Raw genomic sequence first — 41838 nt, forward strand, 5'->3', positions numbered from 1 at the left:
GCGGCATAATAGGCCGATGTGCCGCCATGACGGATCATGGCGCCGGTGTTGGCAAAGAAGCGACCGGCCTCACCGATGCGGTCGAATGGGTCCGAGAGGCTTGCTGTTGGTTGGACCCGGGCATCGAGGCCATCGATTTGATCGGCATTGAAGACGGTGTAGGCTTTCATGAAGGGGATGGAGCGTTCGACGTCATCGCCGCCATCAGCCGTTTCGGTGCGGATGATCGAGCTGGCAAAGACGACGGTCGTTCCGCTCTCGCCCTTGCGAACCGCGCCGCCAAGTTCGAGCGCCTGGCGGAATGTCATCCAGGTCGAGGATGCGAAGCCGCGGGTGATTGCCTCCGACCAGAGGAGGATGACGTTGATCCCGGAATAGGGTGCGCCATTGAAGCGCAGCGGTCGTGAGACCGGATCGGACGGATAAGCGCTATGCCAGGGTTGGGTCCAGGGACGGACACCCTGTTCGAGAGCGGCAATGATTGTGTCGGTGATGCGGCCGTGGATGTCGGATCGTTGGCTGGTTTGCTGCCTTGTCATGTTGGAACCTCCGCTTGGGGTCGCGACCATCGCGACCTGCTACGGCGGTCCAAAAGCCGGGCTTCAAGCGCTGGCCGGCACCCGAAGGGCCGAAACGCCAGTGGAGGACGGCAACGCCGTTGCGGCCAGTGCGAGCCTGGCAGGACCCAAAGCCGCAGCAGGACGCGGGGGACGCGGGTTGAAGCGGATCCACAGGTTCAGGAGGGAAACACCAACGCGATCGGCGCCTCGGCGTGCTACCCAAGATATCGCGCCCGGCACCGACCGTCCCTGGCATCCGGTCAGGAGGCCATCTTGGCCAGCGATCCTGTGCGACCGCACACAAAGGCCGCACATGTGGAAGCAAACGGAGGCTCGACCGCCGCACTTCTCACGTTCCTCGTCGACCAGATATTGAAGGAAGCGCAGGATCAGGCGCTGCGACGCGCCGTATCGAGTACAATGCGGAACACACCAGGGCACCTTCGGCGCAATACCTTTTTCAGCCTTGCCTTTCCGCCTGGCCGCGTCGCTGAGAACGAATCCGTTCCACACAACGGTTGTTCGCAAAGGCACACGATTCGCGTTCGACGGACGGCCTCACCAGGATAGGCGCATTCAATCTTGCTTGCCACCTGGTCAGACTAAGGTCCAAATGAGGATCAGGCTTCAGTCCTATTTCTTCCGTGAAGAACAAAAGGCAATCTTTGGTTGATCCGAGTCGCACGCGCCCGAGACCTCGACGAGCGACGAAAGATCGAGGGCTTTCCCGGTCCCGCCGACCCGGAAAGCCCTTTTCATGTTTGAGTACCGCGATGTTTAACGGCATGGAACCACACAATGCGACAACGCGACGAAGCGCTTACATCGAACGATTTGTCCATCTGTGATGAAATCCTGAAGGACGTCGCGCAAAGACATTTGATCAACGATCAGAACGACAGAACCCATCTCGCGGCCATTGTCATTGAGATTTACCGCCAGGGAGTACGTGATCCAGAACAGTTATCGCTATTGGCCGATGCGTCCTGCGAAGCGATGCTCGAAATGAGGCGCCTCGATCCCAGCGGCACACCGGCGGCGCTCTAAAACCTCTGAGGTGGACCACCTGTGATCTACCTTCGAGACATTAGGGACAAGTGCACCTGCCCGGCCCGGCCGGCCGGACGCTCGCATGCGATTCGTTTCCATCGAAGAGCTCGACGCCATCGGGCAGTGCCCAGCCCTCATCGCAAACTTTGCTTTGTCGCAGCACCCGGTGGCCATGACGGTATCCGTCGTATTTCCGTATCCAGCAGAGTTTGGCGGAACGATATCCCGCCCGTCATGGTCGCCGTCGTACATGTAGCGTGGCAAATGGGAGCACGACGAGCGCGTCACCGAGCATAGTCTTGCATTCGTCCATTGTGGCAGTGTCACCTATCCTCACACCGCTGGTCTGACCAAGCCAGATCGTGGGGGCTCCGACCACATCGCGATACGCCTTCGTGCTGACGCCTTCCTCGGCCCCTACGAAGCCAACAGCGAGTGCTCCGATGAAGATTGACGCCATGGCCGCCGCTATTTTGTGAGGCACCTGTCACGATGAGCATCGAAACCCACTCGGAACACGAAGGCCTTTGATCAGTTTTCTCCTCAAAGGAGAGCCGCATGCCGACCTATAGCACCGACAGCCCTAGCAGATTGAAATGCCAACTGGCCGAGCTCGATGCCATCTGGCCCAACACAGGTGTTCTAAACGAAGATCAGCAGACATTGATTGATGCATATCGTTCGGGACAAATCGACGACGAAGCGTTTCAACTGCACCTCGCAAATGATCCGGTGCTGGCCAACTACGTTGAGGAATTGTGCCAAGCTGGAGACGACGCTCCACGAGACCACATGGCGGCGCCATAGGTGCGGCCCGACGCCTAACCCCTCGCGCCGGACCGCCAAGTCAGCGGTGCTGTCCGGGCAGGCTGATCCGCCCAGCGCCAACTTACCGGCAGTCCTACTGGGCACAACATTAGAGGTATATTAAATAAGACATGTCGGGACTTTGGTCTGACTGACATGCCAGGAACCAATTCGCGCAGCCACGACATGGACATTGACATTGGAAAGCGCATTCGCAGCCTCCGAGAACTGCGCGGAATCACCCAGGTGAATCTGGCGGTAGCCCTGAACGTGTCGTTCCAGCAGGTTCAAAAATATGAAAAGGGAACAAACAGGGTGGCTGCTCCCACGCTGGACATGTGCAAGGCGTTAAATTTAAGCCCGATGGAAATCCTCGGAGACTATTTTGCCGATGCGGAAGGCGTCCAGGACGTGTCGGGCGAATTGCACGGATTGCTAGAGACCGCCGAGAACCGCATGAGGGAAATCCATAAGCCTCCGGTAGGGTTCGCTTCTGCTTTGACGGGAATCGATGAAAGCGCACTCGTCTGTTACATCGCACGCCCAGGCGGCGACTACCGAATGGCTGCTTTCGGCGGGGGTGCCGGTTAAAGCCTTCTGATAGTACAAGCTGTGAAACCTGAACCGGAAGGCCGGCTGCCAGATATCAAGCGTAACGACTATCGAGATCTAGTCGCGCTTGGGCCAGTTCGCCGACCTGGTAGACTTCCTCGGCGTATGCCTGCTGTTGATCCCGGTTCGCATCCATATCGTTCGCACGCGTGTTCCCCGACCGACAGACGACTGGTAACTGTGCTATCGTTTGGCCTGTTAGGTAGGAGGACACTGCATGATCGCTCGGCGAGACTTCACGTATGAAGAATGGAGCTGCCTCCTGCATCTCTATCGGCACGAAACCGTGGACATACCGAACGATCGGATCCGTAGCTTCAAAGAAGCAGGCCTCACTGAGGAAGTGGTAGACGGAATCAGCCTCAGTCCGGCCGGCAAGCAATTGGTCGCGCACGAGCTACTTCTGGAGCGTCGGAACCGACTCCAGCGATGAGCTACACCCAGACCATAAAGAACTAGTAGGCGCGTTTCGCAACGATCCGCCGTGCTGTGGCGTCATCCTTCGCGAACCCCTCCCTTGACGGGAACCATTCGGCCGCCGGGTCTCGTGGTAGGTCGTGGCGAGGGCATAGGCGAGCGTCTTGTCTCGTCCGTCTCCATGGGTGGCGAAGGCATCAAGAATGCCGTTGATGCCGTCCATCTGCCCTTGTGTTAGTGACGTGCCGAAAACACCGGATGCGCGACGGCGCAACGCAGCGAAATATACCGTGCGGTCGGTAGAGAAGTTCCAGATTTGTCGGGAGAGTGAATATTGCAGTTCCCGCACTCGACTCTCGGTCGGCCGAAACGCCTATTCCGTTAGGGTTTTCTACTAGCGGTAGGTACTGATACCACTATTGTAGTACGTGCGATGGACGGTCGGTTGTGCTCTTATGGGCGTGGCCCAAATTCGGCCTCTGTGACAATGCTCCGAGGTCCGCGAACCCCTGCGGGCCTCACAATTCCCCCAAATTACTTAGTCGTACTAATGCTAACGATGCGTCCCACTTTCACCGTGGAGCAATATTTTCGCATAGCTTGCAAACGTCTCCCGCAAGCAGAGAGGCGCACTGCCATGCTGAACCCCAAACTTAGGCAGTGCGCCTCTTCCTGCGCGGTCCATGTCGCAGGTCGGCTTTCTTCTTGTTCGGGACGAGATAAACGAGCAGCGCAAGACAAAGGCCTTGACGCAGATGCCTCAAAACTTTGCTAGTGCGCGTGCGCCCCAAGTACCGGCGTCAACATCTTGACGTGCGCGTCGATCCGCTCGAGCACGTTTAACGGAACGACCTCGCGCTCCGGCAGCGACCACCAGGTTTGGTTCACTCGCTCAACGGTTTCAGCGTTCAACGCGTCATCGCCCTTGACGCGAAGCTTTTCGCCAATTTCGATCGCATCTAGCAAATCTCGATCAGTGCGCGGTGCATCTCATGGAATGCCATCGGATTTGCCCCCGCCACAACGACGCCGTCAGGGCAATGCAAAAGTTGTTGTCGATGCTGGCTTGGGCCGAGCGTGTCCGGCGATGACAAAATCCAAGAAGCCGCTCGGCCTTGCGTCGACCCTCCGTCAGGTGCGCGATCCGATCATCGAAGTCGAATGTCCCTGTGGCCGGGCGGGCAGCTAGGTACGCGCCGAACTCGTCAAGAAGCAAAAGGCGTCAAGGACCTTTCCCGCCGCTCTTCGGCAAAAGCACCTCCGGCTCCTCGTCATTGTCGCCAGGCGCGTCGGGATTCAGTGCATAGCGTATCGCGGCTTCCAGATCCTTGATGTCCTCGTCCGAAAGCTCGTCGAACAAGGCTCGCTTTCGCTTCGAGATCGAGCCCTTGTTCTGCATGTAGAAATTGACGAACATCGAAGCCCGTCGATCAGGCATGTCGATTACTTCCCTCACCGCCTTATAGGCAGTGTCATAGGTGGCCATGAAATCCAGCTCGTCCCTGAAGTCGATCCGAATGGTCTCGGAAATCTTCGCATAGAGGTACTCAACGAGCTCCGTTGCATCGAAATACCGATAGAGGTCCGACGTGTCATTCGCCACGACAACCTGCTGCGCGTTATTCATTTCCCACTCGATCAGGTTCATCATTGGTCTGGAGAACGACTCCAACGCCGTATCGTAGGACTTCTGATCGCGGACAATCGCAGCTGAGATCGGGAACAGGATGTCGTGCGGGGCGAAGCCTTCCCTCGACAAGACATGGTGGATCAGGAAACGGTGAATGCGTCCATTGCCGTCTTCGAACGGATGCAGGAAGACGAAGGAAAAGGAGATTGCTGCCGCCGCCGCCACAGCATCATCACCGCCCTGCAGCCGCTCCGACATCGACGCCCAATCCTTCATCAGAGCCGGGAGATCCTGAGGCCGAGGGCAAACGAAGTGGACCTTCTCCCGGTAGCCGATAGTCTCCCCGACAAAATTCTGGAAGTCACGGAATCCCTTTGCAGCATACCGCGGATCAACGATCTGGTTCTGAAGCTCGATAAGATCTTTATCGCTCGAGGGGTTAAAGGATGCGGTCTGCCGCAGCGCGTTCGCGAAACGCTCCGCTTTCGGTCCCGTCGCGCGTTCGCGTTCGATCTCGAAGGATGACTTGGTTTCCTTGGTATAGAGGTAGTTCACCGCACGGGCCAGCACCGAAGAGTCACAGTCCTGAACCAGCGCGCGCGCCTGTTCATCGATGCCTTCGGCTTGAAACGCCCTGATCGCAGAGGTCTTCCGGACAGTGACGCAAAATTCCGGTACGCCGAGCATGTTGTTCGTCACACGATGGCGTGGCGAGTTGATACCGACCGAACCTATATTAAGGTCGGGATCGAGAGCTTTGGTGTACAGCACCAGCGGAGCATCCGGGAGATCTAGCGTTTCGGCCGTGAAGTACTCGTACAAAAACCAAGCGCGGCGGGAGAACGCGCCGTTGGGTTCGGCGCGAACCATTTCCTCGATCACGCCGGGGTCTATCGCCTTCATGGCCGCAGCCATCACAGCGGTATCGACAGGTTCGTTTTTCAAGGCGAATTTCAAATGCCCCGCGATCGTGTCTTCGGGCGCATATGGCGTACTATACTTCTCGATGGTCCGGCCGTTTCCGGTCGTCGTTCGTCTTGCACCTGGCCCGCATATTGAAGTCACCGCTGGCGAAGGCACTCGTAATTGCAAATTTTCGATCAGCCACAGCTGTCCGACAGGTGCGTCTGCCATAACCCATCCTCAAGAAACGTTCAGCAATCTTAAAATTCTTTCAGCTTTACGCGCAAGTCTCAAAAAACGTTCAGACGCCTGAAAAGACGTTCAAGATATACCTGTCTGTTAAAAAAACATTCAGCGCCCCTCAAAAAATCGTTCAGCGGGCGCCTGCCCGCTCGAAAAATCCTCAGTCAGCCAAAAATTCTTTCAAGATATCGCCAGAACCTCAAAAAACGTTCAGTTAGACCACTTCGATCTATTGCAGCGCTTGCGAAGTCGCGTCGTCGAAATAACGCGTCGGATCATACGGCACGCCAGGATCGCAACCCCCATGCTCGCATGAGTTCCAATGGCGCAGACAGCTCCGACGGCAGGACGTAAGCATCAGCTACCCTCTCCTTCTGATTTGAGAACCTTCGCGGCAACCCATGCCCCAGCCCGTGAACGGAATAGAATGACAGCTGCAGACGGTCTCCCCGTTTCCATTCCTCGAGAGTGCCCCATGACATCTGTTTCGTTTGCCCGGCCGCTTTGTCCATGTCCGCCGCTTCGAGCCATTGCGAGACCAAGGCGCGTCCATTGAGAGGATTCACGACACCGTCAGCCGTTCCATGCCATACGGAGATCGGTGGCCATTCTTTCGTGTTTGGCGAAACGCTGCGCACCAGGTCACCCCACTGCTGAGGATCTCGCTTGATACCGGACCTCATGCCGCGCATAGCCGATATTGCATCCCTTGCCGCGCCGAACGGCATCCCGGCGAAAATGGCAGCGCCAGCGAAAAGATCCGGATAAGTGGCGACGAGCGCCGAAGTCATGGCTCCGCCAGCAGATAGGCCCGTAACGTAGACCCTGGACCGATCGACTCGATGGTGGCGACATGTGTAGTCAATCATCTGTCGGACCGACATCAACTCGCCACGGTCCCGCGCCACAGCGCTCGGCCGAAACCAATTAAAGCATCGCTGCGGATTGTTCGTCTCGTTCTGCTGAGGATAAAGGAGAACAAAACCCCGAAGTGTAGCGAATTTGGAGAAGCCGGCTCCCGTATCCAGGCTTTCGGGCGTCTGCCTGCACCCATGCAGGACCACGACCAATGGCGGCTTTGCCGGCAATTTGCCGGGTACGAAGAGCTTCATCGTCAACCGTCCTGGATTGCTACCGAACCCAGTCACTTCGCTGAGTTTCGGCTTCGCTGCGACCGGGCTGCGCGATTTTCTGGATACAGTTCGGGTCGGCGTGCGAAGCGCCTTTGCAAGCAGTTTTCGATACAGTTTCTGCGATTTCAGCAGCCTGGAGAATGACTTCGGCAGTTTGAATGTCATCTGAAAACGCCCTCCGTCGGCGTCATCGGCGCTCCTCCCGCGGCGTGAATGGGCGCCGCCACCGACAGACAAGTAAAGCCAGCCTATTGGATCAAAAGCTCTTTCAGAAGACCGAAACGGACAACTCACCTATGCGTTCGATCCGGTCGTGGCTTTCGACGGCCTGCAATGTCGAGGCCGATGTTTTCGTCCATTTCGTGATCGAGTCTCAGGATTGACGATCTACAACATGGCACTACTTGTTCCCTGTTCGAAGGAGGCGGCAATGCAGGACACCGATTTTCTAATTCTCTCGAGAGCCGTCAGGCAGTGGTATCGGTACTACGACGTAGATCCGGACAAAGAGGCATCCAGGCTTCTTAACCACGCAGCAGTGAAGCTTTTCGACCAGGGCCATCGGTCGGTCGAAGGCATCGCCACGGTGTTGATCGAGACCTACGTTGGCCCGTGGCCGTCGACAGTGAATGCGTATAGGTCACCTGATCCAAGAGGTGGACCTCAGTCCCCTTGAAGCTCGCTCACGGCCTGTCGGAGAACCACAGCGCGTAACGCGCTGTTGCGAGTGCGCGAAACTGGATGGCGTAAATCCTGCGGTAGCCGACGCCGCCGGCAGCGACCATTCTGCCGCGCCACCGTCAGCGATCAAGCCGCGCGTCAGGAAGAGGTCGAGTGCCAGCCACCAGGACCGCGTCTATGAACCGGTGAGCGTTCAACGCATCATCGCCTTTGACGCGAAGCTGGCCGCCATTTTCGATCGCATCGATGAAATTTCCGATCAGTGCGCGGTGCATCTCATGGCCGAACGCCATCGGATTTGCCCCCGCTCCGCTTCCGATCGTTTCGCCACCCGCCATTTCCCTGGTGCCATCAACAAAGGCTGCATCCAATCTGTTCCCCGTCAGAACTGCCGTACCTTTCGTACCGATCAATTCGATGCGCTCCGGCAGTCCGGGATAGGCGCAAGTTGTGGCATTGAGCGATCCGATCGCGCCGCCTTCAAAAGACAAGGCCGCCGTCACGAGGTCCTCCGTTTCCATCCTGTGAATAGGGGTCGTGCGGACGAATGCGGAAATTGCTGCAGGCGTGCCCGCATAGTTCAGGAGCAGGTCGATCGTGTGAATACCTTGGGTGAGCAACACACCACCGCCATCGCGCGACATCGTTCCGCGGCCTTCGGCGTCGTAATAGCTTTGCGGTCGCCAGTTGCGGATTGCAGCCGATGCCTCCACAAGATCGCCCAGGCGCCCGGACTTGACGATTTCATCGAGTTTGAGCGCCGCGTCGAGAAAGCGGTTTTGCAGTACCACCCCGAGGAGTACGCCGGCGTCTCTTGCCGCCCTTACGGTCGCTTCGGAGCGTTCGAGGGAAATGTCCAATGGTTTTTCGAGCAGAACATGTTTTCCGGCCGCTGCAGCGCGACGGACGAGTTCCAGGTGACTGCTCGCGGGCGTCAGGATCAGAATCGCCTTGATGGACGGATCCGCGAAGATCGCATCGAGGCTATCGCTCGTCGGGATGGTCGGAAATTGTTCGGCAAAGGCCTTTCGCCGGCCGGACGTCCGGCTGTAGGCGGCCACGCATTCGATACGCTCGGAGAGATCCAGCAGGGCGCGGGCATGATGACCCGCCGCCATACCGAGCCCTATCATCGCGACCCTAGTCTTCGCCATTCTTCGCTCCTCCTTCGCCTTCGCTCCCAGCCGGGGTCTTCTGTCATGCCCGAAGAGACATGGGCGGCATGGACATCTCGATCTCCTATAGCCGCATGCCTGACGCTGCGTCGAAAAGATGACTGTTTGCCGGCGCAAGCGTCAGATTGAGTACCTCACCGGTCTTGATAGAGAGACGCTCGCGCAGCTGTGCGGAGATCTTCTGGCCATCGACGGTTCCTTGAACGAACGTCTCCGAGCCGGTGGGCTCGATATTGGTGACCACAATCGGAATGCCTTGCCCGCCCGGCGCGATGGTGAGGTGTTCGGGACGGATGCCGTAACTGACGGCGCCGCCGCATGCGACCGGAGCCTCATACCCGACAGGCAGATGGATGCCGTTTTCCGTCACGACCGATTGACGGTCCACACCGATCCTTGCCGACAGGAAATTCATCGACGGCGACCCGATGAAGCTCGCAACGAACGTATTGACCGGCCTGTCATAAAGGTCGAGGGGTGAACCGACCTGCTCGACGATACCGTCGCGCATGACGACAATGCGGTCGGCCATGGTCATAGCCTCGATCTGATCATGTGTGACGTAAACGGTCGTGGTCTTGAAGCGGGCGTGAATATCCTTCAATTCGGCACGCATCTGGACGCGCAGTTTGGCATCGAGATTGGAAAGCGGCTCGTCAAACAGGAAGACCTTGGGATTGCGCACGATCGCACGTCCCATTGCGACACGCTGGCGCTGGCCGCCGGAAAGCTGCTTGGGGTAACGCTGGAGATAGTCGGCAAGACCGAGGATGCGCGCGGCATCGGCCACCCGCCTGGCGATCTCCTCCTTCGAGGTCTTGGCGAGCCGCAGCGAAAAGCCCATGTTCTCGGCAATCGTCATGTGCGGGTAGAGCGCATAATTCTGGAAGACCATGGCAATGTCACGGTTCTTCGGCTCGACATCGTTGATGACGCGGCCATCGATACGGATCGTGCCACCGGTAATCTCTTCGAGCCCCGCAATCATCCGCAGCAAGGTGGACTTGCCGCAGCCCGAAGGCCCGACCAGCACGACGAAGGCGCCGTCGGGCACTTCGACGGAAACACCCTTGATGGTTTCGAAGTCGCCATAGGCCTTGCGGACATTCTGGATTTCAACGGAAGCCATGGGTTTATCCTGAATTTCGAGTGGTCGGTTGCAGGCAATCGGCGGCGTGAATGGCCGCAAGCAGACTAAGACCGGTATGGTAGCCGGGGTCGAGGTCAGGTGTGGCGGGCACGAAGTCCACGGGCCCGTCCCTGGTCATGGTCTGGTAGGCGATCGGCGGCGTACCGCGCCAGTAACGCTCGAAGAAAGCGGCATGGGCTGCATTCCAAACCCGCAGGCTCCCGGCACTGCCGGTGCGCATATGGGCAAGCGCAGCTGCCCGGATCGTTTCCGGGAGCGACCACCAGGGACAATAAGGGCTCTGTGCCTGACCGTTCGCAATCGAGACGGTCAATGCGATACCAGGCCCGACAAAACCCTTGTCGAAAGACGAGATAACGATGCGCTCCAATATCTCGATCAGTGCCGGATCGGCATTGTCATCGAGATAGTCAAACGCGAAACCGGCGAACTCGATGCCATGTCCGACATTGCAGAGATCTTCCCCTGGCACATTGCGCAGCAGGCCCGTCGCGGGGTCGAAGTGCCGGTCGATGACATGGGCGATGAAACGATCGGCAAATGCCAGATGAGCCGTATGGCCGAAGCGCTTCAGCATGCCTGCAGCGCCAAGCAGGATCATGCGCGGGCCGAAATCATCGGCCTGGTCGGCGAGACTGTCGAGTGACAGTGGACGACGCTCGTCGATCTGGAAATGTCCGCTCTCTATTGCAGCAATGACCCTGTCGAAATAGGCGAGATGATCGGCAAGGGCAGGCAAATTGTAGCGGCTTGCGGCTGCGACCAGCCCCTTGGCAACGAAGGCGTCTGAATAGGAATAGATCAGAGCCGGCTTCTCTTGCGCGAAGGTGCGGTTGGTGCCATCCGCATAAATCGCGTCCATCGCGCGGTCGTAGCAGAAATAGGCATGGCCGCCCGACATCTGCAAAGCCGCCAGAACATCGTAAAGACGCCGACCGGCAGCATCGAGCTTTTCGGCCAGTGGCGGCAGTTCCCGCTCGAAGAACCCGGCGTGGCCGACCAGTGCTTCCAACCCACGTCCCTGGATCCAGCCATAGGTGTAATCCGGACCGCGCATGCCGTCTTGCACGCCATAATCTTTCAGCGTCAGACTGTTCTGCTTTGTATTCAAGAACCCGCCGCCGAGCACGGGTCGCTGCAGCACCCAATAAAGCGTGCCGGCATTGGCCGCGACATAGGTCTTGCGTGCCTCGTCGAAGAAGGCCATTGCCGTTACTCCTTGAGACCGGTGCTGGCGACGCCCTGAACGAAGTTCCTTCGCAGGATGACAAACAGCAGGATGGATGGGATGAGGACGATGGCGGAAGCGGCGCTGAGGCGCCCAAGATCGACGGTAAAGCCGGTCTGGAAGAGCGCAAGGCCAACTTCGATCGTATAGCTCGACCTCGTCGTCGCCACGATGATTGGCCAGGCGAAGGCGGTCCAGGCCTGGAAGAAAGCGAGCACGGCAAGAGCCCCGAGCGCGCCGCGAAGCAGCGGCAGGACAATGCGGAAGAAGATCCAGAACTCACCGGCGCCATCGATGCGCGCGGCCTCCAGAAGCTCGTCCGGGATCGAATGGATGACATTCTGGCGGATGAGAAATATGCCGAAGCTCATCACCAGGTAACCGAGCAGCAGGCCCCAGACGGAGTTGAGGATACCGAGGCTCTTGGCCTCGAAATAGAGCGGGATCATGTAGACTTCGAACGGCACGATCGCGGTCGCCAGGAACAGCGCAAAGAGGATGTTCATCGTCCGGAAACGGAACTTGCCAAAAACGTAGCCGGCAATCGCCGAGGTCGCGACGATCGCGATCGTCGACATCACCGCGAATGCGATGCTGTTGCCGATCCAGTGGATAAGCGGCGTGTCAGCAAGAACCGTCTTGAAATTGGCGGTCGTCGGGTCGTGCGGAATGACGGTCGGTGGCCAGGCCAGCATTTCCGCCGGCGTCTTGAAGGCATTTGCAACCAGGAAGACGAGCGGCAGCAACATCAGGATCGAGACGGTCAACAGGAACACGTCGATCGCAAGGTTGGTCAGCTTCTTCTTTCGGCGCAGGCGCCGTCCCTCTGCCAACTCGTCGGCAGTCGGTTCGACATGGAGCATGGCAAGTTCGACAGTCATGCCCTGCCCCTTTCTCTCAGCATGGAGAACTGGATCAGCGTCAACACCAGGACGATAACGAGCAGCACGACGGCCTCGGAAGCGGCGTAGCCGACGCGATAATTGCGGAAACTGTTTTCCAGCATGTCGAGTACAAGCACCCGCACCTGGCGCCCGGGCGCGCCTTGCGCATCGGAAGCAAGCACGAAGGCCTGCGCATAAACGTTGAAGCCCGAGACCAGCGTCACGACCGAAACGTAAAGGGTGATTGGCTTCAGCATCGGAATCGACAGGTACCAGAAGCTCTGCGGTCCCGAGGCGCCATCGAGTTTGGCGGCCTCGTAAAGCGAAACCGGCAAGCTCTTGAAGCCGACAAGATAGATCAGCACCGCATAGCCGAGTGCTTGCCAGGAGCACAGCACGATGATGCAGATGACCGAGAGGACCGGATCAAACAGCCAGTTCTGCGCCGGAATGCCGAAGAAGGTCAGCATTGCATTGAGCGGCCCGAGGCGGGCATCGAAGATCCACTTCCAGGCCATTGCGGCCGGGACCAACGACACGACATGGGGAATAAACACCGCGGTTTCGTAAAACCCGGCCATGCGCGAGCGCGTGCGGTGGAAGATCAGCGCGGCAATGATCAGCGCCATCGGGATGGTCAGGATCAGCACCCCGAAGGCAATGATCGTGGTGTTGACCAACGCGTCCAGAAACAGGTGATCGCCCGTCAACTCGCGAAAATTGGCAAGCCCGATAAAGGGCTTGTTCTTCGACAGGATGTTCCACTGGAAAAGGCTGAGCCTCAACGTGTCGGCGATTGGATACAGCCGCACATAGGCGAAGATCGCCAATGTCGGCAGGATCGCGAGGATCGCAAAGAGGAATCGTTTGCGCTTCAGCATTCAGGTGACCTCGTAGACGAACGGCTTCGCACACGGGGGCGCAAACCCCGACCCTTTGAAGCGCCCGGAACAATGCCATGTTGTCCCGGGCGGGCGATGTTGACGAAAACTGCCCGCGACTATTTCGCAAGCAGGCCTTCGCGGTCGAGGATGGTGTCCACTTCGTCGCTCGTCTTCTTCAGGAAAGCATCGATCTTGGCATCGTCGGTTGCGAGCGACGGATCGGCGAAGGCGACGACGAGCTGGGCGGCGACCCGGGTGAGGATTTCCTCGATCGGGCCGATCGAGGGCAGCGTGAAGAACTTGTAGCCTTCGGGATAGTCGACGAAGGCCGCAAAGGCCGGCTGCTTGGAGGTGACCGACGCATAGTCGACGCCCGAACGGTTCGGCAGCCAGCCGACATTCTGCAGCAGCCAGACGAGGTTTTCCGGCGAGTTCGCAGCCATGGCGAATTCCCAGCCGAGCTTGGCCGCGTCCTCGTCGCCGACGACATAGAGATTGGTCGGCAACGCGATCGATCCCGTCGGAAGCGGCGCCGTCGCATATTTCAGGTCGGGCGCCTTTTGGGCAATGTCGCCGATGACCCAGGATTCGCGAATGAACATCGCGGTCTGCCCGCGCTCGAAGGCATCGGCATCGGCCGGCATTTCCGGCGTTACCGATTTGTCGGTGAAGACAAGGTCCAGATATTGCTTGAGCGCCTTGCGGCCCGCCTCATTGGCGAAATCCGTCTTCCATTTGCCCTCGCCGGCAGGAACAAGAATCGCGCCGCCGTACTGATGCATGTTGGTCCAGAATTTCTCGGCAATGCCCTGGCCGCCCCCCGACAGACGCAAGCTCCAGCCGGAAACGGTCGGCTTGCCCGATCCATCGCGCTGGGTCAGCTTCCTGGCATATTCGGTGTATTCTTCCATGGTCTTCGGCGGCGTGGTCAGGCCGGCGGTCTTGAACATGTCGGTATTGTAGAAAAGCGAACCCTGCCCGCGAAAGAGTGGAACGCCGTAGACCTTGCCGTCATAGCTGGCGATATCGGTGAAGAACCTATCGAAATTCTTGGGATCCTTGACGAAGGCGGAAATGTCTTCCGGCGCCTCCGGCAGAATGTCGTTTTCAAGGTAGCGGGTGGCAGTTGAGCCCGAGAGTTCGATGACGGTGGCGCCTTCCTGGCCACCGCCGGTCAGGCCGAGCGCCACCCGCTTCTCGTGCTCGCGCAGGGCAATCGCCTCCACTTTCACGTCGAGGTCCGGATGGCTGGCCTTCATCCCATCGGCGACGTGCTGGTAGAAGGGCGCCATTTCCGGATAGCCGCTCCAGACCGTCAGCGTTTCGGCAGAAGCCGCCGTCATGCCGGCAGCGAACGTGCCGGCAAGGGCTGCGCTCAGGAGCAATACCCGGGTGGAAATCCTGGTCGTGACTGATGCGTTTTTCATATTCTGTTCCCTTGTTGTTATTGACAAAAAGCTCTCATGCAACCGGTTGCGTGTCAAGCTTGCGTGGTTTTTGACGTTTACCTGAATCCCCCTTGCTTCCTCCTCAATTGTCGGTCGCAAGTGCGATCGCGCATCCGGCAAGCGCTTCTGCGGCGCCCGGGGCAAAGCTCATCGGCAGCCCGTAATAGCGGTGCGCCTCATCGACCTCGTAGCCACCGAACCGGAACTCGCTCGCCGGCGGGATGTAACCCGGATTGTCATCTGCAAAACCGATGATGAAGGCGGGCCTTTCGCGTCCGAGCGCAGCACGGATGGACAGTGCCGTCTCGGCAAAGATTTCTCCTGGCAAGGCGACAACAGGCACACCGCCCCAGTCGAGAACCGTAACGCGCGCGGCAATGGGTTCGGGTACCACCGGCGCAATGGTTTTGGCCCAGTCGGCCCAATAGCTGAGCAGCGCTCTTTGGGCTGGTTCAGCGGTCAGAGCCTCAGTCCGCCAGCGTTGTTCAAGGGCAGCGGCTGTTTCTGTTTCGCGCCGCTCAAAACCAAGCGCAACCGTCCCGTTGCGCGCGCTCGTCCGATCGGACATCGGCTGTTCTTCGGCATGAAGCGCAGCTTCGGCGATCCTGCGGCCGACCTGACCGGCCGTGTCGAACGTGCGGTCCTGACTGGCCGAGAGCGTGATCGAGGCATGGGCAGAGTGACCGGTATTGGCGTCACCGACGCAGCCGGTCATGAACAGTGCGACGCCCCCCGGATATGCTTCCTCAAGGGCCTGACGGACGAAATGCGGATAGTCCGCAGTCCAATGGCGATTGTCGGCGCCCAGCACGACCGGATGGCAGGCATAGGCGGTAACAACCGCGATCATCGCGCCGTCCTCGCCGCAGATACGCAGCACCGGCAGGCATGTATCCACCGGCCCGCCGGGGTGGCGCCTGTTGCGGGCGACCCCCGGGTCACTGCCCTGCCCGACCGTGATCCGCGCTGGCCTTCGCAGGGCGGCCGCCTTGTCGATAACTGCCACGCAGGCGTCTTCCAGTCGTTCCAGATAGGCCAGATCGGCGGCGATGCTCAGCCTCCCCGCCATCGAAACCGGGCCCCCGTGCGTGTGAAGAGCCGCCACCACGATGTTTTCGGCTGGGAGCGCACACCGCTTGCGGATCCGTGCGCTCATCGCTGCATCGATGCCGATGACGTCGGCAACGACAACGGCAGTTTCGGCAATCACCACGGCGCGGACCGTCAAACCATCATGGGCGCCCTCGGCTGGCAGGGTCCGGGCCGCAAAGCCGGACATCGGCAAGCCTGGCGTCGGAGTGATGTCGATAATGGCAGCTCCGGCGCGGATCATCGGCAGAATGCCCTTTCACCGCGAACCCAGACCTCGCGGACCTGGAGCGCGCGATCGCCCTGCGACCAGTCGAAGCGGATGAGATCGGCCCTCGCACCAACATCCAGCCCCCCGCGCCCGCCGACGAACCGGCCGGGGTTGCGGGTGGCGAGCAAAAGCGCGTCTGCCAGAGGCAGGCTGGCCATTTCGGCAGCGATCGCGACATTTGCCGAAAGCGGCAGGCTGGCGCCGGCAAGATAGGGAGTGCCGGCGACACCGATCCGACCTTCCGGCGAGACCTCGACCGTGCCGCCGATCGATTGCTCGTAAAGTCCGGCCGGCATGCCGGCGAGCGCCACCATGTCGGATACGAGGAATGCGCGCTCCATGCCCTTGGCACGCAGCATGGCTTTGAACGTATCGGCCGACAGGTGCCAGCCGTCGGCGATGAAGCTGGCCGTCAGGCGATCGTCAGCAAGCTGCGCCCAGATGACGTTCGGATGGCGTGGCAAGACGGCCGCCGCGCCATTGCCAAGATGCGTGGACAGGCTTGCGCCGGCCGCCGCCGCCGCATGGATTTCATCGGGCGTCGCAGCCGTATGGCCGAGTGCGACGAGAATGCCTTTTGCGCTCAGGGCCTTGATATAGTCGATACTGCCTTCCAGCTCCGGCGCGAGTGTCACCATGGCGACGAGATTGCCGGATACCTTCTGCCAGCGCTCAAATTCGGCCATGGAGGGTGGCCGGACATGCGCCAGGGGATGCGCGCCGCGCGGACCATCCATGCTTGAGATCGATGGGCCTTCGACGTGCACTCCCGGCACCATCTCGGCGATCAGCCGGTGGCAGTCGCGGCTCTTGGCGATCACCTCGAGCGCCTGGAGGATCGCCGATTCCGAGGCCGTGACGAGTGTTGGAAGCCAGGTGGTGACGCCGACGCTCAACAGTTCCTCGCAGAGCGACAGCATGATCTTTTCCGTCACCGCGCCGGCATTGAGGTCGAAGCCCCGAAACCCGTTGACCTGCAGGTCGATCAGGCCGCTGGAGAGATAGCTCTTGTCCGTCTTTTCTGCCGGTCGGATCGCGGCTATCGTCCCGTCGAGAATATCGATGCTGATACCCTTTTGGCTGCGAGGATCGATGCCGTCGACGGTGACCATCAGAGCGCCTTCACCCGACCCTGGAAATTTTCAATGAAGCGGGCGTTTGCCTCGTCGCCGCCCGGCGCATTGCCGCTGCGCCAGACAGGCGGCTCGATGCCGCGCTCGGCGAGCCTCGCAACCGTGCGGATGACAAGGCAGTTCAGCGTGAAGGCGTTGGCGAAGGTGGAGACCGCCGCAATGTTTTCACCCATGCCGGGCACGCGGACAATGGCATCGCCGATCGGCACCTTGCAGTCGATCGCGATGTCGACGATTTCGTGCAGGTTCTGTTTTGTCGGGTGGCGGGCCGGATGATTGGGGGAGGTGTTGGCTGCATGCTGGAAAGAGCTGATACCGATCAGGAAGACGCCGCGCCGGCGCGCTTCCAGCGCCGCATCGATCAATGCGGCATTGATCCCGTAAGCGTTTACCAGGATCAGCAGATCGCCCTCGCCGAGGCGCTGATTGGTGATCACCACCTTGCCATAGCCTGGCGTGCGTTCGATCGCCATGGAGCGCAGCGCGCCGTTCGAAAGCAGCGTGCCTTCATCGAGGATGGCGCTGATGTGCATCAGCCCGCCTGCACGGAAGAAGACTTCCTGCGAGGCCAGGTTCGAGTGACCACCCGGCCCGTAGATGTGTACCAGACGATCGACGGCGATCTGATCGGCAAGCTTTGACGCGGCCTGATCGAGCGGCCCCCTCTCCTCTTCCAGCACCCGGCGCATCAGCGCCTGCGTTGCAGCAAAATAATCGGCGCAAAGCGCATCGGCATCAATGGCGTCGGTCTCAGGCATCGGGGTCGGAGTCCCTGTCTATATAGAGGGTGCAGGCCTCATGGTTGCGCAGGATGCTGGCCGGGCAATTGGTGCTGAGTGGCCCATGGAGGGTTTTCGACACCGCATCGCGCTTGACCGCGCCCGGCACGACGCAGAACAGACGACCTGCCCGCAGCAGGCGCGGCACGGTCAACGTAATGGCCCGGTGCGGCACCGATCCAAGGTCGGGAAAGCAATCGTCGTCCACCTGCTGCTGGCGGCAGACCTCGTCCAGCTCGACGATCTTCACGTCCAGAGGATCGTTGAAATCTGCAACCGGCGGATCGTTGAAGGCGATGTGGCCGTTCACACCGATGCCGAGGCAGATCAAGTCGATCGGCGCCTCGTTCAACAGCGATGAATAGCGCGCGATCTCCGCCTCGGCATCCGGCTCCGGCGTGATACGGTGGACCGCGGCAAACGGCAGCCGCGTGAAGACATGGGCGTCGAGCCAATTGGCAAACCGCGCCGGCGCAGCCGGATCGACGCCGACATATTCGTCCATATGAAAAGCCGTCACCCGCCGCCACTCGATGCCTGGCTGAGTGACGAGCGCCGAAAGCATCTCGGCCTGGCTGGGGGCGGCCGCAAACACCATGCGCACGCTCGACTGCCGTGACAAACATCCAACGAGTGCGCCGGCAATGTCTGCGGCAGCGGCAGCCCCCATCTCGGCCCGTGTGGCGAAGCTTTCGACCGTCAGCCGGTCGATGACCCGGCTTGCTTGCGGCGACGGACGGTGAGCGGTGGCAGGGTTCAAATTGGTCTCCACGTCAGGACATGGGAACAGGCATCGCACAGCCGCAATGACGGCGGCGTCCAGTCAAGTTCCCTTTGTTCTCGTTGGAGGGAGAATTCCATGCAACCGGTTGCATGTCAAGCGATTGAGTGGCAGTGTGTGAGCCTGTTGATTGATGCGGCTCCGAACTTCGTGGTAAGCGGAGCGTGAGGGCAAGGGTTTCCGGTCACCATGATAAAGCGTGCCAAGGGCGTTACCATCAGTCAGGTCGCGGATGCGGCCGGCGTGGCGCGTTCCAGTGTGTCGCGCGCCTTCACGAGACCCGGGATGCTGCTGCCCGAAACCGTCGAACGGATCATGAAGGCCGCCGAGGCCCTCGGTTATGTTCCCAATCACACGGCCCGCGCGCTCAGCACGGGGCGGCACGGAAATGTCGGCCTCATCGTCCCCGATATCGCCAATCCCTTCTTCCCGCCCCTCATTCAGGCTGCCCAGCTCGAAGCGGACCGCTCCGATTTCTGCATCTTCCTCGGCAATACCGGCGAAAGCCCGAAGCAGGAAGACAAGCTCGTCGGGCGTTTCGCCGGCCAGGTCGAGGGTCTGGTGCTGGCGTCCTCGCGACTTTCGGAAGACCGTATCCGCGCCCATGCCGAAAAGTTGCCGCTCGTGCTGATCAATCGCGATATCGCGGGCATTCCCCGTGTCCTCATCGACAGCAGCTCAGGCGTGCGCCAGGCTGTCGAGCATCTGGCGAAGCTCGGCCATCGCAGGATCGCCTATGTCAGCGGGCCGGCAAATTCCTGGTCGAACAAGCAGCGACGCGCGGCAATCCGCAGTGCGGCAACACCGGCCGGCATCGAGGTCGACATCGTGGCGGCAGCCCTGCCGAGTTACGAGTCCGGGCGCAATGTGGTCCAGGCGATCCTTTCGACTGGCGCGACAGCCGCTGTCGCCTTCGACGACGTGACGGCGCAGGGCGTTCTGGCCGGACTGTCCGAAAACCATGTCTCCGTGCCAGCCGATTTCAGCCTCATCGGTTGCGATGACGTGCTTGGCGCCGTCACCTTTCCGGCACTCACCTCGGTTTCGAACCGGTCCGTCGAGGCGGGCCGCGTCGCCGTTTCGCTGCTTCTCGACATGCTGCAGTCCCATGCCATACGCGACGTGCGCTGCGTTCTTGAGACCCACCTCGTCTTGCGCAGTACTACCACTGCTGTCGCCTGATCGCTGCCGCAAGACCAGGCCTTGACCAGATGCCTCTAGTGCGCGTGCGTCGCAAGTATTGGCGTCATCATCTTGACGTGCGCGTCGGTCCGCTCGAGCACCTTTATCGGAACGACCTCGCGCTCCGGCAGCATCCACCAGGTTTGGTTCACCCGCTCAACGGTTTTGGTCACCGCCTTGAGAGAGGCAGCCTCCGGCAAGCGCGCACGGTTAGCGAAGGCCATCCATCGTTGCACGCTCATTGCCTTGAAGGAGCGCTCGCCAGCCAGCGATAGCGCCATTGCATCTGCCGGGATGTAAGGAATGGTCGAGAGCTTATCTGGTCTCGCCCGAACAGGACTTATCAGGATCACGAGACACCGCCAAAACAGCGGCGCGTCGTTTCCGGCAAATACAGCATTGCTGTCATTGCTGGATTTCACAGCATCACTTTGACATATTCCGGGGAGCGACCTCGAAGGACTAAAGAGATGGCCAGCCGAAAGGGATCCTATACGACGAGCGATCTTTCGCGGAAGTTCGGCGATATCATCGCCGAGGCGCTTCGTCATCCCGTGACGATCACTCAGCGCAGCAAACCGCGTCTCGTTATCTTGAACATAAACGACTACGAGCGGCTCATTAAGGCCGCCGATGCCCGAGCGATCGGGTCGATCGACACCATGTCCGACGCCTTGTTTGCCGACATGGAGCGTGCGGTCGAACAATATGCTGAGGACGACGAGGTCGGGCGATGAGTGTTCACGACGACATCAGATTGCAGCCGTCATTCGCTATGCTTATCTCTGGCATCGAGAAGCAGGAAAAGGCGAGACGGAGGGACGCAAGGAGCGCCCCGTCGCGGTCGGCGTGCGGATAGCGCGTGCCGATGGTGACGTGGTGTTGTTTTTCCCGATCACCACGAAACAGCCCGAGCGGGACCGGTTCGCGTTCGAGATCCCGGCAATCGAAAAACGTCGCGCCGGCCTCGATGCAGATCGCCCATCTCTGGATCATCATGGACGAATTCAACAGCGACGTCATCGGTCACTTGTTCTATCTCGAACCGGAGCGGCCAATTGGCCGGTTCAGCAAGGCCTTCTTCCTGCCGATACTGCGCAAACTCATCGCCGTAAATCGCTCTCCGAAGTCAGCCGCCATCGCTAAGACGGCAATTCTCCATTTGAGCCCCTGAAACGGCATCAATCCTTCCGACAGGCAATGTGTTGATTGCGGCAGATGCGGTCATGCACAGTTGGTGGACGCGGAAACGCGCCCATTCTTCGTTACCGATATGGACGACGAACTTCGAATTCGACAGAGCACCCCAAAAGTATCTGACTCAGCAAAAACCGAAGACGTTGCGTTCGTTGCCTATGGCCACGACGCTGCTCAGGCGGCTCGGCCAGCGCTAACCCAGTGTGCCCTGCACCGAGCGCCTTGCCAGCGACCGTGCGATGTCGACGATGTCGTCGCGGCCAGCGGTTGGGTCTTCTTTGTTCCAGGCGATCCCAAGCCCGATCCGGAAGTCGATCCCGCTTACCTTCTTTAACTCAAAGCCGCGATTGGGAAGATCAAGCGTCCACTCCGGTGCAAAGCCGATGCCAAGCCCGGCGGAGACAAGCGACACCAGCGCATAGGTATCATCGCAGCTGAAGGCAATGTTGGCGGTGAGGTCGTATTCGGCGAACTTCTCATTGAAGTATCGTTCCGTGAAAGACAGGTTCTGCCGGTTAAAGGCGATGATCTTCTGAGTGCGCAGATCGTCGATGCTGATCTCGTCCCTGGCTGCCAGCGGATTGGCACGGCCAACCGCCAGATAGTAGCGCTCATGCGCAAGCGAGACGAAGCGCAACGAGCCGATGTTTTCCACCGGCCGGATGAAGCCCAGATTGAGCTGGCCGGTCTCCAGGCCGCGGATGATCTCGCCGGTATTGCCCGACGCGATGTGGATGCGGACATCGGGATACTTGCGGGCGATCTTGGCAAGGAAGGTTGGCAGCATGCCCATGGTGGCCGGGTAGATGCTGCCGATCCTGATCTGGCGGATGCGGCTGCCGCCGGCTGCCCGGGTCAGTTCGGTGGTCAGGTCGATGTCGCTCAGGATCCGCACACAGCGATCGTAAAAGGTTTCCCCTGCCCTGGTCAGTTCCACCCTTCTGGTCGAGCGGATGAACAGCGGGCAGCCAAGCTCCCTTTCCAGCGACATCACATGGTTGCTGAGGGCCGGCTGGGCAATCCGCATCCTGGCTGCCGCCCGGCCAAAGTGCAGTTCCTCGGCCACCGCTTTGAAATAGGAGAGTTGGCGTAGTTCCATGAAAGCTGCTTCCCTGCCTCAACAGCAACTGAGGGATGCGTGATTACCTCGCGTCGCCGAGCAGAACTAGGTATATTATCGCGCAGAATCACTGGCCGGGCACAACCGCGGCAGCGAACGGTATTTATCGGGTTACTATTGCCAGACTACACCAAGCTCCCTCCAAGTCAATACAAAATGTTTGGGGTTTTACAAAATGTCTATATCTGGGGCGCAATGTCGTGCCGCCCGAGGCCTCATTGGATGGTCGCAGACAGAACTATGCGAGGCTGCCGGCGTAGGTCGGGCCACGCTTGCAAACTTTGAGGCCCAAAAGTCAACGCCTTACGATCGGACGCTGCGTGATATTGAGTCGGCGCTGCAGGCCGCAGGGGTGACGTTCCTTGATGGCGATTATACTGGGTCCGGCGGCGAGGGTGTGAGACTTACACAACCGCCATCCACTTCGATCGAAGTTTAAAGAGAAGGGGTGGGAATGGAAGGGTTGTGTTATATACGGCAGCCTAGCTCTTACGGGCGCATCTCCGCCTGTGGATTTTTGAGTACGCCATTCCCCGTGTGATGAACCGGGAAAGGATTACCGGCGCCATCACGCAGTATTTGGCATGAATGCGCCACCGTCCTCCGTCGAGGTTCCGCTAGGTCACCAGGAGATTGATTGATAAGGTTCCGACGAAATGACCTATGAGGCGGAGCGGCAGTGAAGATTCTCATTATCAGTCGGAAAGCCGAGCAAAGAAGACGACAGTTTCAATCGCGGCAAATGCAAAGGCTGGGACTGGATTTCGAGTTTCTCGACGCGTTCGAAGCAAGCGACCTGTCCGTCGACGACTGCCAAGCAGCAGCAAACACCTGGCCGAGTCCGACGCTTCGCGAGGATATCGCCTGCTTCACCTCGCACAGGCTCGCCTGGAAAATCATTGTCGAGCGGAACGAACGAACCCTGATCCTCGAAGACGACGCAGTACTGTCCTCAGGTTTTGCTGACGCGATCAGGACCATCGAGGCTCGGCGCGACAATTGGGACTGGGTCTATGACCTCGAGTTCGCGCCACGCCCGCATATCCTTGCAAAATCAGCAGTTTGGACCGACGGCATGCACCGCGCGACCAGGGTGTTTCAGAACCGCGTCGGCAGCGCCGGCTATGTCATCGGCCCACGTGCGGCTGGGAGAATGCTCGATGATACGAAGACCTACTCCCTGCTCGACGCTTACTTCTGGCATCGCGGCTGGCTGAAAGCCTACCAGATTGAGCCGACACCCGTCATTCAAATGCAATTTCTCGAGGGAACCCCCGACAACTCGGCTTTTGTGCGCAAATCGATAGACCGGGAATATTTGCCCCAAAGCGAGCTACGCAGGAAACTGATGCGGCTTCGCCTTGAAGGTATCAAGGCGAGAAATCTGGTCAGGGGTTGGCTTGGCGGCGAAACGCGCCCGCTCCAAATCGACCGGGCAAGCTTTGCGGCCGATCTCGATATCAAGCCGCCGGCAGTGACGGCCTCCCCCTGACCAGCACCTCTGCCCCAAGCTCTCTAGCCGCGGTCGAAGAGCTCCGGTGCGATAAACCGGAGGACATAGTCCGCATGTGCGGCGCGCAGACGACTTCTCAAACAGATGTCGTTTTGGCAGGTGCGGCAGCAGACCGGCATCCGGAGCCAAATCATCTCTAATCGGGCTAATATGCTTGTCTTTGCACCCGGTTTGTTCAACGATTGTACCAGTCGCGGAATCAGGATGTCGAGTTTAAGGAATTCTGAGCATGTTGGATGTTGATGGACTGACACGCACCAGGCGCTATTTTACGCGCTGGGTGCGGTATCGGCTCGCGGCACCACGAGTCCCCAACCTAGAGCGCCTCCTTCTTGGAAAGACGGTTGTCGTTACTGGCTCTGCGCCCTTCTCCACCAAGCCTCTGGGCTGGGACGATTCATTTCGGGTATTGACCATCAACGCCTCCCAAATTGCTGCTCAGGGCTGGTTGCCTCACCCGCCTGATGTGACATTGATGCAGTTCAATCAGATTGAAGGGCTCAATCCCGCTGCAGTCGAGGTTCGCCGGGTGCTACAGCATCAGAAAACCGGACTTCTTTGCCTTCTCAATTGGCGACATGAGCGGGAGCGGCTCCTTAGAGGACTTGAGGCGTTCGACTACCGTTACAACGAACTGACACTGATCAGCCGCCATGAACGCATTGCCCTGATGCATCGGATGACGGGAAGATTGAACCTGGAACTGGAAGGCGAGGCCAAGTGGTCAAACGGCATTGTTGGTGCGGCTCTTGCGCTGGCGAGCGGGGCAGCAAACGTGGTTCTCACCGGGATCGACCCTCTTTCCAAGGGCCACAAATACAACTCGTTGAATCTGTCTCGCATGCATCAAGAAACAGATTTGGAAGCACTGCAAATATTTCGCGACCAGAGGTTGCCCGTCTTCACGGCTGATCCGAACGTTGCCCAGTCGGTCGGGTTGCCCTTATGGGATCCGCGAACAACCTAGCCTTTTCGACAGCATGGAGCCTCAGCGGTCGCGCCGCCGGGCCAATTTCGTAGCCACGTTGGATCATCCTCCTTGAGACGCTGTTAGGTCCAATCTCGCAGCCACGACAAATATTGTTCCGCCAGGACTTCCCGCGGCTCCAACGCGCCCCGCCAATCACGACCTGAGTGTTCCCGCCACCCCCGGGCAACGGCCACCGCAGGCACGATCTGATCGGATGAATCGATAAGGCAGCGGCCGTTGGCCACCTACCCTTCATTGTGCTCGAGCAACGAGGCACTGCACCCACAATCATGCCGACGGGTCTTTCGTTCGCCTTCCGCAAGCGTTCCCGGGATCTGTCTCCTACGACGCGATTCAGCGAAAAGTCTGCAGCCTATCGGCTTAGAAAGCAGAGTGCGTCGCTCGCGAAATAGACTTGGCGGCTGAAAACAGCTAACACCGTACCATGAACAAGATAGCAGTAAATGTCATCGAGGATAGTGTTCTGGCCTCTGCGAGGCGGACGGTTGGCACCGAGAGGCAGGCTCTTGAGGTACTGGAGCGTGCTTTCGACGATGGTCTCGCCGCTCCGTTTATGCGTGCCATCGAAATGATCAACGGGATCACCGGTCGCGTGATCGTCACCGGCGTCGGCAAGAGTGGTCACATCGGGGTGAAGATCGCGGCCACGCTGGCTTCGACCGGGACACAAGCGTTCTTCGTCCACGCGGCTGAGGCAAACCACGGCGATCTCGGGATGATCAGCACGACCGACGTGGTTCTTGCCTTTTCCAAGGGCGGGGAAAGTGCCGAAATTCGCAGTATCGTCGCCTATACGCGCCGCTTCTCGATTCCCCTGATCGCTGTCACCTGCTCGGAGAAGTCGTCGCTTGCGTCAGCGGCCGACATCATTCTGCTGATGCCGAACGAGGCAGAGGCCTGCCCGCATGGACTTGCACCGACGACCTCGACATTGATGCAGCTCGCCATGGGTGACGCGCTGGCAATTGCGCTTTTGGAAGCGCGCGGTTTCTCCGCCCGCGATTTTCATGTTTTCCACCCGGGTGGCAAACTCGGTGCAAGTCTCAGCCATGTCGCCGATATCATGCATACGGGCGATCGCGTGCCGTTGGTGCGCAGGGGGACGTCAGTCCCGGAAGCCATCTCCACGCTCTCGCGCAAGCACTTCGGTTGCGTTGGGATCATGGAGGACGACGGTCGTCTTTGCGGCATCGTCACGGAAGGCGACCTTGCTCGCAACCTGACGCGCAATCTCTCCGAATTGCTGGTTGACGATATCATGACCCGAACGCCGAAGACTGTGAAGCCGAACGTGCTGGCAACCGCGGCGCTGGCGAAGCTCAACCAGCACAGCATCGGGGCACTGATCGTCATCGATGACGACAACCGGCCGATCGGCCTCGTGCATTTCCACGACCTCCTGCGGATTGGTGTAGCCTGATCAAGTCGAAGTGAAGGCGGTTCGTCTGGGCGCGAGTTTCGGTGAAGACGCAGGATGAACACCGCTCACTTGGCGCGGGCCCTTCAGTGAGACAGGCGAAGGACGAGGTCCACCAGGATGACGAGATTTCGGATCATATCGTTGAGACCGCTGGCTGCCGGGTTTCAAGCCAACCTGTCATCTCATAGTGCCAGGCGCCTGATGGCTAGGTGAATACCTATTTGCCTTCCATCGCATCCCATCGCCGCTGTTTTCGCGTCTTCGGCTTCAGTTTCTTGTAAGTCCTGTCGATGAAACGCAAAAACCTCGTCACATGCATCAGCCGGTCAACGATCGAGCTAAGGTTCACAAGGCGCTCCGACAGCACTTCGTTCGCCGTCAGGGCAATTTCGCCTGGAGAATATTCCGGAAAGTGCGTCGCCAGATCGGCATAAGGATTGGTCCGTTCGCGGCCGATGATGTCAATCTTCCCGCGCCGATACATGAGCCGCAAGACCACCTGTTCATACGTCCAATCGTGAACGTCGAGAACCTGATAGCGTTCACTTCGTTTGGACGAGAAGCCAGCCAGCGTGATCGTTGCAGGCAGGTGAAGGTTGGCGAGCCAGAAGCACAGCGCAAATCCGCTCGTCGGAAGACTTGTCTTCGGATAAAACGGAGCAAACAGGGCCGTCAAATCGAGATGCCTGACGGCCACGCCTCCGAATTCGGATTCTGGGCTAAACTTTTCGCGATCACCAATTGCCAAATTGATGATCCCGAGGAAGCTGTTCTTGTCGAAGTATTGGACGACCCTCGACACTTTACCGCTTTTGACGAGGTTTGCTCCCAACGTTCCGCTTCGCGACACCAGAATGGCGCTGCGCATGAACGGTTCGCTCAGGACCTTGTAAACCTTGTTGAAGAAGATGAAGAGTGTCGTCTCCGGAAACCGCGAGGTTAGCTCGTTGATATCGACCTCATCGCTGTTTGCGACCAAGACGATGTGACTATAGCCGAGAAAAAACGATCGCCATTCCTCCGAGTTGATTTCCCTCGGAGGAGTTGCATTCGTCGCCTCTAGATCGTTGACGTTAGGTCCGCTCATCGTTCAACCGTATGTGTTGTCTTGCTAGCCAAACGCTTGCACCGGAACGGGGCGATCAACGCTCTCGGTTCTCGCATGTTTGCCTGTCCTTGTTTTTACAAGGCGCGCAGGTGCTCCGACATACACACCATAGGGAACAGTTGTCCCCTTCACCACAGTGTTTGCCCCGATCACCGTGCCACGGGCAATGTGAGAACCCGCGAGCACCTTGGCGCCCGCTCCAATCCAGACATCGTCACCAATCACAACAGCCTCTTTCCTGATAGACTGCAAGCGTATTGGCACCGTCGGATCCTCGTAGTTGTGCTCAAACGCAACTATGACGACGTGGGCAGCGATGCGCACATTGTCGCCGATCCTGATTCCGCCGTGTCCCAGCAGAATAGAATAGTCATTGATCGAGACATCATTTCCGATGTTGATGTGCCCACTTTGAGCATCGACGATCACGCCACAACGGGTCGTAAACCTGTCGCCAATTTCTATGCGGCCCCGGCCTCGGAATCGAGGCCAATAGCGCATATTGGGTGCGTTTCCGATGCTGAAGGAGCGGCGCGACAGCATCCAGCGGAGCTTGACAAGAAAGCCGAGATTCAAGCGTCACACCGGAGCGAACCGAGGATCGATGGCGAGCGCCTTGCCGAGCCACTTGTCAGCGTATTCAACCTCCTGCCAGTTTTTGAACCACGGGCCCCCATTGGTGTAATGGACGCCCTTGGGATAGCCGGTGGCTGGCTTTGAACTCCAACCTTCCAGCCAGTTCCACTCTTCCGGAATTTCGCCGATCTCGCTGTCATCGGCCCATTGAAGGCGATGCAGAAACGCACCCGTTTCAGCATTGATCAGTTCCGGCGTCAGCTTGCGAGTGGACGGATGGTCACAATTGAAGAGCATGAACGACGACCAATTCTTGCGTGGGTATGTCGTCTGGACCTTGCCATCCATCTTCACGCCTTCCTTTGGCGTGTAGTCATGATGGACGCATGCAACGGCCTGATCCTCATTCCGATACTGCAGCAGGTCAGCCACGTCTCCAAAGAACAGGAAATCGCAATCGCAAAACAGGGCCCAGCCCTTGTAACCGGCAAGCCACGGCGTGAAGAAGCGCGAATAGGTGAACTCGGTCGAGGCCAGGGGATCAACTGATCGCGTATAAACACCGCGATCAACGAGCTCCTGCAGCTTGATCGGGTGCACATCGACGTCGATCGACGCGTGCTCCAGCAGCGATTCCTTCGCAACCTGGTAGGCAATATCTTCTCGGGAATCCCAACCAATATAGACCGACAGTTCCGCCATACGAGTTCTCCTTGCATTAGGTTCTGTGAAGGTAGACGACGAAGGGTTGCAGACGTCATAGACCAGTACATGGTCGCCGTGAAGGCTTGTCCGGACCAATTCACGGAAATACTCTGTCGGATGGTGTTCGGGGCTCTTACCGCGGCAGCTCGCGTGGTAGGTATTCCGGACGATTGCCGTCGTATTGAAGCCGGCGCCGCGCGCATGGCGATGACACGACCAGAATCAAGGAGAGATTCGACGACGCATGACAGATCGCTATGGCCATGTTCGGTGGCTTTGGCTTCAGGCGACGCGACGCGACAAACCCCTTATTGTCGCGGATGAAAAATGTGCATTCACGTTCAGCAGCACAGAAAGTCCTTTTTCATCGCCGTTTCCAAAGTCCGGCAATTTCCTTCACGTGATCACATTAAGTCAACCCTTTGCATGCAGTCAGCGAAAAGTTGCGGCTGAATCCGAAACCTGTTTACGCCCACGTCGCCACAGCGAAAATTCCGATGTAGAGTACCGCCATAAAGAGAATGAGTAATTTCGGCCGCAGCACGTCGCTCTCCTATAAGCCGGATGAACTGCACCCCAATTCGACCGGACACTCAGAATAACCAGGAAGGCTAAAGCTCGGGCGGACTGTACCTTGTTCTTAGACATGCCTAACCTTGGCAAAGATCCAGGAGATTAGCTAACCCTTAAATATTTGATGGCTGGACGGTAAGCGAGAGGTCGTCGACAAGCCCAGCTTCAACTAGTTTCAGGACGATGGGGTAGATATCCCAGATCGCCGCGCCGACCCTATTGGACACCTCCAGAAGTGATGTTCTGCCGTCGAGCTGAGAAATAACGTTCATCATCAGCCGGACGGTTTCGCCCGAATTCTTTGTGGAAATAGTGGGATAAAGGCCCCGCTTTCCAAGCTGCGGCTCGCCGAGAACGTTGATCTTGAAATGACGATCCTGTTCCGCCGCTAAAATTGCCCCCTGAACGACTCGAATAGCTCCCGCAAGGCCGGCAGGTGAAATAAGATCCAGATTGTCGAGTGACGTATGATATTCCGGATAAGCCCCGTATTTGGAACGCATAATTGAGGCAACTGGCAAATCGATATCGGGAGCGCAATATTGCCGTTCGTCGCTGCCACGGTCCCACCAGGAATAGCGCTCAAACTCGCCAGCGACATGCTGTAAAGCGTGGAGAGCCGCACGATCTGCTAGCGTATTGCCGTCCCTCGAGGGCAGAAAGGAATAGGCGCGGTCGTCGCCCACGCAGGTGATGTTGAAGCCCGCACGCACTCTCTCTTTCATAACCCCTAGATTGTGACTGAGATAGCAAATAGAGCCAATCGTTTCAGGGATAAATACAACGCGAAATGAATAAGGAAGCCTATCTCGTGAGATTAGCCACTTGACAATCTCGGTTGCAACAACTGGACCAGAAAGTTCATTGTTTGCCATGGAGGGATGACAAATGTAGGTGGATAGGAAAAGCTCTTCGACGCTATCGCCAGCTATTAGAACTTCGCCATAATTCAGACTGCCAGGCGCGAGCGTAGCATCAATCCGAACCCGATATTGTCCAGGTTTCAGCGACAACCGCTGATGATGACTGAGGCAAAATCCCCATCGGCGGGAGTAATAGGACGTAACATAGGGTATTGCGTCCGGCTGGTCTGGAAGCGAATAAAGATGCGCTTGCAGCTCGTCCAAGGGCAATTCGCAGTTTACAGGCTCCGAATATCCCATCAGATGGAGATTGTTGATCTTGAAATCGATGATACGATTGCCTTCCGGATCTTCGATGTAGGCCTCTCGAACTTCCCATTCGTCCGGCACGACCCAATCGAAAGCCTGTGTTCCTGAAGGAACGGCATGAGTGGTCAACTCCGGCATTTCCCGCGTCAATATCGCAAGAGTTTGCCTCACGCCGGGTCCGGTGATCGACCGATTTATCGGAAACAGCTCGCAAGCCAAATTGTAGGCAGCTTGGCCCGATTCGCGCGCAGCGTCGGAATTCATTGGTTCAACGATTCTCGCAAGCTCACCGCCAGGCGCGCCACCATGCATTTCTTACTCCCACAATAGCCTGACGCAGTCCTCCGCAGACGCCACCACACCAGGACCCAATCTTCAAATAACCCCACGAGGAAAATTCGTCTCGGTCTTGTACCAACGAAGATGCTGCTCCGCCAGCATATGATAGTAGGCCGGATCGGCACAGGACCTGATTTGCCCGATGACGAAATCGGTATCACCGACTTGCATGTGCTCAGCATCGAGGGCGGTATAGTCGACAATAGGAAACTCCCGAACGATCAAGCCAGGGATGCCGCGCCCGATCCCTTCCAAGAGCGCGGTCGAGCCCAGCGAGACGGTTGAGAATATCATGTTTGGGAGATCCAGTTCCTTTGTGGTCTGCTCGGTGAAGCGAAAACGATGGCCGATCGGGAAAAACTGTTCAAGCCAATCGGCCTCTTCCCAATAGGCCTTCGGCTTAACAAGAACCTGAAATTTGTCCGGCAACCCGGCGAGTGCTCCAAAAAATTTCTGCAACGCCGCCTTATGCGCACGACAATCCAGCGTCGGCATTCGGTTGAGCCGGTGCGCACCAGCAAAAACCACTATGTGAACGGGCTCTCCCGCCGCGTATGAGCGCGCGGTCGAAGCCTCCGAAAGCATGAAACTCGAGTCGATATTGACGATTTCAGAAGTGAGCACTCTAGACCACATCCGCTTGGCGCTCGCCGTAACAGCAGTCACACCGGCCAATGCATCGTGTTTTTGAAAGGGAACATGGCCAGCATTGGAAGAGTGCGGCCACAAACGGATATTTCCGCCAGCGGCAGCGACGGCGTGGCTGATAAGCGCGCCCTCGAAAAATAAATGATCGCAGACATGGGCCTCGCGGGCCGTGGAGGCAGCTACTGCTTTATTGGCATTCTCCCACGCGGCCTTCGACAGCCCTCCAACAAATGTCAGGAAGGCATCGGTAAGTTTGGGAAGTGGATCAGAGGGAGCGAAGATTGAGAATGCCTTGTGGGCTAAGACAACATCGAACGACACTTTGATGGAAGGCGGGTTGTCAACTTCGCTCCATAGATGGATATCTGCTGACGCTGCTGATGCCGGGTCACGCACGGTCCCGACGAGAGCAGCCCGCCCAATCGCACAACGCACCTTGTGGGGATCACGCATTCCATCCGGCTCGAAAACCTTCTCGAATGTTGTCGTGGGGATTTTGGCGTCCACCTTCGAATGCCACCAGGCGGAGTTTGCGACAAAATTCAGTTCGCCTTTTCCGCCGGAAAACCGGTTCGACAGCTCTTGAGACCTGGCAAGCAGAAAACTTCTAGCACCGCGCCGCCTCAGTTCCGCAACCAAAATGAAGGGCTCAAGTTCATTGTATGCCCAGTGATTGAGACATGTTACTCGCCCGTGGTCGATGGGGACAACAATAAGGTTCTCGCCAAACTTCTTATGCAGAAACCGTGCGAGATGACGCATCGGCAAGATAACGCTGATCTCGGTCCAAACGGCAAAAAACCACGCAGCCTCCAGGGCCGCAGCCTCGGTCGGTGAATTTGGCGCCAGTACCCGAGCGAGACGTCGACATATCCTGCCCGATAACGCCAGTGACAGGCGTATACATTCGGAAAGCTCAAAGGCGCCAAGAGCGTAATCGCCGTCGTCATTCAATACATCGATAGCTTTTCTATCCAAAACCACAGACCAGTTAAGCAAACGATCATAGAATTTGGTATCTTTCGCAACTATAATATCCGAAAAAGACGTATTCTTTAGACGACGATCAAAATTTCTACGTCGGAAAAAGTCAGCTATCCTAGATAAAATGGTTCTCATCTTCTTCAACGGAACAGTGGCCCGGCATCGCAATTTTTGCAGAAGCCCACGTTGCCGATGGTACCGACTAATCGTCTCCTGGCCGACTTTTCTCATTGGACTGGATCAAACCTTTCGCTGCGCACAAAAGACGTGCCAGTGATAGGGCAATCCAAACCACTCCATGTCGAGATCAGCATGGCAGAAGTTTTCGAATTTCGGTTCGAAAGACTCAACAAGATCGGCACGGTCTTCGATACAGCGCATGATTTCGCCATCGCGCAGACCGAAATAGTCGTTCGCAATGATGCGATAGCCGGTTGCGTCACTCGCCCTCGAATCTCGGAAAATGAAGTTGGTTTTCTTTGGAAGAGAAGCGACGATCCAACCGCCGGGTTTTAAGACCCTGGCCATCTCCGCGACGTGGGCACCAAACCTCGGGCCGCTAAGCGACATGTAGTAGCAGCTGTTCCATGTCAGCAGACGGTCGAAAAACGAATCCTCGTATGGCAGGGAACCCGCATGACCGGCGCGGATGTCTACTTTCACGTCGTAGGCTTCCATCCGTCTGCGTAGCGTGCTGCAAATTGTCTCGCTGACCTCGACTGCGCAGACATTGAAGCCTAGTCCGCTCAGGAATGGCAGATGTCTGCCGTCGCCGCAGCCCATATCCAAAATGGAAAGGTTAGCATGAGCGCGCGGCATCGTAAGCGCAGGAAATGTCCCCTTGAATATCCTTATCACGCCTTCCGCTGGGTAGGCGATCGGACTATCGCCCGAATAAAGCTCACCCCAGGCCTTTTTTGAATCATAGCCCATTCCAACCCCCATTCATATGAATCTTGTGCGACCGACCCGTCGCTGCGGCCTCACGCGCCCAGCATCGACGCCATAGTTTTCAAACGACCGGCTTCTCGTGCCGGGCGGTCAATATATAAGGATTACTCTCGAGCAACTCGCCGAGAAAATCGCGTGCCTTTCGACATGATTGCGCAACAATCTGTCCGCGTCCAAGCGGCACTATCTTTGACAGTCCGGCGGCGACGGATGCATTGTGATAATGTTCAAATTTTGGAACGGCATTGGGATCGGCAAGCGAGCGGCCACTGTAGACGATTTTCGCAGCGCGCGGCCTACCATGGTCGATAATCGTTCCCATCATCGGGATATCGGAGCGATAGGCGACGCCCAACTCACGTTCCACCCAATGCAGATAGGTAGAGCCGCTATCGAGATTCAGATTGCATATAGTGGCATCGGCCTCGTGGAGCCGTGCCCAGATGCTGCGGGGACCAAAGCAGATCGGGTCAATATCGCGAGTGAGACGGTCAGCTGAACCACCCAGAGCCACGACAGAAAGCATCGGATCCGCGGAACGGCACCCCATTCCGTTTGCAACGAGCCAGTTGCCCAGCCCGGAGGTCGTTGAAACACTATTCTGAAGATCGAAAATGCCATCCTGTTTATCGGAGCTGAACGAATAGGTAAAAACAGGCAAAACAAGGGTCCCGTCCGGTCCAAGAACGGACTCAAACGCCGCGAGCATGATATCGATAAGCTCGGACATATTCGCGGCGCCGGCTACCGGGCCGAAAAACGCTATATTGGCATGGCTGAAAACAGTCATTCCTGCGGTCAGCCCCGCAGACCGCAGGGCTTCAACAATATCGCCCTTAGTAATCATGCTACGCTTTTCAAGTTCTCAACGACCTCGGCCAAACCTCGAATGGTTTGAAGGCGTCGATCCTGAAACGCCTCGGGCGTAAATGTGAAGCCGAATTGCGCCTCCGCTTCGAGTAATAAATTCATCAGCGCCATGGAATCGAGACGCCCCGAGGTAAAGAGATTTTCACCGAGCCTTGCTTCCTTGCCGAGCACGGAAAAGCTCGGATCGATTTGCTCAACGAAGGTACATGCCCATTCGGTCAGGTCTGTCACTGTCGGAACCCTTGCTATTCGACGATGGCAATAGCGCGCACAGGGGCGCCATCGCCTTCCTCAATCTTGAGCGGCAATGCCGATAAGATGAAGTCTTTGGTAGGAATTTGAGACAAATTGACGAGATATTCAAGAATGGCGACCCCCGCTCGCAACAGGATGGTATGGTTGGGAGAGTCGCGCTCGCTTCCGCGGCCGTTACGCGGGTCATCGGGCATAGGTGCATCGAAGCCCACCAGACGAATGCCGTTTTCCACTATCCACTCGCAGGCCTCCTCGCTCAGATAGGGGTGGTCGGTGTAATATTTCAGGCTATCGAGACGCCGCTCCCAATCATAGCGAAACAGAATACGCGATGGGAAATCCCGTCCGATACGCTCAACAAGCATTTCCCGGGTGATTTCGGTCTTGTCAGGAAGATGAGTGAAATCCAGCACCCGAGCCGGGCCATAGTAGATATCGAGGTCGGTATTTTCGATCGTCGCGCCCTTGGGCACAAAGTGACGGGGCGCATCGACATGCGTGCCGGTGTGCGTTCCCAAAGTGATCTTGCGCGTTTCCCGCCCTTCGACTTCGAAACGTCCCAATTGGGTAATTTCCACCACAGGGTGCCAGTGTACGGGAAAAGTCATGATACCCTCCCGCAGAGTCATAGTCAGGTCAATAATCATGTGATCGGCTCCACCAACTCAATAACCGGTCCATGCTCGGACCGGACAAGCGTTATTTTCAATGATCTATTGTTCACCATAAGCGCGAAGGACTCGCTGTGCCCCCCCAGCGCGGATAGCATGGGAAGATGGGGATGCCCGGAGCCCCGCGCGACAAGCGCGATGCACGGGCTGCCCGCCGCGTCCAGAGGTGAGCGCAATATCCAGTTCGGATGATCGCAGTACTCAATCGGCACGAGCCTGGCCTGCAGGGCTGGAATTGGACTCAACAACGACCACAGGCCGGATGCCGCGTCGGGACGAAATCGCAGCGACGAAAGAATCTCTTTTGACGCATCAACATCGAGGCTCGGCATAAGACATGCGAAAAGGCCGGATGCTTCGCTCGCACTGAACCAGACGAAGATGAGCATCAGCTCCGGGTCGCGAAAGACTTTAAGCGGAGCATTCAGCATAACCTCCAGTCGCTTCCAGGCCTCCTGGGTCAGCGGCAAGCAGTCCGGGCTAAGAGTTTGCCATCCGGCAAGAGGCTCGGGGGACTGGAAAACCGGAATGAGGTCTGCTGATTGCATTCCCCCCGTGTGCCCATGGTCCAGAAGTTCAACGGTCATCCCGCCCGGAGCGCCAAGTGATCGGATATGATGCCTTCGCTGGTAACGCTCGAGGAGCGCGAACTTGGTCGGGTGGTTTTCGAGATCGGGTTCGTCAAACCGCATCGTATATCCGAGCATGGCGAGACGCGAGGTGGAACGCTCAATATCCGGGGTATTCAGTGCGATGTGACTAAGGCCCAGGATAAGCATCTCAAATCGTTTCCTCGGCAATCATCTCCCGGAGGTCCTTTCGCCGAATCTTTCCCGTTGGCCCTATCGGAAAGGTCGCGACATAGGCGACGCCGTCTATTTTTATCCTACCGCCTTTTTCACGCATCAGCCTCTGGGCCTTGACAAGAATATCTGCCCCTTGCGGCCGCTGTACCTCCTCCAGGACGAGAATGACTTTCTGACCGAGTATCGCGTCGGGCAGTCCGATCAAGCAGAAAGATCGCTGGTCAAAGAGTGGTGATAGATGAGCTTCTGCCTCGAAAGGATTCACATTGACGCCACCACGCAATATCACATCGTCGCTGCGTCCAAGAATCGAAAGGCGGTTGTCGTCGTAGCTGGCGATGTCGCTTGTCACGAACGGTTGTTGCGGAGTTCTGATCCTGCCATCTTCGAGGTAGCCCAAGAATGCGTAAGGCGTTGTGATGGCAAGGGTTCCAGAATCGCCGGTCGCAATTTCAACTCCCTCCAGAGGGCGACCGACAGTCCCGTAGCACGGCGATTCTGCATCGTCGACCGAAACATACAGAAGCTCCGAGAGCCCATAGGATTGAAGCGGAGCCAGTCCGTAAGTTGCTTCAAATGCCTCGGCGTCGGACTTGAGCATCGCGCCCGTACCGACGAAAAGCCTCCGGAATGCTTTGGGAAGTTGCTTGTCTCCACGATCCAGCTTTGTCGCCAGCGACAACATGGTCGGAGAGAGCCATAAAGCCGATACTTCGTTTTCCGCCACGGTTCGCCAAAATTTGAGGGCAGTCCCTGTAGAGAATGCGGAATCTATTACGACCGCCGCGCCAACTTGAAGTGGTGCAAGAATGCCATTAAATATTCCTGCCATGTAATACATGGGCATGACATTCAAGAAGCGATCGCTATTCGTAATGCTGGTCTGCTTGTTGAATGCGTCCGCGCAAGTGAGGAAACTCTCGGCGGCATGGACGATTCCCTTGGGTGCGCCCGTCGATCCGCTGGTGAATGTGACTGTGAGAGGGGTTCCGGGTCTAACGTCCACTGGCACTTTCTCGACCGCCGGCAAATCATCTAGGCACCAGGCCTCGGTGTTGCACACGGCCTTCCCCGTGGCATTCACCGTGGATTTCGCCCCGACCAAGCGGGCCGCCTTCTCGACGTCGTCAGGGCTTGCATCGGCCGGCTGCATACACAGCGTAATGCCGTGACGCATCGCAGCCAGCAGCAGCAAGGCGGCTTCAAGAGTGTTATCCACTAAGGCGATGACACGATCTGCGGGGTGGATACCCATTTGCCCCAACAGCAATGCCAACCGATCCAATATCGGAACGAGTTCTGTCCCCGCGACTTCACGTCGCCGGTCGCCAGCAATATCGATAAGGATTGGATATTCCAGCTCGCGAAAGCGCTCGAAATAGCGGTCTATCAGTTTCGACATTGCCTACTCAGAGATTTTCCTGCTCGTGCCCGTAATAATGGCTGAGGGTAAAATGATGTTTCGTCGCGCTATGGCCCTTCAACTCGCTGGCCTTCTGCTCCACCAGAGCATCGGGCGCCTCCGACTGGTTCTCCTGGCAGACAGCAATGATCAGCAGACGCGGGTCTACGTCATATTTGAGAGCATACCTTCTAATCACGTGCATATAGCTCGAATGAAATCCGGAATAACCGCACACCAGATCGACGCTGTCATGACCCACTTGATTTAAAAGCGGCCGCACATGCTCTTCCGCCGCATCAAGCAGGCGCATGAGATTGAGATTTACCAATTTGCCTTCACGATGCATCAGGGCCACGAAATGCTCTGTCATCGTGTTTCCGGTGCAGCGGCCCATTCCCTGGAGCGAAGTGTCTACCAATTCGGCGCCGCAGGCTTCGGCTTCCAGCGCATTTGCTACCGCCAAGCCTAAATTGTTGTGACCGTGGAAGCCGAATGGCAAATCCTTAATTCGCTCACAGTACTGCCGGACAGTTCTTGGAACCATACTGCCTGCGGAATCAACAATATAGACATAGTCTGCCCCGGCAGCAACGACATAGCGCGCAGCCTCTTCGAAGACAATTGGAGGCCTTGAATATGATTTCATAAAGTTGACGCAGGCGACAATACCGGATGCCTTGGCCTTTTCGATAAAAGGGACCGCCTTTTTATAGGCATCTATTGAGACGCCAAAACGCAAGAACCCCATTTTAAAATCAATACAGGCATCAAGGTGTTCAAGATCGCATATGCCAGGGATCGCAAACATCCCCCATTTAGCGTCTTTTACCGCTCCCGATGCAGCCGCCATATAGGTCTCATCGGTCTCCCTGGCTTCACCCTGCCCCCTATTGGAGGCATTAAGACCAACGCCGTGTCCAACTTCGATAAAGTCAACACCCGCTTCATCAAGTTCCAGACATATGTCCGCCGTCTGCTTGCGATCAAAACCGAAATTGATCACATACGATCCATCACGCAGGGTTGTATCCAGTAATTTCATTGAGGCCTTCTCAGACAGCCGATGCCAGCGGCTTGGACAGCTTTGGAGCCACTACATACGTCCTTAGTATTGACGGGATCAAGCATTTAACAGTGAGGTGTCCCTTTCTTTAGGTCGTCCGAGCCGAATTCTTGCGGTTATGAACGCGCTCGCGCTCGGCCAAACCGTCGACGAGCCTTCCGTCAGCACAATCGGCACATTTTGGCGACCTCCCCTATGAGCCTGGGACGGCCTCAAGGCTGTACAATTACCGCGACGCCGCGGCACTGGATCGTGCATGGCACTGAAGTTCATCGTGAGCGCGACGAACAGCCCACCTTTTCTTTTGTGAATGAGGCCTCGAGATAAGCTCTATCATTGATAGGAGTGGACCGGGATGGTTGGAGATCGCGCTGATGCCATGCTTGAAGTCATGGATGAAGGCATGCATGAAGCCAGGCATGAGGGAAAGTATCGGCGGATCGAGGTGATCACCGGTCGGCGGCAGCGGCGGAATTGGACTGACGAGGAGAAGGCGCGGATTCTCGCGGAGAGCGCAGAACCTGAAGTGAACATTTCGGCTGTTGCGAGGCGCTGGGGCGTCAATCGCGGCTTGCTGAATGTGTGGCGACGGGAAGCCGGACTAACCTCTCAACGGTCGGCAAAGACTAGTTTGCCGCCTGCCGTGTTCGTGCCGGTGACAGTGGTTGGGGATGGCGCACGACACGAAGGCTCGCCATCGAATGCCCCAGAGGTTCTCGCTGGCCGAATTGAGATCGAGATTGCGGGCGCACGCATGACGGTCATCGGCTCGGTAGCGCCTGAACTGGCGCAGGCGATGGTAGCGGCGTTGCGAGGGCGCCGGTGATCGGAGTTTCGCCAAATGGCGTGAAGATCATGGTTGCGACGCAACCCGTCGACTTCCGGCGCGGCATGAATGGCCTGGTAGCTTTGGTGGCGTCAGCCCTTGCGGCCGATCCCTATTGTGGCGACGTGTTCGTGTTCCGCGCCAAGCGTCTTGATCGGCTTCGCTGCATTTATTGGGACGGATCAGGCATGATCCTAGCGACGAAGTGGTTGGAGGCGGGCAAGTTCGTTTGGCCTCCGATCCGCGATGGCGCTATGCAGATGAGTGCCCAGGAGTTCTCGCTTTTGCTGGCCGGCATTGACTGGACGCGCGTCAAACGAAACGCGGTGAGGAGGCCCTCAAAAGCAGGCTGATCCTATTGGTTTTGCTTGAAGATTCAGACCCGTGTGGTAGGGTCTGTCATGCCGCTTCGACCCGATCCCTTGCCCCAGGATGCTGCGCAATTGACCCGGATCATTCTCTCGCTCGACGAAGAGAATGCCGATCTCAAGGCGCGCGTTGCCTTCCTTGAGCGCCAGCTCTTCGGGACGAAATCGGAGAAGATGACGACGATCGATCCAACGCAGGCAATGCTCGATCTTGGCGATCTAGGCGACATTCCCGTTGCTGCCAATGACGATGTCGCGCCGGTCGATGAAGACAAAACGCAGGCACGGCGATCGCCAGCCCGCAATATCGGCCGTTTGCCGAAACACCTTCCGCGTTATGACGAGCTCATCGAGCCAGCGAGCAAGACTTGCCCCTGCTGTTCGTTCGAACTTCATTGCATCGGCACTGATGTCAGCGAGGCGCTCGACATCGTGCCTGCAGTAGTCCGGGTGAAACGGACGATCCGGCCACGCTATGCATGCCGGGCTTGCGAGAGTGGCATCGTGCAAGCACCCGCACCAGCACGCATCATGGACGGCGGCATGGTGACCACGGCGTTTGCAGCCCATGTCGCCGTTTCGAAGTTTGCCTGGCATTTGCCGCTGCATCGCCAGGCGCAGATGCTGGCCTCCTGCGGCGTCATCATTGATCGCGGTACGCTCGGGGCATGGGTCACGCGGGTCGCCTGGTGGCTCGAACTTCTCTACGATGCACTCACCGCCTTCATCCGCTCGCAGCCGAGGGTGTTCTGTGACGAGACGCCACTTCCGCGCCTCGATCCGGGGCGCAAACGAACCAAGGTCTGCCAGTTATGGGCACAAGCGGTTGACGATCGGCCATGGAACGGTCCGGCGCCGCCGGCGGTGGCCTACATTTTTGCCGAAAGCCGCAGCGCTCGCGAGATCGAGGGGCAACTGTCGTCGTTCGCCGGCGTGCTTCAGGTTGATGGATATCAAGCCTATAAAACCATGGTCAAACGACGCGGCAAGAGCAACGTTGCCCCCATGCGGCTGGCCTTCTGCCTCGCTCATGCACGGCGAAAGTTCGTTGACGTCGTCAAACTGACCGGCTCTTCGGAGGCCTTGTCGATCCTTGCCAGGATTGCCGAAATCTATCGCATCGAAGCAAAACTACGAGGGGAAGATGAAGATACCCGGCTTAGCGGCAGGCGTCGTGAGGCAGCTCCCATCATGAGAGAACTGAAGGTCCATCTCACCGAACTGAGCGACGAGGTGTCGTCGAAATCGGCACTTGGCAAGGCAGTCACTTACATGCTCAACCACTGGAGCGGATTGACAGCCTTTCTAGAGGATGGCCGGATCGAGGTGGACTCCAATGTCGTCGAGCGTTCCATGAAATCCGTGGCTTTGACGAGAAAGAACTCATTATTCGTGGGCAACGAGCGGGGTGGAAAGACCTTCGCTGTCCTGGCATCGCTCGTGAACACGGCAAAGCTTAACGGCGTGGACCCCGACGTCTGGCTTGCCGATGTGCTGGAGCGCATCATCTCCGGCAAAGTGAAAGCCAACGAGATGGAGAGCCTTTTGCCTTGGGCCTGGAAGGCGGAACGCGAAGCGATGACACAGCAGGAGCGACAAGCGGCATGACACAGAACAGCCAGGAGATGACGCCGCGACCGAAGCTCGATGACGACGCATTCGAAGCCTTTATCAGGAGACGTCGTCCGCCATCGCCTATCTGGTCAATGAGCAGACTCGATGGTTATCTTACGGCCCTCATCATCGGCCCCAGGTTCATCGACCCACGGCAATGGATCCCGGAACTGACCGGCCCGGATGCCCTAAACCTGCCGATGGAAACAACCGAACATCGGGCCGTGCAGACGATCGTTGCAGAGTATAATCGGATATCTGCAAGCCTTTCCGAGAGACCGAAAGACCACCGGCCAAGGTTCACCCAGATCGATGATCAGACCCTTGATCCATTTGATTGGGACATCTGCTTTCTCATTGGAACACGACACGCGCCAAGGCTTTGGCAGCCTGTCCTTCGAGGTCATGCCGTCACTGGGGATATCATTGCGCCGATCCGCAAGCTCGGCGAGGTAAAACGGAAAGCGACCCACCAGGATGCTGCTGCCGTCGCCGAAGCACTCGTCAATATCCGAACCTATTTTATGCCGAAGCGGGCAAAGCAGAAGTTCTGACCGAGAGCCAGAAAGCCAGAAACCTATTTAGTCAAATCACGAAAGCCGTGGGCCATTCGTTGCGCTCAC

Annotated in this window: 43 protein-coding genes and 2 pseudogenes; 15 read left to right on the forward strand and 30 right to left on the reverse strand. The window is 57.8% G+C overall.

Annotated elements, in window-relative coordinates:
* On the reverse strand, nucleotides 1–539 hold a 539-nt coding region (locus AS026_RS38455), incomplete at its 3' end, for an ArdC family protein (protein WP_062368708.1).
* An 819-nt stretch (nucleotides 540–1358) separates the two neighbouring features.
* On the opposite strand from AS026_RS38455, the gene AS026_RS38465 reads away from it, so the two are divergent.
* The gene (locus AS026_RS38465) at nucleotides 1359–1607 is read left to right on the forward strand and encodes a hypothetical protein (protein ID WP_062376368.1); all 249 of its coding nucleotides are present in this window, start codon (nucleotides 1359–1361) and stop codon (nucleotides 1605–1607) included.
* A 235-nt stretch (nucleotides 1608–1842) separates the two neighbouring features.
* Here the strand turns inward: AS026_RS38465 and AS026_RS44740 are convergent, their stop codons facing one another.
* Entirely contained in the window at nucleotides 1843–2070 is a 228-nt protein-coding gene (locus AS026_RS44740; protein ID WP_062376370.1) for a glycoside hydrolase family protein, read from the reverse strand.
* A gap of 98 nt (nucleotides 2071–2168) precedes the next feature.
* Here AS026_RS44740 and AS026_RS38475 point away from each other — a divergent pair, with 98 nt between their 5' ends.
* Nucleotides 2169–2417 carry a hypothetical protein gene (locus AS026_RS38475; protein ID WP_062376373.1) on the forward strand — a complete coding sequence of 83 codons (249 nt, stop codon included), beginning with the start codon at nucleotides 2169–2171 and terminating at the stop codon, nucleotides 2415–2417.
* Between the two features lie 186 nt (nucleotides 2418–2603).
* Complete coding sequence (locus AS026_RS38480; RefSeq protein ID WP_062376374.1) at nucleotides 2604–3008, forward strand: helix-turn-helix domain-containing protein; 405 nt, start codon at nucleotides 2604–2606, stop codon at nucleotides 3006–3008.
* A gap of 1209 nt (nucleotides 3009–4217) precedes the next feature.
* Here the strand turns inward: AS026_RS38480 and AS026_RS38490 are convergent.
* The 3 genes and pseudogenes from AS026_RS38490 to AS026_RS38500 all read right to left on the reverse strand — a co-directional run.
* Nucleotides 4218–4349 (reverse strand): annotated as a pseudogene (locus AS026_RS38490) (type II toxin-antitoxin system HipA family toxin); the annotation flags it as partial.
* A gap of 319 nt (nucleotides 4350–4668) precedes the next feature.
* The gene (locus AS026_RS38495) at nucleotides 4669–6021 is read right to left on the reverse strand and encodes a Fic family protein (RefSeq protein WP_205634512.1); all 1353 of its coding nucleotides are present in this window, start codon (nucleotides 6019–6021) and stop codon (nucleotides 4669–4671) included.
* A 476-nt stretch (nucleotides 6022–6497) separates the two neighbouring features.
* Nucleotides 6498–7520, reverse strand: a complete 1023-nt coding sequence (locus AS026_RS38500) for an extracellular catalytic domain type 1 short-chain-length polyhydroxyalkanoate depolymerase (protein WP_062376379.1) — start codon at nucleotides 7518–7520, stop codon at nucleotides 6498–6500.
* Between the two features lie 265 nt (nucleotides 7521–7785).
* On the opposite strand from AS026_RS38500, the gene AS026_RS38505 reads away from it, so the two are divergent.
* Entirely contained in the window at nucleotides 7786–8031 is a 246-nt protein-coding gene (locus AS026_RS38505) for a hypothetical protein (protein ID WP_062376381.1), read from the forward strand.
* A gap of 124 nt (nucleotides 8032–8155) precedes the next feature.
* Here the strand turns inward: AS026_RS38505 and AS026_RS38510 are convergent, their stop codons facing one another.
* The 10 genes from AS026_RS38510 to AS026_RS38555 form a co-directional block, all read right to left on the reverse strand.
* Complete coding sequence (locus AS026_RS38510) at nucleotides 8156–9190, reverse strand: Gfo/Idh/MocA family protein (protein WP_062376383.1); 1035 nt, start codon at nucleotides 9188–9190, stop codon at nucleotides 8156–8158.
* Nucleotides 9191–9275: 85 nt separating this feature from the next.
* On the reverse strand, nucleotides 9276–10340 hold the full coding sequence (locus AS026_RS38515; RefSeq protein ID WP_062376385.1) for an ABC transporter ATP-binding protein: 1065 nt from the start codon (nucleotides 10338–10340) through the stop codon (nucleotides 9276–9278).
* A 4-nt stretch (nucleotides 10341–10344) separates the two neighbouring features.
* Nucleotides 10345–11568: an AGE family epimerase/isomerase gene (locus tag AS026_RS38520; protein WP_062376387.1), complete on the reverse strand. Its 1224-nt coding sequence runs from the start codon at nucleotides 11566–11568 to the stop codon at nucleotides 10345–10347.
* Nucleotides 11569–11573: 5 nt separating this feature from the next.
* Nucleotides 11574–12470, reverse strand: a complete 897-nt coding sequence (locus AS026_RS38525; protein ID WP_245307757.1) for a carbohydrate ABC transporter permease — start codon at nucleotides 12468–12470, stop codon at nucleotides 11574–11576.
* Nucleotides 12467–13354: a carbohydrate ABC transporter permease gene (locus tag AS026_RS38530; RefSeq protein WP_018859979.1), complete on the reverse strand. Its 888-nt coding sequence runs from the start codon at nucleotides 13352–13354 to the stop codon at nucleotides 12467–12469. Before AS026_RS38530 ends, AS026_RS38525 begins: the two co-directional genes overlap by 4 nt.
* Nucleotides 13355–13473: 119 nt before the next feature.
* Nucleotides 13474–14784 (reverse strand): ABC transporter substrate-binding protein, encoded by a 1311-nt coding sequence (locus tag AS026_RS38535; RefSeq protein ID WP_062376389.1) that lies wholly within the window; start codon nucleotides 14782–14784, stop codon nucleotides 13474–13476.
* A gap of 103 nt (nucleotides 14785–14887) precedes the next feature.
* Nucleotides 14888–16138, reverse strand: coding sequence for an alkaline ceramidase (locus tag AS026_RS38540; protein ID WP_062376391.1), 1251 nt, complete (start codon nucleotides 16136–16138; stop codon nucleotides 14888–14890).
* The gene (locus tag AS026_RS38545; protein WP_062376392.1) at nucleotides 16135–17277 is read right to left on the reverse strand and encodes an N-acetylglucosamine-6-phosphate deacetylase; all 1143 of its coding nucleotides are present in this window, start codon (nucleotides 17275–17277) and stop codon (nucleotides 16135–16137) included. Before AS026_RS38545 ends, AS026_RS38540 begins: the two co-directional genes overlap by 4 nt.
* On the reverse strand, nucleotides 17277–18056 hold the full coding sequence (locus tag AS026_RS38550) for a sugar isomerase domain-containing protein (RefSeq protein ID WP_082728693.1): 780 nt from the start codon (nucleotides 18054–18056) through the stop codon (nucleotides 17277–17279). The genes AS026_RS38545 and AS026_RS38550 overlap by 1 nt, the downstream gene beginning before the upstream one ends.
* Entirely contained in the window at nucleotides 18049–18837 is a 789-nt protein-coding gene (locus AS026_RS38555) for a 6-phosphogluconolactonase (RefSeq protein WP_082728694.1), read from the reverse strand. Before AS026_RS38555 ends, AS026_RS38550 begins: the two co-directional genes overlap by 8 nt.
* 210 nt (nucleotides 18838–19047) lie before the next feature.
* Here AS026_RS38555 and AS026_RS38560 point away from each other — a divergent pair, with 210 nt between their 5' ends.
* The gene (locus tag AS026_RS38560) at nucleotides 19048–20040 is read left to right on the forward strand and encodes a LacI family DNA-binding transcriptional regulator (RefSeq protein WP_018859985.1); all 993 of its coding nucleotides are present in this window, start codon (nucleotides 19048–19050) and stop codon (nucleotides 20038–20040) included.
* Nucleotides 20041–20075: 35 nt separating this feature from the next.
* On the opposite strand, the pseudogene AS026_RS38565 reads toward AS026_RS38560, so the two are convergent.
* A pseudogene (locus tag AS026_RS38565) lies at nucleotides 20076–20360 on the reverse strand (type II toxin-antitoxin system HipA family toxin); the annotation flags it as partial.
* A 150-nt stretch (nucleotides 20361–20510) separates the two neighbouring features.
* Between AS026_RS38565 and AS026_RS38570 the strand changes: the two are divergent.
* Nucleotides 20511–20777, forward strand: a complete 267-nt coding sequence (locus AS026_RS38570; protein ID WP_062376396.1) for a type II toxin-antitoxin system prevent-host-death family antitoxin — start codon at nucleotides 20511–20513, stop codon at nucleotides 20775–20777.
* Nucleotides 20778–20781: 4 nt separating this feature from the next.
* Here AS026_RS38570 and AS026_RS43895 read toward each other — a convergent pair whose 3' ends face one another.
* Nucleotides 20782–21039 carry a hypothetical protein gene (locus tag AS026_RS43895; protein ID WP_245307758.1) on the reverse strand — a complete coding sequence of 86 codons (258 nt, stop codon included), beginning with the start codon at nucleotides 21037–21039 and terminating at the stop codon, nucleotides 20782–20784.
* Here AS026_RS43895 and AS026_RS43900 point away from each other — a divergent pair.
* Complete coding sequence (locus AS026_RS43900) at nucleotides 21038–21214, forward strand: hypothetical protein (protein ID WP_245307759.1); 177 nt, start codon at nucleotides 21038–21040, stop codon at nucleotides 21212–21214. The genes AS026_RS43895 and AS026_RS43900 overlap by 2 nt on opposite strands.
* A gap of 216 nt (nucleotides 21215–21430) precedes the next feature.
* Here AS026_RS43900 and AS026_RS38580 read toward each other — a convergent pair whose 3' ends face one another.
* Complete coding sequence (locus AS026_RS38580) at nucleotides 21431–22336, reverse strand: LysR family transcriptional regulator (RefSeq protein WP_062376398.1); 906 nt, start codon at nucleotides 22334–22336, stop codon at nucleotides 21431–21433.
* Nucleotides 22337–22532: 196 nt separating this feature from the next.
* On the opposite strand from AS026_RS38580, the gene AS026_RS40860 reads away from it, so the two are divergent.
* The 4 genes from AS026_RS40860 to AS026_RS38595 all read left to right on the forward strand — a co-directional run bounded on the left by AS026_RS40860 (nucleotide 22533) and on the right by AS026_RS38595 (nucleotide 26281).
* Entirely contained in the window at nucleotides 22533–22796 is a 264-nt protein-coding gene (locus AS026_RS40860) for a helix-turn-helix domain-containing protein (protein ID WP_082728696.1), read from the forward strand.
* Between the two features lie 240 nt (nucleotides 22797–23036).
* On the forward strand, nucleotides 23037–23849 hold the full coding sequence (locus tag AS026_RS38585) for a glycosyltransferase family 25 protein (RefSeq protein ID WP_062376400.1): 813 nt from the start codon (nucleotides 23037–23039) through the stop codon (nucleotides 23847–23849).
* A gap of 430 nt (nucleotides 23850–24279) precedes the next feature.
* Nucleotides 24280–24837 (forward strand): membrane-anchored protein, encoded by a 558-nt coding sequence (locus AS026_RS38590; protein WP_245307760.1) that lies wholly within the window; start codon nucleotides 24280–24282, stop codon nucleotides 24835–24837.
* A gap of 448 nt (nucleotides 24838–25285) precedes the next feature.
* Entirely contained in the window at nucleotides 25286–26281 is a 996-nt protein-coding gene (locus AS026_RS38595) for a KpsF/GutQ family sugar-phosphate isomerase (protein ID WP_062376406.1), read from the forward strand.
* Between the two features lie 217 nt (nucleotides 26282–26498).
* On the opposite strand, the gene AS026_RS38600 is transcribed toward AS026_RS38595, so the two are convergent.
* The 12 genes from AS026_RS38600 to AS026_RS38655 form a co-directional block, all read right to left on the reverse strand.
* On the reverse strand, nucleotides 26499–27368 hold the full coding sequence (locus AS026_RS38600) for a hypothetical protein (RefSeq protein ID WP_062376408.1): 870 nt from the start codon (nucleotides 27366–27368) through the stop codon (nucleotides 26499–26501).
* Between the two features lie 24 nt (nucleotides 27369–27392).
* Complete coding sequence (locus AS026_RS38605) at nucleotides 27393–27965, reverse strand: acyltransferase (protein WP_062376410.1); 573 nt, start codon at nucleotides 27963–27965, stop codon at nucleotides 27393–27395.
* Between the two features lie 3 nt (nucleotides 27966–27968).
* A complete protein-coding gene (locus AS026_RS38610; RefSeq protein WP_062376412.1) occupies nucleotides 27969–28667 on the reverse strand; it encodes a hypothetical protein in 699 nt (232 codons plus the stop codon).
* A 689-nt stretch (nucleotides 28668–29356) separates the two neighbouring features.
* Nucleotides 29357–30727, reverse strand: a complete 1371-nt coding sequence (locus tag AS026_RS38615) for a DUF4910 domain-containing protein (RefSeq protein WP_205634513.1) — start codon at nucleotides 30725–30727, stop codon at nucleotides 29357–29359.
* A 63-nt stretch (nucleotides 30728–30790) separates the two neighbouring features.
* A complete protein-coding gene (locus AS026_RS38620) occupies nucleotides 30791–32530 on the reverse strand; it encodes a hypothetical protein (RefSeq protein WP_131815375.1) in 1740 nt (579 codons plus the stop codon).
* 96 nt (nucleotides 32531–32626) lie between these two features.
* Nucleotides 32627–33319, reverse strand: a complete 693-nt coding sequence (locus AS026_RS38625) for a class I SAM-dependent methyltransferase (protein WP_062376416.1) — start codon at nucleotides 33317–33319, stop codon at nucleotides 32627–32629.
* A 79-nt stretch (nucleotides 33320–33398) separates the two neighbouring features.
* Complete coding sequence (locus AS026_RS38630; RefSeq protein ID WP_062376418.1) at nucleotides 33399–34184, reverse strand: AAC(3) family N-acetyltransferase; 786 nt, start codon at nucleotides 34182–34184, stop codon at nucleotides 33399–33401.
* Complete coding sequence (locus AS026_RS38635) at nucleotides 34181–34438, reverse strand: acyl carrier protein (protein WP_062376420.1); 258 nt, start codon at nucleotides 34436–34438, stop codon at nucleotides 34181–34183. The genes AS026_RS38630 and AS026_RS38635 overlap by 4 nt, the downstream gene beginning before the upstream one ends.
* A 14-nt stretch (nucleotides 34439–34452) precedes the next feature.
* A complete protein-coding gene (locus tag AS026_RS38640) occupies nucleotides 34453–35109 on the reverse strand; it encodes a cyclase family protein (RefSeq protein ID WP_062376422.1) in 657 nt (218 codons plus the stop codon).
* On the reverse strand, nucleotides 35106–35912 hold the full coding sequence (locus tag AS026_RS38645) for a hypothetical protein (RefSeq protein WP_062376424.1): 807 nt from the start codon (nucleotides 35910–35912) through the stop codon (nucleotides 35106–35108). Before AS026_RS38645 ends, AS026_RS38640 begins: the two co-directional genes overlap by 4 nt.
* Nucleotide 35913: 1 nt before the next feature.
* On the reverse strand, nucleotides 35914–37341 hold the full coding sequence (locus AS026_RS38650; RefSeq protein WP_062376427.1) for a class I adenylate-forming enzyme family protein: 1428 nt from the start codon (nucleotides 37339–37341) through the stop codon (nucleotides 35914–35916).
* Between the two features lie 7 nt (nucleotides 37342–37348).
* Entirely contained in the window at nucleotides 37349–38386 is a 1038-nt protein-coding gene (locus AS026_RS38655; RefSeq protein ID WP_062376429.1) for a beta/alpha barrel domain-containing protein, read from the reverse strand.
* Nucleotides 38387–38762: 376 nt separating this feature from the next.
* On the opposite strand from AS026_RS38655, the gene tnpA reads away from it, so the two are divergent.
* Genes tnpA through AS026_RS38675 form a run of 4 tightly spaced genes read left to right on the forward strand, consistent with a single transcriptional unit; the run spans nucleotide 38763 to nucleotide 41769 of the window.
* The gene (tnpA, locus tag AS026_RS38660) at nucleotides 38763–39233 is read left to right on the forward strand and encodes an IS66-like element accessory protein TnpA (protein ID WP_062368489.1); all 471 of its coding nucleotides are present in this window, start codon (nucleotides 38763–38765) and stop codon (nucleotides 39231–39233) included.
* Nucleotides 39230–39586: an IS66 family insertion sequence element accessory protein TnpB gene (tnpB, locus tag AS026_RS38665; protein ID WP_028749713.1), complete on the forward strand. Its 357-nt coding sequence runs from the start codon at nucleotides 39230–39232 to the stop codon at nucleotides 39584–39586. Before tnpA ends, tnpB begins: the two co-directional genes overlap by 4 nt.
* A gap of 48 nt (nucleotides 39587–39634) precedes the next feature.
* Nucleotides 39635–41209 (forward strand): IS66 family transposase, encoded by a 1575-nt coding sequence (tnpC, locus tag AS026_RS38670; protein ID WP_028749712.1) that lies wholly within the window; start codon nucleotides 39635–39637, stop codon nucleotides 41207–41209.
* Nucleotides 41206–41769 (forward strand): UPF0149 family protein, encoded by a 564-nt coding sequence (locus tag AS026_RS38675; protein WP_062368490.1) that lies wholly within the window; start codon nucleotides 41206–41208, stop codon nucleotides 41767–41769. The genes tnpC and AS026_RS38675 overlap by 4 nt, the downstream gene beginning before the upstream one ends.
* Nucleotides 41770–41838: the final 69 nt, after the last annotated feature.

It is taken from the genome of Rhizobium altiplani, from assembly GCF_001542405.1.
Lineage (GTDB): Bacteria > Pseudomonadota > Alphaproteobacteria > Rhizobiales > Rhizobiaceae > Rhizobium > Rhizobium altiplani.

What these genes read in the sequence shown, in the direction of transcription:
- AS026_RS38465 (WP_062376368.1), top strand. Translation starts at nt 1,359, where the DNA reads ATGCGACAACGCGACGAAGCGCTTACATCGAACGATTTGTCCATCTGT.
- AS026_RS44740 (WP_062376370.1), bottom strand. Translation starts at nt 2,070, where the DNA reads ATGGCGTCAATCTTCATCGGAGCACTCGCTGTTGGCTTCGTAGGGGCC.
- AS026_RS38475 (WP_062376373.1), top strand. Translation starts at nt 2,169, where the DNA reads ATGCCGACCTATAGCACCGACAGCCCTAGCAGATTGAAATGCCAACTG.
- AS026_RS38480 (WP_062376374.1), top strand. Translation starts at nt 2,604, where the DNA reads ATGGACATTGACATTGGAAAGCGCATTCGCAGCCTCCGAGAACTGCGC.
- AS026_RS38500 (WP_062376379.1), bottom strand. Translation starts at nt 7,520, where the DNA reads ATGACATTCAAACTGCCGAAGTCATTCTCCAGGCTGCTGAAATCGCAG.
- AS026_RS38505 (WP_062376381.1), top strand. Translation starts at nt 7,786, where the DNA reads ATGCAGGACACCGATTTTCTAATTCTCTCGAGAGCCGTCAGGCAGTGG.
- AS026_RS38510 (WP_062376383.1), bottom strand. Translation starts at nt 9,190, where the DNA reads ATGGCGAAGACTAGGGTCGCGATGATAGGGCTCGGTATGGCGGCGGGT.
- AS026_RS38515 (WP_062376385.1), bottom strand. Translation starts at nt 10,340, where the DNA reads ATGGCTTCCGTTGAAATCCAGAATGTCCGCAAGGCCTATGGCGACTTC.
- AS026_RS38520 (WP_062376387.1), bottom strand. Translation starts at nt 11,568, where the DNA reads ATGGCCTTCTTCGACGAGGCACGCAAGACCTATGTCGCGGCCAATGCC.
- AS026_RS38525 (WP_245307757.1), bottom strand. Translation starts at nt 12,470, where the DNA reads ATGACTGTCGAACTTGCCATGCTCCATGTCGAACCGACTGCCGACGAG.
- AS026_RS38530 (WP_018859979.1), bottom strand. Translation starts at nt 13,354, where the DNA reads ATGCTGAAGCGCAAACGATTCCTCTTTGCGATCCTCGCGATCCTGCCG.
- AS026_RS38535 (WP_062376389.1), bottom strand. Translation starts at nt 14,784, where the DNA reads ATGAAAAACGCATCAGTCACGACCAGGATTTCCACCCGGGTATTGCTC.
- AS026_RS38540 (WP_062376391.1), bottom strand. Translation starts at nt 16,138, where the DNA reads ATGATCCGCGCCGGAGCTGCCATTATCGACATCACTCCGACGCCAGGC.
- AS026_RS38545 (WP_062376392.1), bottom strand. Translation starts at nt 17,277, where the DNA reads ATGGTCACCGTCGACGGCATCGATCCTCGCAGCCAAAAGGGTATCAGC.
- AS026_RS38550 (WP_082728693.1), bottom strand. Translation starts at nt 18,056, where the DNA reads ATGCCTGAGACCGACGCCATTGATGCCGATGCGCTTTGCGCCGATTAT.
- AS026_RS38560 (WP_018859985.1), top strand. Translation starts at nt 19,048, where the DNA reads ATGATAAAGCGTGCCAAGGGCGTTACCATCAGTCAGGTCGCGGATGCG.
- AS026_RS38570 (WP_062376396.1), top strand. Translation starts at nt 20,511, where the DNA reads ATGGCCAGCCGAAAGGGATCCTATACGACGAGCGATCTTTCGCGGAAG.
- AS026_RS43900 (WP_245307759.1), top strand. Translation starts at nt 21,038, where the DNA reads ATGGACGAATTCAACAGCGACGTCATCGGTCACTTGTTCTATCTCGAA.
- AS026_RS43895 (WP_245307758.1), bottom strand. Translation starts at nt 21,039, where the DNA reads ATGATGATCCAGAGATGGGCGATCTGCATCGAGGCCGGCGCGACGTTT.
- AS026_RS38580 (WP_062376398.1), bottom strand. Translation starts at nt 22,336, where the DNA reads ATGGAACTACGCCAACTCTCCTATTTCAAAGCGGTGGCCGAGGAACTG.
- AS026_RS40860 (WP_082728696.1), top strand. Translation starts at nt 22,533, where the DNA reads ATGTCTATATCTGGGGCGCAATGTCGTGCCGCCCGAGGCCTCATTGGA.
- AS026_RS38595 (WP_062376406.1), top strand. Translation starts at nt 25,286, where the DNA reads ATGAACAAGATAGCAGTAAATGTCATCGAGGATAGTGTTCTGGCCTCT.
- AS026_RS38600 (WP_062376408.1), bottom strand. Translation starts at nt 27,368, where the DNA reads ATGAGCGGACCTAACGTCAACGATCTAGAGGCGACGAATGCAACTCCT.
- AS026_RS38610 (WP_062376412.1), bottom strand. Translation starts at nt 28,667, where the DNA reads ATGGCGGAACTGTCGGTCTATATTGGTTGGGATTCCCGAGAAGATATT.
- AS026_RS38615 (WP_205634513.1), bottom strand. Translation starts at nt 30,727, where the DNA reads ATGCATGGTGGCGCGCCTGGCGGTGAGCTTGCGAGAATCGTTGAACCA.
- AS026_RS38625 (WP_062376416.1), bottom strand. Translation starts at nt 33,319, where the DNA reads ATGGGCTATGATTCAAAAAAGGCCTGGGGTGAGCTTTATTCGGGCGAT.
- AS026_RS38630 (WP_062376418.1), bottom strand. Translation starts at nt 34,184, where the DNA reads ATGATTACTAAGGGCGATATTGTTGAAGCCCTGCGGTCTGCGGGGCTG.
- AS026_RS38640 (WP_062376422.1), bottom strand. Translation starts at nt 35,109, where the DNA reads ATGATTATTGACCTGACTATGACTCTGCGGGAGGGTATCATGACTTTT.
- AS026_RS38645 (WP_062376424.1), bottom strand. Translation starts at nt 35,912, where the DNA reads ATGCTTATCCTGGGCCTTAGTCACATCGCACTGAATACCCCGGATATT.
- AS026_RS38650 (WP_062376427.1), bottom strand. Translation starts at nt 37,341, where the DNA reads ATGTCGAAACTGATAGACCGCTATTTCGAGCGCTTTCGCGAGCTGGAA.
- AS026_RS38655 (WP_062376429.1), bottom strand. Translation starts at nt 38,386, where the DNA reads ATGAAATTACTGGATACAACCCTGCGTGATGGATCGTATGTGATCAAT.
- tnpA (WP_062368489.1), top strand. Translation starts at nt 38,763, where the DNA reads ATGGTTGGAGATCGCGCTGATGCCATGCTTGAAGTCATGGATGAAGGC.
- tnpC (WP_028749712.1), top strand. Translation starts at nt 39,635, where the DNA reads ATGCCGCTTCGACCCGATCCCTTGCCCCAGGATGCTGCGCAATTGACC.
- AS026_RS38675 (WP_062368490.1), top strand. Translation starts at nt 41,206, where the DNA reads ATGACACAGAACAGCCAGGAGATGACGCCGCGACCGAAGCTCGATGAC.